Genomic DNA, 43,950 nt, shown 5'->3' with positions numbered 1-43,950 from the left:
GGAGCGGGAGCGGCTGCAGGTGCAGCTACAGGTGCAGGAGCGGCAGCAGGTGCAGCTACGGGAGCAGCTACGGGAGCAGCTACGGGAGCGGCTACGGGAGCGGCAGCAGGAGCGGCGATGAAGCCGGCGCCGGGAGCGGTGCCCAGTTCTTCCATTTCTACCAGGTATTCTTTCTCGTTGATCTTGATTCTAAACTTTCTTAACATAACTAATCCCTACCTTTATTCTTTATTCGTTTCCGTGATGCTGACCAGTCGGAATGTGGAATTCGGCTGATCCCCGGCCATGACGGCCGAGACGATGGCGGCGGCAATTTCTTTGTCCGTGTCGATGCCTTGAATGTTCTTTATCTTGAAGCTTGCATCAGGATAACTGCCTGCGGCGATGGCGGATGCCACCACGGCGGTCAGTTCCTTCTCCTCCGGTGTGATTTCACGGGTGAAATCCACACGGGCTGGAGCACTCACCGGCGCTGCCGGTGCGGGTGAAACCGCTTCTTGATGGACAGGTTCCGGTTTCTTCTTCCTGAACAAGTCAAATAAACCCATAATCTCCCCTCCTGTATTTTCATGTAAATAATTCCAAATCCATTATATATTGTGTTTCAAGAATCATGTGTTTTTCCGCTGTTTTTTCGACATTTCGTTTACATAAAAACCCGCACTCCCCCAAGAGAAATATGACTTTTCTTCATTAATCCTCCTCCATGACCTGTTTTTGTGCAATATGACATGTCTTTCATCATCAATTTCGCCTTATGGGCTCTCCATAATTATTAATGAAGCAACGTGATCGCAGCTTGATATTTCTTGTCAAAGTCTGTGTTTTTTAACTGTTCTTTCACCACAAGTATCTTGTTGCAATCGTTTATTTAAACTATACTGAACTTGTTTCAAAAAACACAAAAGGAGTGAAGTCAATGCTAACTTTCCTGTCATGGGCAATGATCGTGGTATTTATGGTACTGATCATGAAAAAGAAACTTACCCCGTTCTCCGCACTTATTCTTATCCCCCTGGTGTTCACCCTCATCGGTTCCTTCATGGGCCTTTACGGTGCACAGGTCACTAAGCTGAATGAAAAAATCACCGATCCCACCACCCTGGATCAGATCCTGATTCTCGGTACCTGGACTGTTGATGGTGTGAAGAAGGTTTCCACCACTGCAGTAATGCTGCTCTTCGCGATCCTCTACTTCGCCATCATGCTTAACGCCGGTATGTTTGATCCCGTCGTAAAGAAGATGATCAAGATTGCCAAGGGCGATCCAGTGAAGGTTCTGGTTGCTACCGCAGTAGTTGCTGCCACCGTATCCCTGAACGGAGACGGAACCACCACTACCCTCATCGTCTGTACCGCATTCATTCCGATCTACAAGAAGCTCGGTCTGAAGATGATGAACCTGGGTGTTCTGGTTATCCTCATGAACACCATCATGAACCTGCTTCCCTGGGGAGGCCCCACCGCTCGTGTTATCTCCGTTCTCGGCGTTAACGAGCAGGAAATCCTGAGAGCACTGACTCCTGGAATGATCGCTTCTGTTATCTTCATGCTGGGTGTTGCTTACTACCTGGGTCTCAAGGAAAGAAAGAGACTGGGTATCCAGACGCTGACCGATGCTGACATCGAAGCGCTGACCACCCCCACGGATCCTGAAGAGCTGGCTCTGAAGAGACCTAAGCTGGTTTGGGTTAACGGCATCATGACCATCGTTCTGGTTTACATGCTGATCAAGGGCACATTCCCCTCTGTATTCCTCTTCCTCGTTGGAACCGCACTGGCACTCGTCATCAACTACAAGTCCCTGAAGGATCAGAAGCAGAGAATTCAGGACAATGCTGGTGATGCTGCACAGGTTGTTATTCTGGTGCTTGGCGCTGGTATCTTCATGGGTCTGTTCACCAATTCCGGTATGGCTGATGCCCTGGCTCTGAGCCTGGCAAACGTTATTCCCACAAGCTGGGGCCGATTCTGGGGACTCATCGTGGCAATCCTGTCCGCTCCCGGAACATTCTTCCTGTCCAATGATGCCTTCTACTATGGTGTTCTTCCTGTTCTGGCTGAAGCTGGAAAGCAGTATGGATTCACCGCGCTGGAACTGGGTGTTGCTTCCCTTCTGGGACAGGCATTCCACCTGCTCAGCCCGCTGGTTGCCTTCATCTACCTGCTGCTGAACCTCACCGGACTGGACATGGGCGAATGGCAGAAAGAATCTGCCAAGTGGGCACTGGGAATCTTCGTGATTTTCATCGCTCTGGCTGCTGTCACCGGATCCGTTCCGCTGTTCAAGTAAGAGAAAAGACTTCAGGACCGATACCGGATTTTCCGGTATCGGTTTTTTATTTCCTCGCCCTTTACCGAACCCGTAAAGCTTGTTAACGTTTTCACCTCCATCTCTATCATAACAAAAGACCACGGGATCCCCAAGGATTTCGTGGTCTTTTCACGGGTTCATCGATTAACTTTTAGTGAATCAGCCCTTCCAGCTTGCCAAAGAAAATGGCTAAGGAGAGAAGGTCGGCGGATCCGCCGGGACTAAGATTCTTCTGCCGGAACGTGTCGTTCATGGTCCCCAGCGTTTCCTTGTAGCCGGGATGCCTGACCCCGCCATCGGCAAGGAACTTCTTTGCTGCGGCCTGCACTTCGTGGAGGGCATGGATGCCGCCCCGGGTGACCACATTGGAGTCTTCCGCGTGGGCCATGAGAAGAAGGAGCACTTCCAGAAGCTTATCCTCCAAGGTCAGGGGTTCTTTTGCCATGGACCGCAGAGCGGGCAGAGCCTTTTCTCGGAGCACCGGGTATCCGGCTTCCGCTTCGCCCCGGATTCCGGTGAAGCCGTGTTCCACATAGAGCCGTTCGCCATGGGTGGCCGGCGGCCGATGGGCCAGGCTCTGAAAATCCTTGGAGACCAGTCCTTGGGTCATTTGGGTGACCAGCTGAAGCACCGCTTCCGTTTCCTCCGGGGTGTAGATCCCTTCGCCCTCTCGGGTGCGGGCATAGCGCCCCAGGGCCGCCAGGATGATCCCCATGGAGAAGATAATCCCCTTATGGGTGTTCACCTTTCCCGTGGCGTCAAACATCTTCTCTTCCACCTCCATGCCTAGAGGACGAATCCGGGCGAAGAGGGCAGGAAGGTCCTCCTCCCCCGTAAATCCAGCGAGGAAGAACTCCCGGAAGCCGTGGCTAAGGCTCACGGCGCTGCGGACAAAGGTAAAGATGTCCATGTCCCGGTGGGAACCGGGATCCTTGGCATCCACAAGACCAGGCTTGGGGGTGAGAATAACTTCAAAAAGAATGGATTCTGTGGCCAGGTCCGCCATGGCGCGGGCCAGGGCCTCCTGTTTACTCTTCATCCGCTTTCTGCTGCTCCGCTTCCAGCTTCTCCATGGCCATGAGAATAAACTTTTCGGAGAAGTCCAGATGCTCACTGGTGATCTGGGTGAGCATGTCCTTGTCCTGTTTCTTCATATATTTATAGAGGAGCCAATGCTCATCCAGGGCCTTGCGTCGCCGATCATCCTCCGTGAGGGAAATATCCCGGAATCGAACCAGGTATTGGCGAAGCTTTTTCACGATGACATCGAGCCGAGGCATCTTGGCAAAGCGGTAAATCATATCGTTAAATTCCTTGGAGAGTTCCACCACCCGTTTGACATCACCTTCGCCATCGGCTTTGTCGGTACGTTCCAGAAGATCCCGCATTTCGTCGAACTGTTCAGGGGTCATGATCTTGGCGGCATTGAGGGTGGCGAGAATATCCAGAGCCTTGCGGATCTGGTAGATTTCCTTGGCATCGTCGATGGTAATTTTCTTCACCACGACGCCGTAATGGGGAACGTATTCCACCAGGCCTTCTTCCTGGATCCGGCGCAGAGCTTCCCGGATTGGGGTTCGGCTGATGTTCATTTTGTCCGCATAGACCGTTTCATTGATTCGCTCGCCCACGGGGATGATCCCTTTGATGATGGCGTCGCGCAATCCTTCAAATACGATTTCGTTCAGCGGTTTGTTCTGGCTCAAATCCGCAAGCTTGATCACTTCGGAAATGTAGTCTTCCATGGGTACCTCTCCTTCATTGAGAATTCTTGATTATCTGTATACAGTATTCTTCTGTACACCTATTATACGAGATTCCTGAATCGTTTCCAATTCTCCGCGATAAAAAACATTAAAAATACAACTGCTGTAACGCTTGAATCTCTTGAAGTTTCGGAATTTATTGCGGATTTTAGGGCAGTGATCAACGATCACTGCCCCATCCGGTTTCATCTTTTGTGTTGTATGGAGGGTTCTCTTACGCCAGGTACTTTTTCAAGGTTGCACGAACGGCGCCCTTGCCTGCGATGAGTTCCAGGAACATGCTTTCTACTTTGTCGGCCAGTCCGGCTTTGTTGAGATCCACACCAAAGAGGATTTCATTGGCCAGGACTTCCTTCAGCTGTCCGGTGTAGGAAGCGGGATTTCCAGCTTCGATGCCTGCCAGCTTCTTCTGCAGCTCTTCCATCATGGGATCGCTGGAAACGTTGAAGGCTTCCAGGTTGTCATTGACGCCCAGGAGGTAGCGGAGCCATCCGGCCAGTGCCAGAGGAATGAAGGTGAGCTTGGAGGAATCCAGGTCGTCGCGCTTCATGTAGGACTTGATGGTCTCGCCGAAGCGGATGGCCACCTTCTGGCTGGTGTCTGTGGCGATTCGCTGTGGGGTATCGGGAATGAAGGGGTTAGGAAGTCTTTCTTCGATGACTTCCTTGATGAAGCTCATGGGGCTGATGATCTTGGGATCCACAACCACGGGCATGCCTTCGGTATAGCCGATCTTTTCCACCAGAGCCTTCAGCTCGGTGTCCTTCATCTCGGCAGAAATGCTCTCATAACCCAGAACGCAGCCATACACAGCCAGGGCGGTGTGGAGGGGGTTGAGGCAGGTGGTAACTTTCATGGTTTCCGTATTGTTTACGGTATCTCTTGTGGTGAAGTATACACCAGCTTTTTCCAGGGCAGGACGTCCGTTGGGGAACTTGTCCTCTACCACCAGGTACTGGGGAACTTCCGCATTTACATAGGGAGCAATGAAGGTGTTTCTGGAGGTGACCAGAGGAGCCATATCTTCCAGGCCGATTTCATCCAGCTTGGCCTTCACTTCTTCGGAAGGTCTGGGGGTGATCTTGTCGATCATGCTCCAGGGGAAGGAGATCTTGCTCTCATCGCTGAGGTAATCCAGGAATCCGGCTTTGACAAAGCCTCTTTCGATCCATTCCTTGGCGATGCGCTTCACGGAAACTTCTACCTTTTCCCCATTGTGGGAGCAGTTGTCCATGCTCACGATGGCTAAGGGGAACTTGCCGGCCAGGTAACGGTCATACACCAGGGAGGTGACAACGCTCATGGCGTGGCTGGGGCTCTTGGGGCCGTTCTCGAAGTCCTTCTGCACGAAGGGGAAAACTTCGCCGTTGACGTTGGTCAGCGCGTATCCCTTTTCGGTGATGGTGAAGCTGATCATCTGAAGGCTGGGGTTCACGAAGATCTCCCGAAGACGGGCAGCTTCCTTTTCCTTGGAAAGATCTGCTTTGACGCCCTCCGTGATGCTGGCCACGACGGAGTTCACCATGGATCCGTCAGCATAGAGGCTGGTGAGAAGGGTCAGATTGTCATAGGGATCGTAAATCTTCTCGATGATATCAAAGTCGAAGGTTTCAGCGGCGATGATGCCGGTGTCGGCATGGCCTTCCTCCAGAAGTTTATGCTGCAGATTTGCGATGAAGCCTCGGAAAATATTGCCTGCGCCGAAGTGCACCCAAACAGGATTATTCTTGGTCTTCGCTGCCACAGCTGCATTGTCGAAGTGGGGAACCTTGATGCCCTTTTCTTCCATGGCCTTGAAGTTTTGTAGGTTCAGTTTCATTTTTACACCTCACTGTAAAATCACGATTATCCTGTTTTCCAGGATTCTTGACTTTAGTGTATTGCATTTCATACCGAAATTCCATGGATTAAAAATTAACGGCACTTATTCCCAATGAAAGTGCAATATTTGCAATACATTGGCCTAAAAATCGGGGGCTTCCCCGAAAAAATGGAGGAAATCAGCAAAATCGGATTCGCTTTTTTCCCCACATTTTTCGCTCAGGGCTTATTTAAGGAAGGGCTCTTTAAACCAGAAAAGCCTCAGCATAGGCCACATAGAGCTCCGTGGCGATGAGAAGTCCCTTTTCGTCGATATCAAAGTGGCCATGATGATGGGGAAAACTGCTGTTTTCATCCTGGGGATTTCGGGTACCCACATTGACATAGACGCCGGGCACCACTCGCTGCAGTTCTGCAAAATCATCGGCCCCCAGGGATTTCGGGGCATTGGTGTCCACATTGTCTTCACCCACGATTTTTCTGCAGACCGATGCCGCAAGCTCTGCCGAAGCCTGATCATTGATGACCGGGCTGGCAAAATCCTGGAACTCGATGTCCATGGTGGCCCCGTGGGACTCTGCTGTGGCCCGCAGGATCCGTTCAATGGATGCCTGGGTTTTTTCCCGGGTTTCCTGGCTGTAGGTGCGGAAGGTTCCTTCAAGGACCGCTTCCTGGGCGATGATGTTATAGCGGGTCCCCGAGGAGAGAATGCCAATGCCCACCACCACGGGATCCACCGGATCCGTCTGTCTGGCCACGATGCTCTGGAGGGACACCACGCTTAGGGAGGCAATGTAGAGGGCATCCACCGCGGCGTGGGGCTTTCCCACATGGCCGCTTTTCCCGTGGATGGTGACTTTGAAGTAGTCGCAGGAAGCGGCAATGGGTCCCGGCGTGACGGTGACTTTTCCCGTATCCAGGCCCGAGGCCACATGGAGGCCGAAGACCCCATCCACATCCTGGAGATGACCGCCCGCCACAAACTGACGGGCACCTTGGCCGATTTCCTCCGCCTGCTGGAAGAACAGCCGCACCGATCCGGGAAGTTCCGATTCTTTAGTCTTCAGGACCTTGGCTGCGCCCAGAAGTGCTGCCGTATGGGCATCATGTCCGCAGGCATGCATGAGTCCCTCATATTTAGAAGCATACTCGGCGGTATTGAGCTCCTGGAGTTCCAGGGCATCGATATCCGCCCGCATGCCCAGGACCTTTCCTTCTTTTCCTTTGAGATAGCCGATGACCCCGGTTTCCCCCACCCGCTCATGGGGGATGAGGAGTTTGTCCAGCTCCTCTTCAATGCGTCTAGCCGTTTCGAATTCCTTTAGGCTGGATTCCGGATGCTGGTGAAAATGCCGCCGAAGCCCTACCACATAGTCTTCTGTTTCTTGAACCTCTCGTCGAATTTCCATGCTTCTCCCCTTTCCTTACCAAGGTGTCACTTGGGAACCCTTGTAGAGCTCGTTGATGATGGCTCGTACGGCTTCCGTCTGGTAGAGTTCCACGATGCGCTTCAGGGCCTTATTGTCTTTGTCTTCGGTGCGGACAGCAATGACATTGATGTAGGGCTTGGACTTATCGTCCACGGGCTCCAAGAAAATGGCATCCTTGGCTGGGTTGAGTCCGGCATCCACGGCAAAGCCGCTGTTGATGACGGATACGGTCACGTCTTCCTGAACCCGGGCAGTGGTGCTGGCATCCACTTCCACCAGTTCCAGTTCCAGGGGATTCTCCACCACGTCCTTCAGCGTGGGCAAAATTCCGGCGGCCTCATCGATTTTGAGAAGTCCTGCGGATTGAAGAAGGATCAGGGCTCGGCCGCCGTTGGTGGCATCATTGGGGATGGCTACGGAGTCCCCGGATTTCAGCTCTTCCAGCTTGGTGATCTTCTTGGAGTAAATCCCTAGTGGGGCGATGACGGTCTCGCCGATGACGGTGAGATCCAGTTTGTGTTCCGCCACAAATTTGTCGAAGAACGCATAATGCTGAAACGCATTGGCATCCACTTCCCCTTCGGCCAGGGCCAGGTTGGGCCGGGTATAATCGGAGAAGCTTACCACTTCCAGAGTGATACCTTCCTTGGCCAGTTCTTCCCGGATATGCTTCCAGACTTCAGACTCGCTGCCCGTGACCCCCAGCTTGATGGTGGTGGTTTCTGCGGAAGCGGCCTTGCTTCCGCAGGCGGTGAAGGTGAGGGCGGTGATGGCGATGGTGAATCCGGCGATGAGTTTTTGAATATTTTTCATTGGTTGTACTCCTTTATGCGGTTTATTTTTTGTAAAGATCAGGGTTAGTGGGTGGTGCGTTTGACGAAATAGGAGCCGATGCTCTGGAGGATGGTGACCATGACGAGGATCACGGCTACAGTGACGTAGGTCACATCGTTATGGTTTCGCTGGTAACCGTAGCGGATGGCAAAGTCGCCCAGTCCTCCGCCGCCGATGGATCCGGCCATGGCGGAAAGGCCGATGAGGCTCACAGCGGTAATGGTGATGCCGCGAATGATGCCGGGCAGTCCTTCCCGTAGATAGACCCGGAAGATGATTTCCCAGGGACTGGAGCCCATGGCCTGGGCTGCCTCGATGACCCCGTCACTGACTTCGGAGAGGGCCGTGTCCATCTGGCGGGCGAGAAAAGGCACGGTACCAAAGACTAGGGGAACGATGGCGCCTTTGGTCCCGATGCCCGTACCCACAATGGCCCGGGTCAGGGGAAGAAGAGCAGCCAAGAGGATGATAAAGGGAATGCTGCGAAAGACATTGATGGTCTGGGAGAGGATCTTCTGGACTGCTTTATTCTCCAGAATGTTTCCTTCCCGGGTTACCACAAGAAGGATGCCCACGAAAGTGCCCAGCACCAGGGAAATGGCGCCGGAGATGGACACCATGGTCAGGGTGTCAAAGATGGCCTGGACAAACTCTTCCTGGTTAAAGAGAACATTAGGCAGATACTTTTCGAGTAATGTATTCAACGTCAATCACCTCCACTTGCAGTTTGTTTTGGGTAAAGTAGTCAATGCCTTTTTCGATGTTGGATGCGGTTCCCCGGAAGAGGACCAGGAGCTCTCCCACGGGAACATGGCTGAGGATCTCCAGATTTCCGTAGAGGATGCTGGCATCCAGGCTAAAGCGCCGGGAGACTTCCGAGATGAGGGCTGCCCCCACTGCATGACCGGTGTAGCTAACCCGGGTGAGCACATCCTCGGGACGGATGTCGAAGATGTTGGCTTCTTCCGTGAGGAAGTCGAAGATCTTGTCCCGGTTCTGGGCCGTGTCGATGAACTCCTTGGTGGTTTGGGCCTTAGGGCTGCTGAACACCTGAGCCACATTTCCGCTTTCGATGATCCTTCCGTCTTCCATGATGCTGACCCGGTCGCAGATTTCCTTGATCACGGTCATTTCGTGGGTGATGAGGACGATGGTGAGCCCGAGATTCTGATTGAGCTCTTTGAGGAGCTTCAGAATGGACCGGGTGGTTTTGGGGTCCAGGGCGGAGGTGGCTTCATCGCAGAGCAGCACTTCCGGGTCATTGGCGAGAGCCCGGGCGATGGCCACGCGCTGCTTTTGCCCACCGGAGAGCTGATTGGGATAGGCGTTCTCTTTGTCGGCGATGCCTACCAGGTTGAGGAGCCTTCTCACCTTCTCCTGCTCCTGGGATTTTGTGAGTCCTGATCCTTTCAGGGGATAGGCCACGTTGCTGTAGATGGTGCGGGAGTTCAGAAGATTAAAATGCTGGAAGATCATGCCGATCTTTTTCCGCCGATTTCGCAGCTCCTTTTCGGGGAGTGTCGTCAGGTCTTCTCCCTGGAGGATGACTTTTCCTGCGGTGGGTCTTTCCAGGAGATTAATGCAGCGGATGAGGGTGCTCTTCCCGGCTCCCGAGTAGCCGATGATGCCGTAGATTTCTCCGGCTTTAATTTTCAGCTCCACATCCCGGACGGCTTCCACCCTCCCTTCTTTTCCTTCAAAGTTTTTACGTAAACCGATGAGTTCGATCATCCTTTTGTCCTCCTTTGTAAAATAAAAAAGCTTCCCTCCCTTTTGCATATTTTTCTATGCAAAAGGGACGAAAGCTTCGTGTTACCACCCTAATTTATATATCCCTCGCAGGATATACCTCTCCAAGTACGCCGGGATTCCCCTTGATACTCTGTCACTGTAACGTGTGCTCACGTCAAACCCTAGGGTTTCCCCTCAGATCTGAAACTCCGAGACCATCTTCCGCCTGCTATCCCATGCGCCCTCTCACCCCACGGCACTCTCTGTATCGGTATTCACCGGCATACTCTTCTCTTCAACGTCTTTGTTGTATTGTTTATGACTTTATCACGACTCAAAATTTCCGTCAATACTCATTTTTCAAATAAAATGAATTGTAAGCCTTTTCAGGCTATCCCGATCAACGGCTAAACTCCTTGGTAATCAACGGAACTTAGAAATAATAAATATTTTGAATCCCTAACTGTATTTTCCATCCTTAACCCTCTTTAAGCCTTCGAAATATAATAAGACTATTCCAGAAAGCCTGCTGAATATCTGGTAGAATAGATATAACAAGTTTATTCTAAACGGAATTTCTAGTCGATGCTTAATCTGATTTACCCTTGATGAATATATTGCGCTACGAATTTTGAAGGGGGATAACAATGAAAAAAGGTCTGACGCACATTCTCATTTTCACCCTGGCTCTATTAACCTTTGGGTGCACGCAAAAAAATGAAAAAGAAAAACTGGCTGAAAAGTTTCTCCAGACGTATTACTCCCAGTATGAGGCTAAAGATGAGCTCATCACCATGATGAGTTCCCCAAACTTTAGCAATGACGACCTTCAGGATTACCTGGATGAACACTATGGTGATCTCATCACCATTGAGCTGAGAGATCAGTGGATCTCCAACCGTGGTTTCCCGAATCCTAAAATACTAAACTCCAGCATCGTCAAAGCCACCCTCTCCAGCATCACCTTCAAGGTGGCTGAAGGAGAAGGAAGTGGGGCACTCACATTTCAGGCTTTGGTTAAAATGGAGAATTCTGGTGGGGAAAAATCAGAACAGGAAGTCGGAGGAGTCGTTCGTATCGTCAAAAACGATGGTGATTACTTTGTGGAGTATTTTCGGTTAGATTAACAACTCCAGATTGTATAAGTCTCTCACATGTTGTTGGTAGATTAATTATTTAATCAAAGTTGATCAACACGAAATAGCCACACCTCTTTATTGAGTATGAAACTAACTATCTTTGTGGCATTAGTTCATGTCTTGTTTAGTAATCTCAGATCTTGGAGTCATGCGTATATTTCATTTTAAGGAAAAGTATTCGAACATAATTTGTCCCTACCACATATGTGGGGATAATGCATCACTGTATGGCTTCAACCTATTTAAAAGTCAATCCTTACTCCCACATGGGGAGTGACAAAGAGTACCTAAAATGCTAATCTTCATTCCTATTTCAATCCACACTCCCCGCATGGGGAGTGACAGGTGGCCAAGAAAATGACGGAGAACATCCAAATTTCAATCCACACTCCCCGCATGGGGAGTGACTTGGGTCACGCTGATCGCGCCAAACTGAATGGTATTTCAATCCACACTCCCCGCATGGGGAGTGACAGCTTAGCTCAATGGTAACCGCACTGCTGAAAATTTCAATCCACACTCCCCGCATGGGGAGTGACCCGAATATATACCCATCCATTGTCCGGAACGGATTTCAATCCACACTCCCCGCATGGGGAGTGACCATTTGCGAGTCACGATTTCAGCAAGTCTTGGATTTCAATCCACACTCCCCGCATGGGGAGTGACATTTCGTCTTTCTCTTTCGTGGAAAGTTTCTTATTTCAATCCACACTCCCCGCATGGGGAGTGACGCATCTGTAACTATTACTTCTGGGACTCACGCATTTCAATCCACACTCCCCGCATGGGGAGTGACCTACCGGAAACGTCGAATGCCTGGACAAGGCCATTTCAATCCACACTCCCCGCATGGGGAGTGACTCTACTGCATCCTCCTTTCAATCGGCTGAAAAATTTCAATCCACACTCCCCGCATGGGGAGTGACTGCATATCATCAATAGTTTCTCCAAGCTCGATATTTCAATCCACACTCCCCGCATGGGGAGTGACATCGAACATCGGAGCAGTTTTAAGATGCCCGGTATTTCAATCCACACTCCCCGCATGGGGAGTGACTTCGTGATTTTCTCCACGTTGCTCTCCATCGTATTTCAATCCACACTCCCCGCATGGGGAGTGACCAGCTAGATTTGGAGATGTTGACGGACTACTTATTTCAATCCACACTCCCCGCATGGGGAGTGACCTGCGGTTTTTAGTTATCTGTCATTAAAAGGTATTTCAATCCACACTCCCCGCATGGGGAGTGACCCCAGCGTTGATGATGTCACAGTTCTGCATATATTTCAATCCACACTCCCCGCATGGGGAGTGACTACCCGGGCGCAGGAGGTTTCCAGTCTCTTTACATTTCAATCCACACTCCCCGCATGGGGAGTGACGATAAGGTGCCCAACATCCTCAGTCAGCTTATCCATTTCAATCCACACTCCCCGCATGGGGAGTGACAATACAGACCCATCGGATCTTACTACTACTTTATTTCAATCCACACTCCCCGCATGGGGAGTGACTTTTAGCTCGGCGATTATTCGTTCATTTAACCATTTCAATCCACACTCCCCGCATGGTGAGTGACGCCAAACGACGGGGAAATTGGGCTTTCCACATATTTCAATCCACACTCCCCGCATGGGGAGTGACGAAAACCTTAGAGGATAGGAGGAATAAGGAATATTTCAATCCACACTCCCCGCATGGGGAGTGACCATCCACGTTCTGGAGGGCCTCCTGGAGCGCAATTTCAATCCACACTCCCCGCATGGGGAGTGACGGGGTTTATAAAATATTACGACAAGCAATCTATATTTCAATCCACACTCCCCGCATGGGGAGTGACCGGAGATTTACAGGAACTTGTAGATGATTCTAGATTTCAATCCACACTCCCCGCATGGGGAGTGACTCTTGTTGTCGCCGTCTACATACCACTGGTTAATTTCAATCCACACTCCCCGCATGGGGAGTGACTTGGTTCAAACCTGGCTATTTTGTCATTTAGTATTTCAATCCACACTCCCCGCATGGGGAGTGACTTTAATGACATTTACAGGCTTCTGTGTGGGGTATTTCAATCCACACTCCCCGCATGGGGAGTGACACCCCCATGTAACCGATATGGTCAATAAAGACATTTCAATCCACACTCCCCGCATGGGGAGTGACCCACAGTCCAAGCGGAAAAGCTGGCGGAACTGATTTCAATCCACACTCCCCGCATGGGGAGTGACGACAGGATACAAGCTCTAAGCCGTCTGGCTCCATTTCAATCCACACTCCCCGCATGGGGAGTGACAACACGTTCGGAGCGTCCATTTTAACTTTCCCATTTCAATCCACACTCCCCGCATGGGGAGTGACGGGTTACACCTGCTTGTGACATGATCTCCTTGATTTCAATCCACACTCCCCGCATGGGGAGTGACTTGCTACAGAAGTGCATATACTCCGCTATGTTATTTCAATCCACACTCCCCGCATGGGGAGTGACTAAAAGGCGATGATGACCGTAAAGATCGTCATATTTCAATCCACACTCCCCGCATGGGGAGTGACACCCCCACTCTACCCCTTAACTCAACTTCACCATTTCAATCCACACTCCCCGCATGGGGAGTGACGTTCCCAAAGGCATGTCGCAGACTTCTTTTGAATTTCAATCCACACTCCCCGCATGGGGAGTGACCGGTTGACGATAAAAAGAAACCGGAAAAAGAGATTTCAATCCACACTCCCCGCATGGGGAGTGACGTAAAAGATGGAGAAATCGCAGCGCTGAAAGAATTTCAATCCACACTCCCCGCATGGGGAGTGACCTATCAATTTGATGATCATGGCCATGGTGGCCACATTTCAATCCACACTCCCCGCATGGGGAGTGACAACTTGTGCCTTCTTTGCGCTCGTTATTTTCTAATTTCAATCCACACTCCCCGCATGGGGAGTGACTTTTCCTCGATATCCTCCTGGGTAATCTCCATATTTCAATCCACACTCCCCGCATGGGGAGTGACGGGAATGAATGCCAAAGAGAGTTGACCTAACAGATTTCAATCCACACTCCCCGCATGGGGAGTGACCACCCAGATCATCAATAGTAAAAATTTTAAGCATTTCAATCCACACTCCCCGCATGGGGAGTGACGGCCATCGAGCGGATCGAGAGAATGTGCGAAAATTTCAATCCACACTCCCCGCATGGGGAGTGACTTTCAATTTAGATCAAGTACACCGTATTATTAATTTCAATCCACACTCCCCGCATGGGGAGTGACGGATCCCTGTGGCCTTTGAGATGCTGTACTTTATTTCAATCCACACTCCCCGCATGGGGAGTGACGGTAAACAAATTTTATATACTGCCCAGCGTTGATTTCAATCCACACTCCCCGCATGGGGAGTGACCATATTATGGTAAATCATATTATAAAATTACTATTTCAATCCACACTCCCCGCATGGGGAGTGACGTGGCAAGGGGTACCGTAGTTTGATAGGCATTAATTTCAATCCACACTCCCCGCATGGGGAGTGACCGGGCATCATATAACACCTATGGCCATGAGGGAATTTCAATCCACACTCCCCGCATGGGGAGTGACGGATTGGTATTCATCTAGCATGGTCTGTTATCATTTCAATCCACACTCCCCGCATGGGGAGTGACCATACGATGGTAGTGGTCAGCTTCATTTGGATAGATTTCAATCCACACTCCCCGCATGGGGAGTGACTTATAAAGATAGCAGAGCGACTGCGATGAGATATTTCAATCCACACTCCCCGCATGGGGAGTGACACAAGTCATGTCCGTGGGCCGGACATCGATTAAATTTCAATCCACACTCCCCGCATGGGGAGTGACTAACCGTGTCCTGGTAAACATATTGACTTTCAATTTCAATCCACACTCCCCGCATGGGGAGTGACGGATGGCGACACGACTATGTTAGGCGACTGATATTTCAATCCACACTCCCCGCATGGGGAGTGACGGCAGGCAGAATCCAGACGGGCAGCTACGAGAAATTTCAATCCACACTCCCCGCATGGGGAGTGACCCAGGTGCAGTCAGCACTAAGGGAGTATCTCCGATTTCAATCCACACTCCCCGCATGGGGAGTGACATGACATCCAAGCAGCGATCTATCAGGAGATTATTTCAATCCACACTCCCCGCATGGGGAGTGACCATCTGGACGAATACCGACATAATTATAAATAATTTCAATCCACACTCCCCGCATGGGGAGTGACATTCTAGCAAAGAGGGCACAAGCCATCTCTAGATTTCAATCCACACTCCCCGCATGGGGAGTGACAATCCTTGTTAATGGTAATATCTCCATGTGCAATTTCAATCCACACTCCCCGCATGGGGAGTGACCTCAACTTCACCGAATTGATTTTTTCTGATTTATTTCAATCCACACTCCCCGCATGGGGAGTGACTTACGGCTTACGTTACGACTAACGGAGTCCACATTTCAATCCACACTCCCCGCATGGGGAGTGACAAATCACTATAGGTACAGCCCGCACGGGTGTTATTTCAATCCACACTCCCCGCATGGGGAGTGACTATTCGCCAGGTCATAAAAGATATGCCTGGCGTATTTCAATCCACACTCCCCGCATGGGGAGTGACGGGTACAAGGTATCAGTGAGGAAAGAGAAGGAGATTTCAATCCACACTCCCCGCATGGGGAGTGACGGTCAGCATCTCCCCGCATGGAACAGATCGCGTATTTCAATCCACACTCCCCGCATGGGGAGTGACTTCAAACTTATCCGCATTGTAGGCCCAGGCCAATTTCAATCCACACTCCCCGCATGGGGAGTGACGAAAGATAAGGAGGACAGGTAAATGTTAGTCAATTTCAATCCACACTCCCCGCATGGGGAGTGACAGTTCGCTACCGGCTTATCGATGTTGTCCACCAATTTCAATCCACACTCCCCGCATGGGGAGTGACTCATCAAGTCGTTTTTCGCCTGGCTCATGGACATTTCAATCCACACTCCCCGCATGGGGAGTGACAGCCCTACGGCCGCATGAGCACAAGGAGCCTGATTTCAATCCACACTCCCCGCATGGGGAGTGACTCGTCTAGAAAGCGTTTTATGGCCTGGTTGGAATTTCAATCCACACTCCCCGCATGGGGAGTGACTCCTGCGCCTTAGCCGTCTCCAGCCACAGCTGATTTCAATCCACACTCCCCGCATGGGGAGTGACTTATTGACCAGGTCGGTTACCAGTTGGGGGTCATTTCAATCCACACTCCCCGCATGGGGAGTGACCAGCCGGATATCATACGCGAAGTCAAGATCGAATTTCAATCCACACTCCCCGCATGGGGAGTGACGGTGGGAGCACTTACCAATGTAAACTTTGACGATTTCAATCCACACTCCCCGCATGGGGAGTGACCTTCCTAAAACTTAGATTCCCATTGTCACGAGATTTCAATCCACACTCCCCGCATGGGGAGTGACTCAATCTTTAAGTTTGTGACCTGGCTAAATCTATTTCAATCCACACTCCCCGCATGGGGAGTGACTCGACGTGACGCCAAAGGCTCCGGAAACGAAAATTTCAATCCACACTCCCCGCATGGGGAGTGACTGCTTTCCGGCTACTTTGTCCACTTTATTCGAATTTCAATCCACACTCCCCGCATGGGGAGTGACATTACCCACTATTAAGGAGGTTAAACAATGCTGATTTCAATCCACACTCCCCGCATGGGGAGTGACTTTTCCCTCCAGCGATTACATATGAGCCACCAAATTTCAATCCACACTCCCCGCATGGGGAGTGACTCCAGCATACGTGCTAAAGTACGCACCGCCACCATTTCAATCCACACTCCCCGCATGGGGAGTGACGATTCCACGAGATATAGCGGGTAGAGGATCTCCTATTTCAATCCACACTCCCCGCATGGGGAGTGACACCCGGTGTAAACAGATCCTTTCAGCATACCTATTTCAATCCACACTCCCCGCATGGGGAGTGACAACAGGGGCGAAATGCGTACCTGACGGATGAGATTTCAATCCACACTCCCCGCATGGGGAGTGACATGGAGAAAACCTATGGGGTATGGGTGGACTGATTTCAATCCACACTCCCCGCATGGGGAGTGACATCCCTTGACCGGGCTTCGTAAAGGATCGATGATTTCAATCCACACTCCCCGCATGGGGAGTGACAGTAAAAAGCACCGTAATTATCTTCCATATCAATTTCAATCCACACTCCCCGCATGGGGAGTGACTCCGGCGGAAGGCCGTAAAACGCACCACCCGAATTTCAATCCACACTCCCCGCATGGGGAGTGACATGAGCTGCATGCGGGTCTGGAAATTGTGTTTATTTCAATCCACACTCCCCGCATGGGGAGTGACTTCATTCTTTGCGTCCATAAGTTTGTCCAAAAATTTCAATCCACACTCCCCGCATGGGGAGTGACTGAGTGGTTGTCGAGTTCGACTTCCTTGATTCCATTTCAATCCACACTCCCCGCATGGGGAGTGACCGGTACTCATCTCTCGGGAACTGCTTTGCCATATTTCAATCCACACTCCCCGCATGGGGAGTGACTTCCCGTGCATCGCCAGATAGTTATCCATGGAATTTCAATCCACACTCCCCGCATGGGGAGTGACTCATACCTTTGGGAGGATAGAGCGCGTTAACCATTTCAATCCACACTCCCCGCATGGGGAGTGACAGAGATCATAGGTTTTTCCCACGTTTCCCCAGATTTCAATCCACACTCCCCGCATGGGGAGTGACTATAAAGTTGGTTAATATTGAAAAATACTATGAATTTCAATCCACACTCCCCGCATGGGGAGTGACTCAACACCATGGTCATGACCATGGCCAAGCAGATTTCAATCCACACTCCCCGCATGGGGAGTGACGGCTTATATGCTGATGGCGTTATATCTGTAAAATTTCAATCCACACTCCCCGCATGGGGAGTGACTGCTGTTATGGTTTTGATGTTACCAGAGGTGAATTTCAATCCACACTCCCCGCATGGGGAGTGACTACCACTCTGAAGGTGTTGGTAAGGTGTCACCAATTTCAATCCACACTCCCCGCATGGGGAGTGACTGGTCAGCCTTAACAAGCTGACCTTTTTTATTATTTCAATCCACACTCCCCGCATGGGGAGTGACCGGTCAGGTGTTTCCGCCCCGATCTCATAAAAATTTCAATCCACACTCCCCGCATGGGGAGTGACGATTAAAACCAGACCGAAAGGAGGCACAAAATATTTCAATCCACACTCCCCGCATGGGGAGTGACCTAGATGTCTATAAATCAACGGAAAGGAGATTTTATTTCAATCCACACTCCCCGCATGGGGAGTGACTGAGCGGCACAAGTAGGTCGCTGATCATCGATGATTTCAATCCACACTCCCCGCATGGGGAGTGACGTTTGACCCGAAGAATACAGAGCTTTTAGCCCAATTTCAATCCACACTCCCCGCATGGGGAGTGACCGCAGAAACCCAACAACCAAGATAACGGCTGAATTTCAATCCACACTCCCCGCATGGGGAGTGACTGGCCATGGTCTTTCGAAACTCGCCGAAGACAATTTCAATCCACACTCCCCGCATGGGGAGTGACCGTCTCGAATGGGCCATTATAGCCGTTCTGCGAATTTCAATCCACACTCCCCGCATGGGGAGTGACCAATGACCTGTTCCTGCTGCTTCGTAACCAGAATTTCAATCCACACTCCCCGCATGGGGAGTGACAGATTGATTACCTCAAAGGCCAGTTAGCCTATATTTCAATCCACACTCCCCGCATGGGGAGTGACCTTCTTACCTGATATATGACCATGTTATAAAAATTTCAATCCACACTCCCCGCATGGGGAGTGACCCAACAATGCCAATCGGTTACGTACGTAAGGTATTTCAATCCACACTCCCCGCATGGGGAGTGACCTTGAGAGCTACTCATGGAAAGAGGACAAGTACATTTCAATCCACACTCCCCGCATGGGGAGTGACAACAGCCGGCAGAAAGGAGCCAGAGGAGAGCGTATTTCAATCCACACTCCCCGCATGGGGAGTGACTCACGGCTTACGTGACCACGAACGGAGTCCATATTTCAATCCACACTCCCCGCATGGGGAGTGACCCTCCGCTCCTGGCCCCTTTAGAGTCCGTGCGATTTCAATCCACACTCCCCGCATGGGGAGTGACAATTAAGCCTGGAAACCTTCATGAGCATCATCATTTCAATCCACACTCCCCGCATGGGGAGTGACTGTAGATCCCCAGGTATATCTCTCCGATGCCCATATTTCAATCCACACTCCCCGCATGGGGAGTGACTCATCAGCCCCGAAAAAGCAGAAGCCTTGGCAATTTCAATCCACACTCCCCGCATGGGGAGTGACTTCAAAGGCTGTGCGGTCTTTCGAGTCCTTGTCATTTCAATCCACACTCCCCGCATGGGGAGTGACTCCGGATGATACAAAGGACTACGTGTTAGCGCATTTCAATCCACACTCCCCGCATGGGGAGTGACATGGAGACCGCTACACAATCGGCGAATTTGACATTTCAATCCACACTCCCCGCATGGGGAGTGACGTGTAATCCAATCGCTTGGTCCAGCCTTCATCATTTCAATCCACACTCCCCGCATGGGGAGTGACTGCTGGAAGGTGCCGAAAACTTTGTGGATCCCTTATTTCAATCCACACTCCCCGCATGGGGAGTGACGTGTTAATGCGGCAACCCGGTTGCAAGCCCGGATTTCAATCCACACTCCCCGCATGGGGAGTGACCAGAGATTCGTAACGAGTACGGATACACCCGTATTTCAATCCACACTCCCCGCATGGGGAGTGACCAGCCGTCCTCCAAACCACAGCAATGCCGTGAATTTCAATCCACACTCCCCGCATGGGGAGTGACGGCAACGAATCGTAAACCCTGTGAGAGTTGGCGATTTCAATCCACACTCCCCGCATGGGGAGTGACCCGGAACCGAAACCAGAAGCTCCCTCATGTGGATTTCAATCCACACTCCCCGCATGGGGAGTGACTCCCGGCGCTGGTAACACTGGCGCTGCAAGTTATTTCAATCCACACTCCCCGCATGGGGAGTGACAATGGCGTGGAAGAGTGGAACCCAATGGATCATATTTCAATCCACACTCCCCGCATGGGGAGTGACAGAGGGAAACTACCATGGCCAAGCTTCCTGGAATTTCAATCCACACTCCCCGCATGGGGAGTGACCACAACTTTAACCGCTACCTTAGTGAAATGCAATTTCAATCCACACTCCCCGCATGGGGAGTGACGAGTGGTTGTCGAGTTCGACTTCCTTGATTCCATTTCAATCCACACTCCCCGCATGGGGAGTGACGAGAGCTGCAGCTGCGTGAAGATGTCTCTCAGATTTCAATCCACACTCCCCGCATGGGGAGTGACTTCAAGGAACTCTACGGGAGCATCGTAAGCCATATTTCAATCCACACTCCCCGCATGGGGAGTGACATAACAGGGGGCAAGGGCTTTGCCCTGCCCCTATTTCAATCCACACTCCCCGCATGGGGAGTGACGGGCTATCCTATTCTTTCATCAACGATCTGGAATTTCAATCCACACTCCCCGCATGGGGAGTGACACAAGCCAGGAGCAGTAATCCAGTCACTCAATATTTCAATCCACACTCCCCGCATGGGGAGTGACGATTATCTTAATCCGCTTGTGCATCAAATGGCATTTCAATCCACACTCCCCGCATGGGGAGTGACTTTCTGAATTTGTATTAGATGCTATTTTAAAAATTTCAATCCACACTCCCCGCATGGGGAGTGACGGATTCAAGATCAGACAGATCGGATTTGACAAATTTCAATCCACACTCCCCGCATGGGGAGTGACTAGATGCTATTTTAAAAGAAAGATTATTTCCAATTTCAATCCACACTCCCCGCATGGGGAGTGACTAACCGTCATTCCCAAATTTCTGTTCCAGAATATTTCAATCCACACTCCCCGCATGGGGAGTGACCAGCTATTTGCCGGGGTTTCGCTATCAAGGAGATTTCAATCCACACTCCCCGCATGGGGAGTGACGTTAAGTTCCTTGCATGCCAGGTAGGTGAGTTATTTCAATCCACACTCCCCGCATGGGGAGTGACCTTCCGAAAATCGCAACACCGTATCCCATGGGCATTTCAATCCACACTCCCCGCATGGGGAGTGACCTCTCGGGGTAAAGCCGTTCCATTTCGCCCTTATTTCAATCCACACTCCCCGCATGGGGAGTGACGGATTTGTCATTGACCAGCCGGAGGAGGTAAAATTTCAATCCACACTCCCCGCATGGGGAGTGACGCTTTGTATAACCAACGTCTTGCAGCTTTGTTATTTCAATCCACACTCCCCGCATGGGGAGTGACCTTGGTAAAGCGAATTATTTTTTACCGTTATCAATTTCAATCCACACTCCCCGCATGGGGAGTGACTTCGATATTGATTTGCCTCACGTAAGTTTGTGATTTCAATCCACACTCCCCGCATGGGGAGTGACCAAAGCTGCAAGTCGATCCAAAATAGCTTGTTATTTCAATCCACACTCCCCGCATGGGGAGTGACAGATTTTAAGGCGAGTGCTATCACATCAATAGATTTCAATCCACACTCCCCGCATGGGGAGTGACTTTGGCTACTTTTCAACTTTTATCTAGCGAGCAATTTCAATCCACACTCCCCGCATGGGGAGTGACTCAGATTTTAGTCATACAGAGTTAATTCATTTATTTCAATCCACACTCCCCGCATGGGGAGTGACTACAGGAAGCGAATAGAGGTAACTTTATTTATATTTCAATCCACACTCCCCGCATGGGGAGTGACCTACCCGACGAAATCATCTCGGTGGAGCTCGAAATTTCAATCCACACTCCCCGCATGGGGAGTGACTGTCATCTTTCGTGGTCTTGATCCGAAATGCACATTTCAATCCACACTCCCCGCATGGGGAGTGACTTAAGTACCTATCCCTAGTTAAAGTTCTTAGATATTTCAATCCACACTCCCCGCATGGGGAGTGACGTGACAATCGATCGCATGGTGCACGCACTTCCTATTTCAATCCACACTCCCCGCATGGGGAGTGACAAGCGGACAAGGCCACCACCTACACTAAGACAATTTCAATCCACACTCCCCGCATGGGGAGTGACGTCGAGGTACTGCCGGCTGTGCTGTCGGGAAAATTTCAATCCACACTCCCCGCATGGGGAGTGACAAGCTCTACAATAAGACCCTGTCTGAGGCTGTATTTCAATCCACACTCCCCGCATGGGGAGTGACCACTGGCGGAGAGATACCAAAGGCTAGTCACCGGATTTCAATCCACACTCCCCGCATGGGGAGTGACGGTTGACAAGTCGTATCCGGTGATTTAAGATAATTTCAATCCACACTCCCCGCATGGGGAGTGACTTGAGCTTGTCAATGACTTGAGCGCCTGTAAAAATTTCAATCCACACTCCCCGCATGGGGAGTGACCTTATCCGACTACCTACGCAAGCGAGGATATAATTTCAATCCACACTCCCCGCATGGGGAGTGACTCCCCGCCGGAGGATTTCCGGCCCATTGTTGCTATTTCAATCCACACTCCCCGCATGGGGAGTGACAAGTTGTTCAAAGCCACTTTGGCAAAGTAGGAATTTCAATCCACACTCCCCGCATGGGGAGTGACTTGTGCCACCCCTAAACTTTGTGCCAGGCGAAATTTCAATCCACACTCCCCGCATGGGGAGTGACCATCTTATCTTATATCTTTACTTCCTAATATGATTTCAATCCACACTCCCCGCATGGGGAGTGACGAGGCGCTCTTCCGCGAGCTTGAGTTCGATCCATTTCAATCCACACTCCCCGCATGGGGAGTGACCCATTGTTATAAAAGTCGTTGGATAAGTATATATTTCAATCCACACTCCCCGCATGGGGAGTGACCTTCCGCTAAACACCGCCAGCGGCGCCGCAGAATTTCAATCCACACTCCCCGCATGGGGAGTGACGCAGCAAGGAGCAGACCCTGGAACCGAAACCCATTTCAATCCACACTCCCCGCATGGGGAGTGACAGTAGTATCTTAAAAGCCTTATAAACAGGATAATTGAGCCAATTTTTCCGCGAAGGTCGAAATAAATTATTCTGTTATTTATCAAATTTGTCTTAAGCTAAGATCTACTGCGTATATCAGTATTTCGTAATTTAGAATCTTCTGATGTTTACTTTACCTTCGCGTTATAAGATCAAAGGCTCTTCAATGTTTTCAACATACTTAACTCCATAATGCTCAACTTTTGATTTGTAGTTATTTCCAAGAATATAAAGTCTCAGACTATCATGATTATCATCCATTATCTTAAGTAACTTATTTTTTAGTAGCTCCAATTGACCAGCATCAACAACGCACTCAAACACAGAATATTGAACTCTTTGCCCGTAATTTGTACACTGTTTTGCTATTCTTCTCAACCTCGACGCTCCACCTGTAGAAACAGTTGATACATCATAAGTTATCAGCACCAGCATTGCATCACCTCATTAGAAATGGAGGATATGCATCCATTTCCCCACGAACATAACGAGCCAGGAGCAGTGCCTGAACATATGGAATTAAGCCCACTTCTATTTTCTCTTTTGTATACGGATGGACAATCATGTCATTTTTTCGGATTTGCCACTTTTGCAGCAGTTTGCTTTTAGCTTCTTGCGCAATAAGGTATCCTCCATTTTCTTGTACGAAAAAATCTTTTTTTGATATCTCTTTATTATTGATCATCGTGACTACAAATCGATCAACAATAAATGGTCTCAACTCTTCCATCATGTCCAGAGCTAATGATGAGCGACCAGACCGAATCTGATGATAAAACCCAACTTGCGGATCTAAACCTACGGTTTCTAGCGCTGACTCTACTTCATGCGCTAATAACATATAGAAATATGATAAGAGCGCATTAACTTCATCTTTGGGTGGTCGCCTTGATCGCCCTGAAAAAACGAATCCCTGATCCTTACTAAGGATTAGGTGATCGAATACTTGATAGTAGTTTTTCGCTGCATCACCCTCCAAACCGAGTAAGTCAAATAATGTGTTCGTGTAAGTGACTTTTCGAATGGAATTCTGAAGTAGCGAGATTGAATTTTCTACTTCTCTAGTTGGAACTTTATCATGGTGGTCTCGGAGTAATCTCTGCAGGACAACCCGCGAATTAAAAATCTTCCCAATACAAAAGCTTTGAGCAATCCTTAATGAGTGATTTTTGTCATCTGCAATACGATATTGATCGCGTCGAAGTACCACATTCCCTTGCGTTGGATTTTGAATTTTTACTAAGTATTGTCCTGTATGGGAAATGTACGATACATGGACCTGATGACTCGAACAAAGCTCTAAAACTTGCGGAGTCACTGTAGCATGATTAAGGAAAACTACACCTTCCAGATTATGAATCGGCAATTGCTTTACTTTAACTCGATCTTTTTCCAATACAATTGTCTCACCGTCACGATATAAATACATATCATCTTGAGTAATGTAAAGTGTATTTCTCAATTTCCTCATGGGCTTCCCTCATCGCTTTCTAGCGAAGATATAATATAATCGGCTACGCGGATTTTTTTAGTTAAGATCTTTGGTAAGCAAATATTATACATTGAGCAATGATCACACTTCTCCGTGTACTTTTCTGTTGGAGTTTGCCCTTGTTCCATGATTTGATGCATGTCTAATACAGTCTTTAAAGTTATCTCTCGCAGTTCATCTGTCATTTCTACCGATAAACGATGCCTAGTTTTTGCGTAATACAAAGAACCACTGGCGATTTTTGCATTGTACATTTCTTCGAGACACATCGCCTGAAGACAAAGCTGTACTCTGTCGCAAAGATCAGCCTTTGGCTTCCCTGCTTTATACTCAACAGGATGGATGATAAACCTCCCCTCTTGGCCTTGAAGGTTTACACCATGCGAATTTTTAATGTACTCAACAGCATCTGATACACCATAAAAACTTAATTTATGAGAAACAAGGGCCACACTTCGAGCAATGATCCTATCATTTCTCGATTCTACAAACCAGGGATCATCTACACGCGTATGTACGATATCTCCTCTAACTGTATAAACATTTGATTGCCACTGATCCTCTACATGAATCAATGCCCATTGTCTCATGCAATAAAAGTAATGCTGGATTCCAGAAATCATTAAATAATCATCTTCTCTCATTCCTAAAATCCTTCGATGATCTCAACCTCAAGTCCATCCAGGTTTGTCAGTTTCACTTCATAGTCATCCATGGAAACCGGTTCCATTACCCCATTTATCCGCTCAATTTTCACACATTGATGAACCTTTGCTGATGAATACTGACCGGATGGATTGTTATGCTTCCACCAAAAGAGTTTCACCATTTGCATACTTCCATCCGGTCTTGCTGAAGATGCGTCATTTTCAAACATCTTATAAATTGCTTGCTTTATCTTTTCAGCATCTTCGTCTGTAAAACCTGTGCGACTTGCCAACTGCGCATTGATACTCCCCGCAAAAGTATATACCCCAAAATCTACACGATGCTTGGATCCCATGGTGTCCGATCCCCTCGTTGTGCCATCCCCTTCGCTGTTGACACTTTTGGTAATTTGAATCGTTGAAATATTAATCGGATCAACACTATAAGCACTGTGAATACTAACTGGACCTCTAATACCTTCTGATACCCCTGCTGTCTTTTTATCCTTACTCTTAAATGCAAATAGTTGCCCAAAGGCACGTACATCTATCCATGTACCGCATGCTTCTTCTCTCAGCCTTTCCTTATCACTAAAGGCTTCTTTTGACAAAATTCCTTCAGCACGATCGCGAAGACTAGTAAAGGTATCAACCTTATAGTCTTCGGATTGCACAAAGATCTGTTCTCCTGCGTCCAAAAGTCGATTTCTGATCTTTCTCTTTAAGCAAACGTCTGAGATTTCACCAATTCCATTGTAGTTAATTCTTGGTCGGTTTCCATTTAGTGGATCACCATTGGGGTTGGCATTCTTGACACAAATAACTCCGACAAAATCATACTTGTGGTTTAACATTACTCATTCCCTCCATTTTCATCGTGATTCGTTGCAGCTACAAACTCTTTTTTTCTTCTTAAATCTTCTCGCTGGCAATGATATCCGAGCAAGAATTCACCTTCGAGAGGTTGGTTATTCATAAACTCCTCTGGATTGAACAATGACATGATTTCATCGATTAACTGTTCTCGATGTGTTGAACCCGCTCCACTTAATCGATCCAAATATGGCTTTAGCCCCACTTCTAACGTTTGCCAAGTCGTATAGGGATGCGTAGAAAAACGATTTAGTAAGCGATCTGCATTAGTCAGTCTCTGTTCCCCTGCCTTGCTTAATGCCCACTGTTCGACATTTTGAGCAACTGCTAAAAGCCTTCCATATAGATAATCACGACTCGTTCTTTCTTTATCTAGTGCCATTGTATATACCTCCTTTTTGTAGTCAAAATAGTACTTCTTCACCAGTGCACATGTAATACTTAATGATTTTTCAAACAGCCCCTCATCGGTGTAACCCTCGCGGTTTACTGTGTTTTGAAAAGCCATCCTGACCAAGTCAAGAGGGATAAGTGTTCCGTCAAAAATACAGTTTTGTATGCGTTCAACGGTTTTTAACTTTAGCCGCTCATCAACATTCTTGCGATTTCCGTAGACAGTCTCAGCAATATTAATCGGAGATGGTGCTCCTATAAATGGAACATTCTTATACTTATCTTGCCCAACTGTAATACGATAATATCGATGCAGCCATTGACAGTGATTATTCCAGTTCTCCAGACGCTCGATAAAATCTAAGGCTCCCATTTGCTTATAGTAAGTAATAGATAATCGCCCATCGGTCACTGATTCTAAAGCTAGCAGATTTACGAGAGTACTCTTGTCAAAGGTGCTATGATAACCTCTCAATTTTTTCTTCAGGCTTGATGCTAGATACTCTCCTGTATCTATTGTTTCTGTTTGTTCCAAATCTTCAGAATCTAAAAAACCAAATCCATCATCATATATGTCGGGCACTTTAACCCCTGTATTGGTCCAACAGATCATAGTTTTGCGCCCTCGATTATAACCTTGTTTTGCAATGAGCCACCGCAATGCATTATGCGCTTTTTGTGAGACTTCCAGGCTGAGACCATAGCTTTCAGCAGGGCTCTCTACTCTGCCACGATATGTGTAGTTAACACTATCATTAGAACTTATAATTTTTGCATTCGCCGTCATGTTATAGATATTTTTAGGGTGCTTATCAGCCAGAGGAACCATCTGACCTAATACATAGCAAAACCCAATTTCCTGTTGAGTTGAAAGGTAATATTCGATCCAGCTATCCATTAAGTCTTTCGATTTCCAAGTTCGACTTTCTAAAACCCCTGGTTCTTCAACAACCCATCGAATAACAGATTCATTAGGTTTCAGCTTTGGTTTGGCTTGTTCTGCTCTTATCCCCCAACTTAGAGTGTCTGCGTCAAGAGTAAAAACCTGACTTTCAATTAGATCAGATATTAATGTTCCTGTTTCAATATACCGATATATAGCTCGCACTTTTGAGTCTACACCTTCATGATCGGCCCATTTTTTCAGCTGTTCTAAATATTTGTCATAGCCGTGATACTTTTCACCATACCGATCATAATCTTTAGCTAAATACTGCAACTTATCAATTAAAGGATGTGGTTCGGGCTTTTGTCCTGCACGAACAGATGAAGCTTCCGTACATGGTATGATTATTGTTTGCTCAGATCCATCCACAATTTCTGCCCGTCGAAACTCACCTTTTTCGTTGAGAGCGACTTCAATAGTTGCTTGCATGGTCATGTGAAAAACAGGAATTAATGGCACTTCACTGTCAAGTTCATTTCCAATCATTGATGTATTTTTTACATAAGTGTCATACAACGATGTGATCCAGCTCACTAAATCCAGCCTCCTTCTTCAAACTCTTGAAGGCCAGAGGTCATTATCTTCTCATAAGCATAATTACGAACAAACCTCTTGGGTAAGTCTTCAATTTTATCATCGTAAACAATTTCGCCATGACGCATAATTGGAGCCGAAAAAGTTGCTAATAGCTCTGATTGTCCGCTTTCTGATGGATAAATAAAACTGTGGTACAGTAGTCCAAAAGCCATTTCCTCTTGTCCTTGGTAATAACTTGTAGCATCACCGTATTTCGTGGGTTCTACATAACCTTGGCATTCTCTTGTACCCAAAAAAATATCTCTCCGACCACCTTTCTCTAGCATACGAACGGCGATACTGTGGTGTTTCCCTTCATTACGATCAAAGGACAGGTCGTCCCTAAATAAATTCCACTCAAAATGTGCTCTTACTTCGTATTTTGGCTCGACTAAATATGTATAGTAAGAAAGACTATTCCCACCATTGTATCCAATCGGTCGAATTCCTTGAGACTGCAATCGGATAGGATTGATAACTCTAATAGAATCAATAACCCAATTAAAAGTCGGTTTCCAATAAATCGATTCACAAATCCCTTTTAGCGCCTGATATGTGGGAATCTGATAGCTGCATTTTTCTCCCCCGACTCGTGTTAAGGGATCCGTAAACAAAGCATATCTTCCATAGACCACAAACTCGATTTGATTTCGCATAGGTTCCTCCTTCTTAAAAAATATAGACATTTTCTGGATGGTCATTTAGGTACAGCCCGTAAGTATCATCATATCCCTCCTCACTAAGATAAAATATTCCTGACTTAATCTGGGTTTCATGCAAATATTGATTTTTAAATAACTCTTTAATTTGATAGTCGAAAAGATTTATCGAATACTGCTGTGCTTCTTTAAGTAGTGCTGAAATTTCATAAGGATTCTTACTTGCGCAAAGTCGATTAATAATCTCTTTCCCCTCTAAATATGGCACGATTACTCCTTGTGTTAGCGCATCGATGGCCTTAAATTCATTTGCAGCTGTTTGAAACGCATAAGCAAAATATGGAGCGCTCGTTGAATTTATTCGATTTGCCTGACATCGACTGATCTCATTAGAGGATAGAAGACGGAATAAATTATCACTAACTTCATACTTTCCTAAAAAAACGGGATAGTCCATCTGTGACTTTCGATTAAAGTAATACTGCGTAAAATAATTCTGAATTACTATCGGGTTAATAATCTGAAGATCTTTATTCGGATTTTGCTCGTAAAAATCGCTGAAAACTCTTTTTGTAACTTCTCTTCCTCTTCTAATGTCCTCAAGTTTTGCGATCTTCTCCTCAATAGGATCTACCACATAGAGTCTCCCAAGTTCTTCCCTTAACCCACTTCGGTTGCATCTTCCCGCAGCTTGAACAATGCTATCCACACCAGCTAAATGACGTATGACCGCATCGAAATCAACATCGACACCCGCTTCAATCAATTGTGTGCTTACACAGATAACCGGAGGTCCTTCTTTTTTTTGATGTTTAACCAAATCTTCTCTGATCTTCTTCAGGATCTCCTTACGATGTCTGGCACACATACTTGTGCTCAAATGATAGGGCATGGTTAGCTTACTGGAAATCAGCTCAACAAGCTCCTTTGCTGCATTTTTTGTGTTCGTAATGGTTAAAACCGAATTACCATTTTTAAATTCATTCATGATAATTTCGACGGTATCTGAGTGTGACCAGTTCAATATCCCGCTCTTATCTATCGTCTTCACTCGTTCAAAGACTTGATCCATCTCTGGAATTCCAGCAGAAATATCGTTATGCTCTGAAATCTTTAGCTGATGAGGTGCCAATATTTCATTATCAAGAACAGGTTGAGTCGCAGTACACAACACTACACTCGACCCTGCAAACTCAGTCAAATATTGTATGGCAGCATTGTACATAAAGATATTTTTAATTCCAATAGTCTGTATCTCATCAAAGATAATAACCGATTTTCCTAACTGATGAAACCTTCTCGGACTTCTTGTTCCTCCTGCGAACAAAGCTTCTAGGAACTGGACCATAGTTGTAAACACAATGGGTGCATTCCAATTATCCATTAAAATATTATTGATTTCTGTATTTTTTTCATCGGTCAGATTAGAATGATGCTCTAAAACAAGATCTTCCAACCCGTATTCCTTAAAAATAGCTCTTACATCTTCTGCATTCTGATCAATGATTGACGTATATGGAATTATATAGAATATGTGATCAAGATTATTCTTCTTAGCATGCTCAAGGGCAAATCTTAGACTTGCCAAGGTCTTCCCCCCACCTGTAGGTACGTTTAGCCTGAAGATCCCACCTGGTAATCCTGCTTTCTCCTGACATTGATCAGATATCTTTCTCCGATAAAGGTCAATGTCATTTCTAACTTTAAAACGAGTAAGGTGCTTCTCAAGCGCTTGAATCATTTGCTCCCAATTCGGTTGATTATCATATAAAATTGAATACTTATCTGAATCCTCAAATGCTGTAGAATCCGTACGATCAGCATCGATAAGACAGCTATAGAGAAATTTGATCGTTAATCCCATTAGGAATAGCCGAATGTTATTATTCTCGATATTCTTAAACTTCTTTATGTACTCTTTGTACTCTTGCTGTAGTTTTTCAACGTTTACTCGTCGACTAAGTTCGAAATCAAACTTATCCTTTTCGGCCTTTTGAAACCCATCTGTACTCATCGATTTTTCAAGACGTTTACTTAATGGCATAGTTCCATCTGGTGATATGAAATCGATCAGTCCACCATGATGCACAGCTGTAATTAATGTGAGTATTTCTTTTATATTCTGATGTAGCCCATTTACATTCTTAAGATATAACGCTCCTGGAGTGGAATGGTCTATCTTTCCTTTATTTGCAACGGGATCAAGATAATCTGCATCACAATACTTATATTTTCCGCTGGCAGAATTCAAATACCGTTGAAACCTAAGATCATACTTTCCATAATCATGTAACAATCCGCTTACTTCACCAAAACTTCCCAGCCCAATTTTTTCAGCATATCTCTTTGCGAGATTTGCAACAGAGAACAAATGATCTTGTAGCAGCTGTTCTCTTCCGTCTTCTGTGAAACGAGCAATACTCATATAATTCTCCTCCAAGTATTCGTTTATTTCTTACACTTTATAGCATATACTGTCCAATAATCGGGTCTCTGCTATTATTAATTGGTGAGTTATGGATAATTCATAGGTTTAATTTCCTAATACCCTGAATAAACGCTATTCAACTTTCTATTGAATAGCATTAGCCTGTGTTAAAGATTGAACTTTCTTACTTTTCACTTTACATTAATAAATCAAATTATTCCACTAGATTTTAGACATTTTTTAGTGCTATTTATTCCATTCTGCATTATGCAATTGTTTTAAATTGATCATCTTCAGTCTGATTAGATTTAATTCAATTTGCAAAACTGATAATAAAACACGTTAATCATATTCTGATTAACGTGTTTTATTATCAGTTTTATATTTATAAAATGTTAATAATCTGTGTGTAGTACTCAATCCCCAACTGCAAGAGCTGTTCGTCAAAATTAAACTTGGCACTGTGCAGAGAATAATAGGGTTCCTCCGGTTTTCTGGTCCCTAAGAACATGAATACCCCGGGAATCTTCTGCTGGTAGAAGGAGAAGTCCTCGGCCAGCATTACCGGTTTAAGTACTTGGTAGGCACTTTCAGGAAGCATGGTCATGATCTTCTCCACCAGGTTCTCGTCATTATTGACCTCGGGATAATAATCCCGAATCTCCAGATCCACCGTGACACCATAGCTGAGTTCGGCCCCTTTTGCCAGATGGTGCAGCTTCTCTTTAATTTTCTTGTAGGACTCTTTGTCAAAGCTGCGGATGGTCCCCGTAAGTTCTGCTCGTCCTGCGACGATATTGCGGGCTTCGCCCGCGTTAAACGTCCCCACATTCACCACAAAGGGCGAAAGCGGATTCAGGTTCCGGGACCCGATGGTCTGGATGCTGTTCACCAGGGATGCTCCAGCGAGGAGCGCATCCGCGCCTTCGTGGGGCTGTCCCGCATGGGAACTTTTTCCTCGGATAGTGAGATCAAACTCTCCGTTTCTTGCCATCATGGGTCCTTTCGTCAGACCCAGAACCCCTTCCGGTAGCCCGGGATAGAGGTGGAAACCAAAGATGCTTTGGACCTTCAATGTTTTCAGGATCCCGCTCTCCATGATGAGCCGGGCACCCCCTGGAGCCTCCTCTGCCGGCTGAAAGATCAGCACTACAGTTTTCTCGGGGGTGGGCAATACTTTCAGCTTTTTGGCAAAGCCCAGCAGCATGGCCATATGGCCGTCATGGCCGCAGGCATGCATTTTCCCGGGATGTTCAGAGGCAAAATCCATGCCTGTATCCTCGGTCACCGGCAACGCATCCATATCCGCCCGGAAAGCCACAGCCTCTTCCGTCTTCCCCGGAAGCACGGCTATCCATCCGGTTTTTGCCGTGGCGATGGGCGAATAGCCAAAACTTTTGAGTTCCTGATAAATATAGGCAGAGGTCTTTGGCAAATCAAAGGCCAGTTCCGGAATCCGGTGCAGGGCTCTTCGAGTTTCACGGACATAGTTTTCCAGTGCAATGTGCTCCATGATCATTCTCCTTTGGCAATCTTCATCATTCCATTATCCAGGATTCTCAGAAATTCCTCAATCTCCACTTTCGTGAGGATGAGGGCCGGCAGAAGCCGAAGAACCGTCTTTCCCGTGATGTTGAGGAGGAGGCCTTCCTCCTGGGCGAAGTCCCTTAAGGTGAGGGCATGGCTTCCCACCTCTACGCCCAGCATGAGACCCCTGCCCCGAATCTCCCCGATGATCTCCGGATACTTCATCTGAAGGACCTCCAGTCCCTTTCGAAGCAAAGTACTGCATTCCCAAACATTTTCCTGGAACTCCGGCCGAAGAAGTACCCGCATCACTGCCGCTCCCGCAGCTGCCGCCACGGGATTTCCGCCAAAGGTGGAGCCATGTTCTCCAGGCTTTAAGACATTTTCCAGTCGGGGCGACACCAGGAGAGCCCCGATGGGGAGTCCTCCTCCCAGTCCTTTCGCCAGGGTCATAGCATCGGGAACCAGATCAAGATGCTCATAGGCAAAGAGCTTTCCCGTTCGAAGCAGCCCCGTCTGCACCTCATCCACCAGGATGAGGGCGTTGTGCTTTTTAGCCACTTCCTTGATCCTTTTTACAAACTCTGGGTTAACCCCCGAAAGTCCCCCTTCGCCCTGGATCACCTCAAAGATAATTCCGCAGGTATGATCATCTACAGCTCTTTCCAGCGCTTCCGCGTCGTTGAGATCCACATGGGTCACTCCAGGCATGAGATCGCCAAACTGCTCCTTGTAGGCTGGATTGGCCGTGAGGCTCAATCCGCCCAGGGTCCGTCCATGGAATCCCCGGTTCAGCGCCACAAAGCGGAACTTGGAGGGGGAGATTTCCCGTCCGTACTTTCGGGCAAGCTTAATCATGGCTTCATTGGCTTCCGTGCCCGAATTGGCAAAGAACACTTTGCCGGCAAAGCTGTTTTCCACTAGGAGCTTCGCCAGCTCCACCTGGCTTTCGGTGACAAAATAGTTGGAGAGATGGAAGTATTTCTTCATCTGCTCCTCCACCGCGGCCAGAACCTCCGGATGACCATGGCCTAATGTGTTTACCGCAATCCCGGAGTAAAAATCCAGGTAGCGCTTCCCCTCGGAATCAAAAAGATACATGCCCTCTCCCCGGACAATGTCCAGGGGCAGCCGACCATAAAGGGGGAGGATGTACTTCTGCCCTTCTTCTCTCCACGTCATATTCTCACCTCAAATCTTCCAAAATCTTCGTCTTCTCCAGGGTTTTTTCATCCTTCATCTTGATGATCTTCGCTGGCGAGCCTGCCACCACCGCCTCTTCCGGGACATCCTCCGTTACCACGGCTCCAGCAGCTACCACGGCATTTCGTCCGATGCGGACGCCTTCCAGGATTACTGCATTGGCCCCCACCAGGACCCCATCCTCAATGATCACCGGTGTCTTGGACGGTGGTTCCAACACGCCGGCCACCACGGCTCCTGCTCCAATGTGGCAGTTTTTTCCGATGGTTCCCCGGGCGCCCACCACGGCATTCATATCCACCATGGTGCCTTCCCCGATGACGGCTCCGATGTTAATCACCGCGCCCATCATGATCACCGCGCTTTTTGCGATGGTGACAAACTCTCGAATGTAGGCTCCCGGCTCAATTCGGGCATCCACCTTTGTTAGGTCTAGAAGTGGGATCGCAGAATTTCTCCGGTCACATTCCAGGACCAGATCTTCAATTTTTTCTTTTTTCTCCTCCAGGAACTGTTCCACGGCACTGCTCTCCCCAAAGACGGTAAAGGAGCCTGAGGCGCCAAAGGCTTTGAGCCCTGCAAAGTCCTTTGGGGTGAGATCACCCTTAACATAGAGCTTTACCGGAGTCTTCTTCACGGCATTCTTAATATAGGCCGCAATGGCATAAGCGTCGGTCAAAAATTCTTCATTCATGGATCTTTCCTCCTCCAAACAGGTCATCCATACCATAAAGGCCGGGTGCCTGGGTGATGATGTAGTCGGCCGCCTTCATGGCGCCTTTGGCAAAGAGTCTCTTGGATTCCCCGCGGTGGGTTAGTTCCAGGGATTCACTCTCCAGGGCGAAGAGCAGGGTATGCTCTCCGACGAGGGTTCCCCCTCGAACGGCATGGATACCGATCTCGCCCTTTTCCCGGAGGGACTGCCCTTCCCGGCCATGGACGGTTTTATGGGGTTCCCCTTCTTTGGTCACCGCGTCCAGCAGCAGCAAGGCCGTACCGCTGGGGGCATCTTTTTTTCGGTTATGGTGCTTTTCAATGATTTCAATATCGGCGGAGTCTCCGAGAAGCCTTGCGGCTTCTCGCGCCAAGATTTTCAGCACATGGACACCCAGACTGAGATTGGCGCTTTGGAAAATGGGAATCTCCTGGGAAGCTTTCTCGATCTTCGCTTTATCCGCCGCATCGTAGCCCGTGGTGGCCAGAACCAGGGGGATCTGATTCCCCCTACAGAGACTCAAAACGGACTCCAGGGCATCCTTATGGGAAAAATCAATGACCACATGGGGATGAGGTCCCGCTGGCGGAAGCTCCTGATGATTCCGACCCATGGCGAGGATCTGGATCTCTGGCCGTTCCTCGCCATAGAGCTCGGTGAGGACCTTCCCCATCTGACCCTGGGCTCCAAAAATTCCAATGATCATTCTGCTCCTCCTCCCGGTAAAAGATGATATTCGGCCAACACCTGCTGCAGCTTTTCCCGGTTTTCCGGGGCCAGATCCACCAGGGGCAGACGGAAGTCCCCCGCCTGATACCCCATGAAGTTCAGGGCTTCCTTCACCGGCACCGGATTGGTCTCGATGAAGAGGACATCGATGAGGGGGTTCAGGTCCTCCTGGAGCTTTTGGGATGCTTCCTTGTTTCCTGCAAAGTACTGGGCCACCAGGTCATGGGTCTCTTTGGGCGCCACATTGGAGAGGACCGAGATCACCCCATGGCCTCCCTCTTTCAGAAAGTCAAAAATCTCGTTGTCGTTACCCGAATAGATCTTGAAGCCTTCCGGTACCTGGGACAGAATCTGTCCGCAGCGCTGGGGCTTTCCCGAGGCTTCCTTCAGCCCCAGGATGTTGGGGATCTTCGCCAGTTCCACCACGGTTTCCGGGAGAAGATCCACAGAAGTTCTTCCCGGCACATTATAGAGAATCACCGGAATCTTTACGCTCTCGGCAATGGCCTTGTAGTGGGCATAGAGTCCCCGCTGGCTGGGTTTATTGTAGTAGGGAGTCACGAGAAGCAGGCCATCCACGCCCAGTTTTTCCGCTTCCCGGGAAAGGGCGATGGAATCGGCGGTATTGTTGGATCCCGTTCCGGCGATGACGGGCACGCGGCCTTGGACAACCTTCAGGGTAAACTCAAAGAGGGCCAGCTTTTCATGCTTCGTCAGGGTTGCCGATTCTCCCGTGGTTCCGGCGATGATGAAGGCATCGGTGTCTTCGGCCATCTGCCACTCCAGAAGCTTTTCCAGGGCATCAAAATCAATCTGTCCTTCCTTGAAGGGAGTCACTAGGGCAACTCCTGCGCCATTCCATAGTTTCATGCTCTCTCCTCCATTAATTTCATCAGAATCTGCACCGCATTGGTGGCAGCCCCTTTGCGGATATTGTCCGCCACCGTCCAGAGATGGAAGGTGTTGGGGAAACTGTCGTCTCTTCGCATCCTCCCCAAAAGGACCAGGTCCTGGCCGGAAGCATCTCGAGCCGTGGGATACCCTTCCGAATAGAACCGCAAGCCTTCCGTGGAGGCCAATGCTTTTGCCAGGAGGGGTAGATCCAGGGGTTTTTCGGTCGTTACATTCATGGCCACGCTATGGCCGTTTTTCACCGGAACCCGCACACAGGTGGCCGATACGGGAAGTCCAGGAAGATCTAGGATTTTTCTTGTTTCATCCATCATCTTCTGCTCTTCCTTGGTGCAGCCGCTGTCTAAAAACACATCGATATGGGGCAGACAGTTGTCGGCAATGGGCTGGGGATAGAACTGGGGAGCCTCGCCTTTCAGGGTGCGTTCCAGGTCCTCCACTCCTCGGTATCCGGAGCCGGAAACCGCCTGATAGGTGGTGTAGAGCACCCGGCTGAGGCCAAAGAGCTCTTGGGTCACCTTCAAGGCCAGCATACACTGAATGGTGCTGCAGTTGGGGTTGGCGATGAGGTGATCCTGGGGACCAACGGCAGAAAAGTTCACCTCCGGCACCACTAAGGGGATCTGCGGATCCATCCGGAAGGCGCTGGAGTTATCGATGACGGTGATTCCTCGGCTGGCCGCCACGGGGGCAAACCGAAGGCTTACTCCCGCTCCGGCGGAGAACAGGGCATACTGAAAGCGCTGAGGATCCAGGGCTTCTTCCGTGAGGGTTTCCACCGTCAGTACTTTCCCCCGGAAAACTACCTTTTTCCCGGCAGACTTTTCCGAAGCCAGAAGGGTCAGCTCTCCTATAGGAACCTCCAGGTCTTCCAGCACCTGGATAAAGGTACGGCCCACCATACCGGTGGCCCCCACGATCGCCACATTGATCTTATTCAAGGTCCATCTCTCCTTTTCCAATGCGGACCGCAGGTCCGCTCAAATACATTTTCTCCTCCACAGAGACCGTCAGTTCCCCGCCTGGGACCTTCACCCGGGCGGTATTTTTCGTTAGTCCCAGTTTATGCGCCAGCACCTGGGATGCGCCCACCCCGGTGCCACAGGCTAAGGTGTAGCCCACACCCCGTTCATAGGTTCGCACTTCCAGATGCTCCCCATCCACCACCTTTACAAAGTTCACGTTGATCCGCTGGGGAAAGAAGGGATGATGACAAAGGGCCCGGGCATCTTCTTCGGGGATCTCTTCCGGCGTGAAGATCACGCCGTGGAGGGTGCCGAGAAAGAGAGCCGTCAGTTTGTAGGGTCGCCCCTGGACCTCCAGGTTTAGGATCTTTCCCTCTTGCAGTTCGCTCTGGGTATGGGGTGGGGAAAGGGTAAACGTGGGGCTTCCCAGTTCCACCCGGATCTGGTCATAGCCTTCTCGGACATCTACTGCCAAAACCCCGGCTAAAGTTTCCACGGTGAACTCTTCCTTTTTCACCAGCCCCTCTTCATGGACGTAACGGGCGAAGCAGCGAAGGCCGTTTCCGCACATGGGAGCCACTGTGCCGTCCTGGTTGTAGTACGCCATGCGGATGTCCGCCACCTCTGACGGGAAGGCCCGAAGAAGGCCGTCTGCGCCAAAACCGAAGTTCCGGTGGCACAGCTTCTTTGCGATTGGGGAAAGCTGTTCTTCCTCCACGGGATCTAAAGGGATAAGAAAATCATTGCCTGTGCCATGGTACTTCACAAATCTCATGGGACCACCTACAGTTCAAAGGCTTCGGCAATGATCCGCACAGCCTTTTCCTTATGGGCCTGATCCAAAGTATAGGAGATGGAGATTTCCGAGGTCGTGACCTGCTTAAAGCGGATGTCATTCTCCGAGAGCAGCTGGAAAACCTTTGCCGCCACACCGCTTTGGGTGCGCATGCCGCTGCCCACCACGGAGAGCTTGAAGATGTTCTTCTCCAGTTCCACCGTTACCCCGGGAAGGGTGGACATCTCTTCTTTCAGCACTTCCTCCAGCATCCCCTGGTCTTGGGCCTGGGCGGTGAAGGACAGTCCCACTCCGCCGCTTTCCATGGGGATCTGAGCGATCATGTCCACGTTGATTTCCTCCTTGGCCAAACGGGTAAAGAGGGAGGCGATGGGGGCGGTGTCCTCCGGTAAGTTCCGGAGGGTGACCATGAGGATATTGTCGGCCACGGAGAGTCCGGTGATGCTTCGTTGTTCCACGTTGATTCCTGCCTTTCTGATATAGGTTCCAGCGCAGTCTTCGTGGGCGGAGCCCACATAGATTTCTACGCCATAGTGTTGTGCGATATCCACGGAGCGGGGCTCCATGACCTTGGCTCCGAGAAAAGCCATTTCCTTCATCTCTTCCCAGGTGATTTCCTGGAGCTGATGAGCCTTGGGGTAAAGCCGAGGATCCACGCCGTAGATGCCGGGCACATCGGTGTAGATCTCGCATCTGCATCCGAGCTTAGCGGCCAGGGCCACGGCGGTGGTATCGGAGCCGCCCCGGCCCAGGGTGGTGATTTCGCCTTCTTCGTTGTAGCCCTGGAAACCCGCCACCACCACGACGCGTCCTTCGTTCAGCTGCTTTTCCACAGCGGTGATGTCGATGTCCAGGATCTTGGTTTTCGTGTGCATACCCCCTGTGAGGATCCCTGCCTGAAATCCCGTGAAGGAGACGGCCTCAACGCCCATTTCATTGAGGATCATGGCAAGGAGAGCAATGGATACCTGCTCCCCCGTGGAGATCATCATATCCACTTCCCGCTTGGACGGATTCTTCGCCGCCGTCTGGGCCAGTTCCAGCAGCTGGCTGGTGGTCTTGCCCATGGCGGAGACCACCACAACGATGGATTCTCCCTGTTCCTGCCGGGCTTTGATTTTCCGGGCGATTTCCTTCATTTTTGGCACATCGGCCACGGAGGATCCGCCAAATTTCAGTACGGTTCTCATGCTTCGTATTCCTCCTCCACATCCTGACGGATGAGATCTTCATAGGTTTCCCGTTTGACCACCAACCGGGACTTTCCCTCCCGGACCATGACCACCGCAGGTTTCGGCAGCCGGTTATAGTTGGAGGCCATGGAGTAGTGGTAGGCTCCTGTGGAAAGAATGGCCAGGATTTCTCCTTTTCGGGGCTTGGGCAGCCTTGCTTCCCGGACCAGGATATCGCCGGATTCACAGGCTTTCCCGGTGATGGTGTAGGTTTCCTCCGGGAGTTCTGTCATCCGCTCCGCAAGCACCGCCTCATATTCTGCCCCGTAGAGCACAGTCCGAATATGGTCGGCCATGGAGCCGTCCACAAACACATAGTTCTTCCCGCCAAAGGTGGTCTTGGTTCCCCCTACCCGGTAAAGGGTGGTGCCGGCGTTGGCCACAATGGCTCGGCCCGGCTCGATGAGTATCTTCAGCGGGGGGATCCCCAATTCTTGGCAGCGGTTTTCCACTATCTTTAACAGCTCCGGGAGAAAATCCTCTGGTGATACGGGCTCATCGCCTTCCACATAGCGGACACCGAATCCGCCACCCAGGTTGAGGGTGCGGATCACTACCCCTTGGCTATAAAGCTTCGCCACATACTGGAGCATTTCCTCCGCGGCGGCAAAGAAGGAGCTTTTCTCAAAGATCTGGGAGCCGATGTGGCAGTGGATCCCCTGAAGGCTAAACCGGGGGTCCTCCTGGAGCCTTTGCAGTAGCAATAGGGTTTCTTCCTGGAAAATGCTGAGGCCAAACTTTGAGTCATTCTTGGTGGTGCTGATGTACTCGTGGGTATGGGCTTCGATGCCCGGGTTTACCCGTAAAATAATGCTTTGGGGACCATTCGAAGGGGTCCAAAGACTCTCCATGCGCTCCACTTCATCCTCATTGTCCACAATGATGGTTCCCACGCCGCTGGCAAGGGCATATTCCAGCTCTTCCGGGGACTTGTTGTTCCCGTGGAAGTAGATCCTTGAAGGATCAAATCCCGCCGCTAGGGCGGTGTAGAGCTCTCCCCCGGAGACCACATCCAGAGACAGGTCTTCTTCCTGGATGATCTTCACCATGGCGAGGGTCAAAAAGGCTTTGGAGGCATAGAGAACATCGGTGGCTAAGGAGCTTTTCCCCATGGCGTACTTAAACTCCCGCATCCGCTGGCGAATGGCTTCTTCATCCATGACGTATAAAGGTGTACCATATTTTTCTGCTAGGGCTCTGGCGGATACCCCGCCGATGTGGAGCTCTTCCGGATGGACTTTCTGTGTTTCGCTGATCATGATTTGCCTCCTAAAATATAAAATAACCGTGAGCGAATGCTCACGGTTATGTCTACACCTTGCAGTCGCCCGGCTCTGCTAAAGCACAATTCCAGGCCATTGGGCAACGGCCGGGAAACAGTTCCATACTTCTTCAGCATGGACCCAGTATTTTCATACTTCGGCATCAGCCCCTTTCCCTGCGGGTACTCTTGACATGATGCAGCCTCTTTTCGCAAAGCAATGTTAAATTGGTACAATACTACCTGTTTTTGAATTGTCTGTCAATCCAAGAATGGTGGGTTTCCAGAAAAAATATAAGATCGTCAAAGTGTTTTCCGGTTCCCGACAATTGAAATCCTTTAGTTCAAGAATTTAGTATAAAAATGCATAATGGGAAACCTCGATTTAGATAACTCTTTGATGTTTGTTGATGATAAATCAATCCAAAATAGGACTTCTTACCCTTCTTGCCTTTTCAGAATAAACTTTCCTCTTGAATATCTATGCAGATTTATGATAATTTGATTACTACATAAGACTGAAAAATGACGAACAAAAGAAAGGGGCCCCTGAGATTGAAACATAAATTCTTAGCCAAGCGTTACTGGAAGGATAACTCCACCCCCCTGGGTGACAGTGTGGGATTAGCGGGACAGTATCCGGATCTCATCAACCTGAGCATCGGCGACCCGGACCTCACCACGGACAGCCGGATCATCGAGGCTGCTTTCCAGGATGCCCTCGATGGCCATACCCACTATACGGACTGTTATGGAGATCTGGAACTTCGGGAGGGGCTCAAAGACTTTTATCAGCAGGAATATGGCTATGCTTTCCCTTTGGGTGAGTGCATGGTTACCACCAGCGCGTGCCACGCCATGTGGCTGGTCATGGAAACCATCCTGGATGACGGAGATGAAGTAATCATCCATGAACCTTACTTTACCCCCTACGATCAGCAGATCCGCCTGGCGGGGGGCATTCCGGTGCCGGTGGTCACCCGGGAAGAAGATGCGTTTCAGCTGAATGTGGAGGATCTAGAACGGGCCATCACCCCACGAACCAAAGCCATGATCCTCAACACTCCGAATAATCCTACGGGAACCTGCTTCTCCCGGGAGACCTTGGAAGCCATTGCAAAAGTGGCGATCAAACATGACCTCATCGTGGTCTCCGATGACATTTACACTGCCTTCAGTTATGCTGAGCCCTTTATCCCCATCACTACCTTGAAAGGCATGCGGGAAAGAACCATCACCATCGGCAGTTTCTCCAAAGATTTCTGCATGACGGGCTGGCGTATCGGCTATATCCTTGCTCCCGAATATCTGGTTACGACGGTGAAGAATGTTAATGAGAATAACGTCTTTACGGCACCCTCCATCTCCCAGCGGGCAGCCATCCATGCGCTGAAACTCCGGAAGGAGATTCAGCCGCTCATTGTAGAGGAGTACAAAAAGCGCACCTTTTATGCCTATGAGCGGATCTGTGGGCTTAAGAACATGAGTGTTCTTCCTCCTCGAGGCAGTCTTTACCTCTTCGTAAACATTAAAGCCACGGGGCTGACTTCTGCCAAAGTGACTACACGCCTTTTGGAAGAAGCTCATGTACTGGTTATTCCTGGAAATGCCTTTGGCGCTTCTGGAGAAGGGTATCTGAGACTGGCTATGACGGTTTCAGTGGAGATGCTGAAGGAAGCTTTTGATCGCATCGAGCAAATGTCTCTGTTCAAGTAAATTTCTTTTTTAAAATATTTATATCTATTCTGATTATACCGATTTACGAGAGCCACCTAATGGCTTAACTTCGCCGGAATACTCATTTGCAGACTAACAAATGAGAGCATCTATGTCCTCTGCTTAATTTGGGAGGAATGGGATGCTCTCATAATTTGTTTGGCGTTAAATAGAAAGGCTTCTAATGACAAAAACACTTCATCACCTATTTAGTTTACGGTGCGGTGAACCGTGCCATAAGTAAGTGCGGTTTAGAAATGCAGCTTAATTAACAAAGATATTCTTGATCTACTAAATCATCCTCATGAATCCCCATCGTATCAATAACTCTCAAACATTTGGAACATTTCCCAATATAATTTCTAAAGGTTAACGTTCCTTCAAGATGGATTCTGTATTGATAAAAAATTATACAGCAACTGAATATGACGCTCTGAAAGAGCATAGCGTACGTTATTCGAGAACCACTACTTCGGGATTCGAGAGCCATGATTTCACAGCTGGGGGCCACCTCGCGGTAGCCCCCTCTTGAGGTCTAGTCTTTCAAGGCATGCCGCTCTCTCATGGAGAGGTTTCCGTCAATCACCAGACTGTAGCTGTTATGGATTACGCGGTCAAGAATGGCATCCGAGATCGTACCTTCCATAATGCGTTCATGCCATCCTGCCTTGGCGAACTGCGAGCAGAAGATGGTGGAACATCCCTTATCACGGGCTTCAATGATCTCAAGGAGATCCCGCGAAGCGGTGTCCCCAAGAGGGGTCAGCAACCATTCATCCAAGATCAGCAAGTTGACTTTTTTATACTATCGAATTGTCTTTTGGAACGTCCCCTCACCGCGAGCCATCGCCAACTCGTCCAGCAAATCGGGAAGACGGATGTACCGTACTGTATAGAACTTGCGGCATGCGGCTACCCCTAAGGCGCAAGCCAGATAGGACTTCCCACTTCCAGAAGCGCCCATAATGATCACATTTCGGTTATCCACAATATAGTTGCAGGCCGTCAAGCGGGTGATCAGGGGTTTATCCAGTTTTCGGTCCGGGAAATAGTCGATGTCCTCAGCGCACGCTGAGGGGAACTTAAAGCTGGCATGAGAAATCAATCGGGCTTGCTTGTTATTCTTTCGGCGGAGCCATTCCTCATCCACCATCAAGGCAAACCGTTCATCGAAGGAAAGCTCTTGATAGGCCGGATCCTGTAGTTGCAGTTGGAACGATTCAGCCATCGTCGTTAAGCGCATTTCCAGGAGTTTATCCACCGTGCTCTGATTCGTCATTTCTTATCCCCCTTCCCATAATAATCCGCTCCTCGAATGTATCCATACTGGGTCGATGAGGAGGTTTTTTCGGGGATGTCTACCTTTAACTTATCAGAACCATTCTTGAGAATCGTTTGAATGCTGCGGTAATTGGGTTGAGGGGTGTAGGATAATGCGCGTTGACACGCGGCCTCCAGCCTTTTCGGCGAATAGCGATCGGCAAGCTTGAGTAACCCGAAGCAGGACTTATACCCTTGCTGTTCAATCTTGTGGTGATTTAAGATGGATTGCACCACAATCTCGGTGTGGGGGCCGACCTGTTTAGCCCAGTGGAGAAAGCGAGCGCCGTCCCACAACAGATAGGATTGATGCTTTTCTGGCATGTGCTCCGGCGTGGTAC

27 protein-coding genes, 3 pseudogenes, 1 CRISPR repeat array, 1 riboswitch and 1 other annotated feature are annotated in these 43,950 nt (G+C 49.0%); of the genes and pseudogenes, 3 read left to right on the top strand and 27 right to left on the bottom strand.

Going from position 1 to position 43,950, the window contains the following annotated elements; all coding sequences use genetic code 11:
• A pseudogene (locus KCG48_RS12640) lies at positions 1-206 on the bottom strand (hypothetical protein); the annotation flags it as partial.
• 15 nt (positions 207-221) lie between these two features.
• The gene (locus KCG48_RS12635; RefSeq protein WP_211802566.1) at positions 222-548 is read right to left on the bottom strand and encodes a hypothetical protein; all 327 of its coding nucleotides are present in this window, start codon (positions 546-548) and stop codon (positions 222-224) included.
• Between the two features lie 371 nt (positions 549-919).
• Here KCG48_RS12635 and KCG48_RS12630 point away from each other — a divergent pair, with 371 nt between their 5' ends.
• Complete coding sequence (locus KCG48_RS12630) at positions 920-2,293, top strand: CitMHS family transporter (protein ID WP_211802565.1); 1,374 nt, start codon at positions 920-922, stop codon at positions 2,291-2,293.
• A 172-nt stretch (positions 2,294-2,465) separates the two neighbouring features.
• On the opposite strand, the gene citG is transcribed toward KCG48_RS12630, so the two are convergent.
• From citG to KCG48_RS12595, 7 genes are all read right to left on the bottom strand, one after another.
• Positions 2,466-3,353, bottom strand: a complete 888-nt coding sequence (gene citG / locus KCG48_RS12625; protein ID WP_211802564.1) for a triphosphoribosyl-dephospho-CoA synthase CitG — start codon at positions 3,351-3,353, stop codon at positions 2,466-2,468.
• Positions 3,343-4,059: a GntR family transcriptional regulator gene (locus tag KCG48_RS12620; RefSeq protein WP_211802563.1), complete on the bottom strand. Its 717-nt coding sequence runs from the start codon at positions 4,057-4,059 to the stop codon at positions 3,343-3,345. Before KCG48_RS12620 ends, citG begins: the two co-directional genes overlap by 11 nt.
• Positions 4,060-4,294: 235 nt before the next feature.
• Positions 4,295-5,899, bottom strand: a complete 1,605-nt coding sequence (locus tag KCG48_RS12615) for a mannitol dehydrogenase family protein (protein WP_211802562.1) — start codon at positions 5,897-5,899, stop codon at positions 4,295-4,297.
• Positions 5,900-6,146: 247 nt separating this feature from the next.
• A complete protein-coding gene (locus tag KCG48_RS12610; protein WP_211802561.1) occupies positions 6,147-7,310 on the bottom strand; it encodes an amidohydrolase in 1,164 nt (387 codons plus the stop codon).
• 15 nt (positions 7,311-7,325) lie between these two features.
• A complete protein-coding gene (locus KCG48_RS12605; RefSeq protein WP_211802560.1) occupies positions 7,326-8,144 on the bottom strand; it encodes a MetQ/NlpA family ABC transporter substrate-binding protein in 819 nt (272 codons plus the stop codon).
• Between the two features lie 44 nt (positions 8,145-8,188).
• Positions 8,189-8,869, bottom strand: a complete 681-nt coding sequence (locus KCG48_RS12600; RefSeq protein ID WP_031577319.1) for a methionine ABC transporter permease — start codon at positions 8,867-8,869, stop codon at positions 8,189-8,191.
• Positions 8,838-9,896, bottom strand: a complete 1,059-nt coding sequence (locus KCG48_RS12595) for a methionine ABC transporter ATP-binding protein (protein ID WP_211802559.1) — start codon at positions 9,894-9,896, stop codon at positions 8,838-8,840. The genes KCG48_RS12600 and KCG48_RS12595 overlap by 32 nt, the downstream gene beginning before the upstream one ends.
• Positions 9,897-9,956: 60 nt before the next feature.
• Positions 9,957-10,204: a binding site (T-box leader), on the bottom strand.
• A gap of 339 nt (positions 10,205-10,543) precedes the next feature.
• On the opposite strand from KCG48_RS12595, the gene KCG48_RS12590 reads away from it, so the two are divergent.
• Positions 10,544-11,023, top strand: coding sequence for a hypothetical protein (locus KCG48_RS12590; RefSeq protein WP_211802558.1), 480 nt, complete (start codon positions 10,544-10,546; stop codon positions 11,021-11,023).
• 322 nt (positions 11,024-11,345) lie between these two features.
• Positions 11,346-23,199: a CRISPR direct-repeat array (repeat unit 33 nt; unit sequence ATTTCAATCCACACTCCCCGCATGGGGAGTGAC).
• A gap of 164 nt (positions 23,200-23,363) precedes the next feature.
• Here KCG48_RS12590 and cas2 read toward each other — a convergent pair.
• The 16 genes from cas2 to lysA all read right to left on the bottom strand — a co-directional run bounded on the left by cas2 (position 23,364) and on the right by lysA (position 40,571).
• The gene (gene cas2, locus KCG48_RS12585; protein ID WP_211802557.1) at positions 23,364-23,654 is read right to left on the bottom strand and encodes a CRISPR-associated endonuclease Cas2; all 291 of its coding nucleotides are present in this window, start codon (positions 23,652-23,654) and stop codon (positions 23,364-23,366) included.
• A 4-nt stretch (positions 23,655-23,658) separates the two neighbouring features.
• Entirely contained in the window at positions 23,659-24,690 is a 1,032-nt protein-coding gene (gene cas1c, locus KCG48_RS12580) for a type I-C CRISPR-associated endonuclease Cas1c (protein ID WP_211802556.1), read from the bottom strand.
• A complete protein-coding gene (cas4, locus tag KCG48_RS12575) occupies positions 24,687-25,355 on the bottom strand; it encodes a CRISPR-associated protein Cas4 (RefSeq protein WP_211802555.1) in 669 nt (222 codons plus the stop codon). The genes cas1c and cas4 overlap by 4 nt, the downstream gene beginning before the upstream one ends.
• 2 nt (positions 25,356-25,357) lie before the next feature.
• The gene (gene cas7c, locus KCG48_RS12570; RefSeq protein ID WP_211802554.1) at positions 25,358-26,212 is read right to left on the bottom strand and encodes a type I-C CRISPR-associated protein Cas7/Csd2; all 855 of its coding nucleotides are present in this window, start codon (positions 26,210-26,212) and stop codon (positions 25,358-25,360) included.
• A complete protein-coding gene (cas8c, locus tag KCG48_RS12565) occupies positions 26,212-28,104 on the bottom strand; it encodes a type I-C CRISPR-associated protein Cas8c/Csd1 (protein WP_211802553.1) in 1,893 nt (630 codons plus the stop codon). The genes cas7c and cas8c overlap by 1 nt, the downstream gene beginning before the upstream one ends.
• Positions 28,104-28,802, bottom strand: coding sequence for a type I-C CRISPR-associated protein Cas5c (gene cas5c / locus KCG48_RS12560; RefSeq protein WP_211802552.1), 699 nt, complete (start codon positions 28,800-28,802; stop codon positions 28,104-28,106). The genes cas8c and cas5c overlap by 1 nt, the downstream gene beginning before the upstream one ends.
• 13 nt (positions 28,803-28,815) lie before the next feature.
• Positions 28,816-31,230 (bottom strand): CRISPR-associated helicase Cas3', encoded by a 2,415-nt coding sequence (gene cas3 / locus KCG48_RS12555; RefSeq protein WP_211802551.1) that lies wholly within the window; start codon positions 31,228-31,230, stop codon positions 28,816-28,818.
• A 388-nt stretch (positions 31,231-31,618) separates the two neighbouring features.
• The gene (locus KCG48_RS12550) at positions 31,619-32,746 is read right to left on the bottom strand and encodes a M20 metallopeptidase family protein (protein WP_211802550.1); all 1,128 of its coding nucleotides are present in this window, start codon (positions 32,744-32,746) and stop codon (positions 31,619-31,621) included.
• Positions 32,747-32,748: 2 nt separating this feature from the next.
• Positions 32,749-33,942 carry an aspartate aminotransferase family protein gene (locus KCG48_RS12545; RefSeq protein WP_211802549.1) on the bottom strand — a complete coding sequence of 398 codons (1,194 nt, stop codon included), beginning with the start codon at positions 33,940-33,942 and terminating at the stop codon, positions 32,749-32,751.
• 4 nt (positions 33,943-33,946) lie between these two features.
• Entirely contained in the window at positions 33,947-34,657 is a 711-nt protein-coding gene (gene dapD, locus KCG48_RS12540) for a 2,3,4,5-tetrahydropyridine-2,6-dicarboxylate N-acetyltransferase (RefSeq protein WP_211802548.1), read from the bottom strand.
• Positions 34,650-35,384: a 4-hydroxy-tetrahydrodipicolinate reductase gene (gene dapB / locus KCG48_RS12535; RefSeq protein WP_211802547.1), complete on the bottom strand. Its 735-nt coding sequence runs from the start codon at positions 35,382-35,384 to the stop codon at positions 34,650-34,652. The genes dapD and dapB overlap by 8 nt, the downstream gene beginning before the upstream one ends.
• Positions 35,381-36,277, bottom strand: a complete 897-nt coding sequence (gene dapA / locus KCG48_RS12530; protein ID WP_211802546.1) for a 4-hydroxy-tetrahydrodipicolinate synthase — start codon at positions 36,275-36,277, stop codon at positions 35,381-35,383. The genes dapB and dapA overlap by 4 nt, the downstream gene beginning before the upstream one ends.
• Positions 36,274-37,260, bottom strand: coding sequence for an aspartate-semialdehyde dehydrogenase (locus KCG48_RS12525; protein WP_211802545.1), 987 nt, complete (start codon positions 37,258-37,260; stop codon positions 36,274-36,276). The genes dapA and KCG48_RS12525 overlap by 4 nt, the downstream gene beginning before the upstream one ends.
• Positions 37,253-38,059 (bottom strand): diaminopimelate epimerase, encoded by an 807-nt coding sequence (gene dapF / locus KCG48_RS12520; RefSeq protein ID WP_211802544.1) that lies wholly within the window; start codon positions 38,057-38,059, stop codon positions 37,253-37,255. Before dapF ends, KCG48_RS12525 begins: the two co-directional genes overlap by 8 nt.
• Before the next feature lie 8 nt (positions 38,060-38,067).
• Positions 38,068-39,270, bottom strand: coding sequence for an aspartate kinase (locus KCG48_RS12515; RefSeq protein ID WP_211802543.1), 1,203 nt, complete (start codon positions 39,268-39,270; stop codon positions 38,068-38,070).
• A complete protein-coding gene (lysA, locus tag KCG48_RS12510; RefSeq protein ID WP_211802542.1) occupies positions 39,267-40,571 on the bottom strand; it encodes a diaminopimelate decarboxylase in 1,305 nt (434 codons plus the stop codon). The genes KCG48_RS12515 and lysA overlap by 4 nt, the downstream gene beginning before the upstream one ends.
• Positions 40,572-40,644: 73 nt before the next feature.
• A riboswitch (Lysine riboswitch) is annotated at positions 40,645-40,790 on the bottom strand.
• 338 nt (positions 40,791-41,128) lie between these two features.
• Here lysA and KCG48_RS12505 point away from each other — a divergent pair.
• Entirely contained in the window at positions 41,129-42,289 is a 1,161-nt protein-coding gene (locus KCG48_RS12505; protein ID WP_211802541.1) for a pyridoxal phosphate-dependent aminotransferase, read from the top strand.
• A gap of 535 nt (positions 42,290-42,824) precedes the next feature.
• Here KCG48_RS12505 and istB read toward each other — a convergent pair.
• Positions 42,825-43,568, bottom strand: a pseudogene (gene istB, locus KCG48_RS12500) (IS21-like element helper ATPase IstB).
• A pseudogene (locus KCG48_RS12495) lies at positions 43,565-43,950 on the bottom strand (IS21 family transposase); the annotation flags it as partial. The pseudogenes KCG48_RS12495 and istB, both read right to left, overlap by 4 nt.

The sequence above is a fragment of the Proteiniclasticum sediminis genome (assembly GCF_018128025.1).
Lineage (GTDB): Bacteria > Bacillota > Clostridia > Clostridiales > Clostridiaceae > Proteiniclasticum > Proteiniclasticum sediminis.
The sequence above is the reverse complement of the archived record's forward strand: the minus strand, read 5'-3'. Positions and strand labels throughout refer to the sequence as shown.

Bases quoted from the DNA above. Each gene is read 5' to 3' on its own strand.
- KCG48_RS12635 (WP_211802566.1), bottom strand. From the start codon at position 548: ATGGGTTTATTTGACTTGTTCAGGAAGAAGAAACCGGAACCTGTCCAT.
- KCG48_RS12630 (WP_211802565.1), top strand. From the start codon at position 920: ATGCTAACTTTCCTGTCATGGGCAATGATCGTGGTATTTATGGTACTG.
- citG (WP_211802564.1), bottom strand. From the start codon at position 3,353: ATGAAGAGTAAACAGGAGGCCCTGGCCCGCGCCATGGCGGACCTGGCC.
- KCG48_RS12620 (WP_211802563.1), bottom strand. From the start codon at position 4,059: ATGGAAGACTACATTTCCGAAGTGATCAAGCTTGCGGATTTGAGCCAG.
- KCG48_RS12615 (WP_211802562.1), bottom strand. From the start codon at position 5,899: ATGAAACTGAACCTACAAAACTTCAAGGCCATGGAAGAAAAGGGCATC.
- KCG48_RS12610 (WP_211802561.1), bottom strand. From the start codon at position 7,310: ATGGAAATTCGACGAGAGGTTCAAGAAACAGAAGACTATGTGGTAGGG.
- KCG48_RS12605 (WP_211802560.1), bottom strand. From the start codon at position 8,144: ATGAAAAATATTCAAAAACTCATCGCCGGATTCACCATCGCCATCACC.
- KCG48_RS12595 (WP_211802559.1), bottom strand. From the start codon at position 9,896: ATGATCGAACTCATCGGTTTACGTAAAAACTTTGAAGGAAAAGAAGGG.
- KCG48_RS12590 (WP_211802558.1), top strand. From the start codon at position 10,544: ATGAAAAAAGGTCTGACGCACATTCTCATTTTCACCCTGGCTCTATTA.
- cas2 (WP_211802557.1), bottom strand. From the start codon at position 23,654: ATGCTGGTGCTGATAACTTATGATGTATCAACTGTTTCTACAGGTGGA.
- cas1c (WP_211802556.1), bottom strand. From the start codon at position 24,690: ATGAGGAAATTGAGAAATACACTTTACATTACTCAAGATGATATGTAT.
- cas4 (WP_211802555.1), bottom strand. From the start codon at position 25,355: ATGAGAGAAGATGATTATTTAATGATTTCTGGAATCCAGCATTACTTT.
- cas7c (WP_211802554.1), bottom strand. From the start codon at position 26,212: ATGTTAAACCACAAGTATGATTTTGTCGGAGTTATTTGTGTCAAGAAT.
- cas5c (WP_211802552.1), bottom strand. From the start codon at position 28,802: ATGCGAAATCAAATCGAGTTTGTGGTCTATGGAAGATATGCTTTGTTT.
- cas3 (WP_211802551.1), bottom strand. From the start codon at position 31,230: ATGAGTATTGCTCGTTTCACAGAAGACGGAAGAGAACAGCTGCTACAA.
- KCG48_RS12550 (WP_211802550.1), bottom strand. From the start codon at position 32,746: ATGGAGCACATTGCACTGGAAAACTATGTCCGTGAAACTCGAAGAGCC.
- KCG48_RS12545 (WP_211802549.1), bottom strand. From the start codon at position 33,942: ATGACGTGGAGAGAAGAAGGGCAGAAGTACATCCTCCCCCTTTATGGT.
- dapD (WP_211802548.1), bottom strand. From the start codon at position 34,657: ATGAATGAAGAATTTTTGACCGACGCTTATGCCATTGCGGCCTATATT.
- dapB (WP_211802547.1), bottom strand. From the start codon at position 35,384: ATGATCATTGGAATTTTTGGAGCCCAGGGTCAGATGGGGAAGGTCCTC.
- dapA (WP_211802546.1), bottom strand. From the start codon at position 36,277: ATGAAACTATGGAATGGCGCAGGAGTTGCCCTAGTGACTCCCTTCAAG.
- dapF (WP_211802544.1), bottom strand. From the start codon at position 38,059: ATGAGATTTGTGAAGTACCATGGCACAGGCAATGATTTTCTTATCCCT.
- KCG48_RS12515 (WP_211802543.1), bottom strand. From the start codon at position 39,270: ATGAGAACCGTACTGAAATTTGGCGGATCCTCCGTGGCCGATGTGCCA.
- lysA (WP_211802542.1), bottom strand. From the start codon at position 40,571: ATGATCAGCGAAACACAGAAAGTCCATCCGGAAGAGCTCCACATCGGC.